Source organism: Pseudophaeobacter sp. C1-32P7, assembly GCF_041008775.1.
Classification (GTDB): domain Bacteria; phylum Pseudomonadota; class Alphaproteobacteria; order Rhodobacterales; family Rhodobacteraceae; genus Phycobacter; species Phycobacter gallaeciensis_A.
The window spans coordinates 54,934-110,828 of the sequence record NZ_JAXGFR010000013.1 but is presented as its reverse complement, the minus strand read 5'-3'; the positions used below and the strand labels follow the sequence as shown (position 1 = coordinate 110,828).

At 63.3% G+C, this 55,895-nt stretch carries 54 protein-coding genes (1 of these 54 running past the window's edge); 35 read left to right on the top strand and 19 right to left on the bottom strand.

The window, feature by feature from the left end:
* The 14 genes from SM763_RS17745 to cobA all read left to right on the top strand — a co-directional run.
* Window positions 1-1,426, top strand: partial view of an ABC transporter substrate-binding protein gene (locus tag SM763_RS17745; protein ID WP_368999342.1) — the 3' portion only. 149 nt of this gene lie to the left of the window's left edge; the window shows 1,426 of its 1,575 coding nt (coding positions 150-1,575); its start codon lies off the left edge, out of view; the stop codon is at window positions 1,424-1,426.
* Between the two features lie 57 nt (window positions 1,427-1,483).
* Window positions 1,484-2,431: an ABC transporter permease gene (locus tag SM763_RS17740; RefSeq protein ID WP_065272428.1), complete on the top strand. Its 948-nt coding sequence runs from the start codon at window positions 1,484-1,486 to the stop codon at window positions 2,429-2,431.
* A complete protein-coding gene (locus SM763_RS17735) occupies window positions 2,428-4,314 on the top strand; it encodes a dipeptide/oligopeptide/nickel ABC transporter permease/ATP-binding protein (RefSeq protein WP_368999341.1) in 1,887 nt (628 codons plus the stop codon). Before SM763_RS17740 ends, SM763_RS17735 begins: the two co-directional genes overlap by 4 nt.
* A complete protein-coding gene (locus tag SM763_RS17730) occupies window positions 4,311-5,276 on the top strand; it encodes an ABC transporter ATP-binding protein (protein WP_274831468.1) in 966 nt (321 codons plus the stop codon). Before SM763_RS17735 ends, SM763_RS17730 begins: the two co-directional genes overlap by 4 nt.
* Before the next feature lie 216 nt (window positions 5,277-5,492).
* Window positions 5,493-6,077, top strand: coding sequence for an ANTAR domain-containing response regulator (locus SM763_RS17725; RefSeq protein ID WP_065272431.1), 585 nt, complete (start codon window positions 5,493-5,495; stop codon window positions 6,075-6,077).
* On the top strand, window positions 6,074-7,249 hold the full coding sequence (locus SM763_RS17720) for a CmpA/NrtA family ABC transporter substrate-binding protein (protein ID WP_368999340.1): 1,176 nt from the start codon (window positions 6,074-6,076) through the stop codon (window positions 7,247-7,249). The genes SM763_RS17725 and SM763_RS17720 overlap by 4 nt, the downstream gene beginning before the upstream one ends.
* 273 nt (window positions 7,250-7,522) lie before the next feature.
* Window positions 7,523-8,890, top strand: a complete 1,368-nt coding sequence (locus tag SM763_RS17715; protein WP_368999339.1) for a CmpA/NrtA family ABC transporter substrate-binding protein — start codon at window positions 7,523-7,525, stop codon at window positions 8,888-8,890.
* 94 nt (window positions 8,891-8,984) lie between these two features.
* Window positions 8,985-10,067, top strand: a complete 1,083-nt coding sequence (locus tag SM763_RS17710; RefSeq protein WP_274834671.1) for an ABC transporter permease — start codon at window positions 8,985-8,987, stop codon at window positions 10,065-10,067.
* 5 nt (window positions 10,068-10,072) lie between these two features.
* Complete coding sequence (locus tag SM763_RS17705) at window positions 10,073-11,752, top strand: ABC transporter ATP-binding protein (protein ID WP_274834670.1); 1,680 nt, start codon at window positions 10,073-10,075, stop codon at window positions 11,750-11,752.
* Between the two features lie 5 nt (window positions 11,753-11,757).
* Window positions 11,758-14,202 carry a nitrite reductase large subunit NirB gene (nirB, locus tag SM763_RS17700; RefSeq protein ID WP_368999338.1) on the top strand — a complete coding sequence of 815 codons (2,445 nt, stop codon included), beginning with the start codon at window positions 11,758-11,760 and terminating at the stop codon, window positions 14,200-14,202.
* The gene (gene nirD, locus SM763_RS17695) at window positions 14,199-14,531 is read left to right on the top strand and encodes a nitrite reductase small subunit NirD (RefSeq protein WP_065272436.1); all 333 of its coding nucleotides are present in this window, start codon (window positions 14,199-14,201) and stop codon (window positions 14,529-14,531) included. Before nirB ends, nirD begins: the two co-directional genes overlap by 4 nt.
* A complete protein-coding gene (locus SM763_RS17690; protein ID WP_368999337.1) occupies window positions 14,528-17,152 on the top strand; it encodes a molybdopterin-dependent oxidoreductase in 2,625 nt (874 codons plus the stop codon). The genes nirD and SM763_RS17690 overlap by 4 nt, the downstream gene beginning before the upstream one ends.
* Entirely contained in the window at window positions 17,149-18,108 is a 960-nt protein-coding gene (locus SM763_RS17685; protein ID WP_368999336.1) for a glycosyl transferase family protein, read from the top strand. Before SM763_RS17690 ends, SM763_RS17685 begins: the two co-directional genes overlap by 4 nt.
* 11 nt (window positions 18,109-18,119) lie before the next feature.
* Window positions 18,120-19,064, top strand: coding sequence for a uroporphyrinogen-III C-methyltransferase (gene cobA / locus SM763_RS17680; RefSeq protein WP_368999335.1), 945 nt, complete (start codon window positions 18,120-18,122; stop codon window positions 19,062-19,064).
* A gap of 2 nt (window positions 19,065-19,066) precedes the next feature.
* Here cobA and SM763_RS17675 read toward each other — a convergent pair whose 3' ends face one another.
* Window positions 19,067-20,929, bottom strand: a complete 1,863-nt coding sequence (locus tag SM763_RS17675; RefSeq protein ID WP_368999334.1) for a sigma 54-interacting transcriptional regulator — start codon at window positions 20,927-20,929, stop codon at window positions 19,067-19,069.
* Between the two features lie 201 nt (window positions 20,930-21,130).
* On the opposite strand from SM763_RS17675, the gene SM763_RS17670 reads away from it, so the two are divergent.
* From SM763_RS17670 to cynS, 4 genes are read left to right on the top strand one after another with little or no spacing between them, the layout of a single operon-like run.
* Window positions 21,131-22,519, top strand: coding sequence for a CmpA/NrtA family ABC transporter substrate-binding protein (locus SM763_RS17670; RefSeq protein WP_274827547.1), 1,389 nt, complete (start codon window positions 21,131-21,133; stop codon window positions 22,517-22,519).
* A 3-nt stretch (window positions 22,520-22,522) separates the two neighbouring features.
* Complete coding sequence (ntrB, locus tag SM763_RS17665) at window positions 22,523-23,359, top strand: nitrate ABC transporter permease (RefSeq protein ID WP_274827548.1); 837 nt, start codon at window positions 22,523-22,525, stop codon at window positions 23,357-23,359.
* A gap of 10 nt (window positions 23,360-23,369) precedes the next feature.
* On the top strand, window positions 23,370-24,290 hold the full coding sequence (locus tag SM763_RS17660) for an ABC transporter ATP-binding protein (RefSeq protein WP_368999333.1): 921 nt from the start codon (window positions 23,370-23,372) through the stop codon (window positions 24,288-24,290).
* Between the two features lie 43 nt (window positions 24,291-24,333).
* The gene (cynS, locus tag SM763_RS17655) at window positions 24,334-24,804 is read left to right on the top strand and encodes a cyanase (RefSeq protein WP_237028372.1); all 471 of its coding nucleotides are present in this window, start codon (window positions 24,334-24,336) and stop codon (window positions 24,802-24,804) included.
* Window positions 24,805-24,913: 109 nt separating this feature from the next.
* On the opposite strand, the gene SM763_RS17650 is transcribed toward cynS, so the two are convergent.
* The 3 genes from SM763_RS17650 to ubiA all read right to left on the bottom strand — a co-directional run bounded on the left by SM763_RS17650 (window position 24,914) and on the right by ubiA (window position 28,270).
* Window positions 24,914-25,228, bottom strand: a complete 315-nt coding sequence (locus tag SM763_RS17650) for a hypothetical protein (protein ID WP_065272443.1) — start codon at window positions 25,226-25,228, stop codon at window positions 24,914-24,916.
* Window positions 25,225-27,246, bottom strand: a complete 2,022-nt coding sequence (locus SM763_RS17645) for an OmpA family protein (protein WP_368999332.1) — start codon at window positions 27,244-27,246, stop codon at window positions 25,225-25,227. Before SM763_RS17645 ends, SM763_RS17650 begins: the two co-directional genes overlap by 4 nt.
* 61 nt (window positions 27,247-27,307) lie before the next feature.
* Entirely contained in the window at window positions 27,308-28,270 is a 963-nt protein-coding gene (ubiA, locus tag SM763_RS17640; protein WP_274839396.1) for a 4-hydroxybenzoate octaprenyltransferase, read from the bottom strand.
* Between the two features lie 12 nt (window positions 28,271-28,282).
* On the opposite strand from ubiA, the gene SM763_RS17635 reads away from it, so the two are divergent.
* From SM763_RS17635 to SM763_RS17620, 4 genes are all read left to right on the top strand, one after another.
* On the top strand, window positions 28,283-29,065 hold the full coding sequence (locus SM763_RS17635) for a 16S rRNA (uracil(1498)-N(3))-methyltransferase (protein WP_274834660.1): 783 nt from the start codon (window positions 28,283-28,285) through the stop codon (window positions 29,063-29,065).
* Window position 29,066: 1 nt separating this feature from the next.
* The gene (locus SM763_RS17630; RefSeq protein WP_274834659.1) at window positions 29,067-29,900 is read left to right on the top strand and encodes a GNAT family N-acetyltransferase; all 834 of its coding nucleotides are present in this window, start codon (window positions 29,067-29,069) and stop codon (window positions 29,898-29,900) included.
* The gene (locus tag SM763_RS17625) at window positions 29,897-30,424 is read left to right on the top strand and encodes a hypothetical protein (RefSeq protein ID WP_065272447.1); all 528 of its coding nucleotides are present in this window, start codon (window positions 29,897-29,899) and stop codon (window positions 30,422-30,424) included. The genes SM763_RS17630 and SM763_RS17625 overlap by 4 nt, the downstream gene beginning before the upstream one ends.
* A gap of 67 nt (window positions 30,425-30,491) precedes the next feature.
* Window positions 30,492-31,862 carry a glutamate--cysteine ligase gene (locus tag SM763_RS17620; RefSeq protein ID WP_274827554.1) on the top strand — a complete coding sequence of 457 codons (1,371 nt, stop codon included), beginning with the start codon at window positions 30,492-30,494 and terminating at the stop codon, window positions 31,860-31,862.
* A 55-nt stretch (window positions 31,863-31,917) separates the two neighbouring features.
* On the opposite strand, the gene SM763_RS17615 is transcribed toward SM763_RS17620, so the two are convergent.
* The 4 genes from SM763_RS17615 to SM763_RS17600 form a co-directional block, all read right to left on the bottom strand.
* Window positions 31,918-32,286, bottom strand: coding sequence for a hypothetical protein (locus tag SM763_RS17615; RefSeq protein WP_065272448.1), 369 nt, complete (start codon window positions 32,284-32,286; stop codon window positions 31,918-31,920).
* Between the two features lie 17 nt (window positions 32,287-32,303).
* Window positions 32,304-32,738: a hypothetical protein gene (locus tag SM763_RS17610; RefSeq protein ID WP_065272449.1), complete on the bottom strand. Its 435-nt coding sequence runs from the start codon at window positions 32,736-32,738 to the stop codon at window positions 32,304-32,306.
* Between the two features lie 35 nt (window positions 32,739-32,773).
* Entirely contained in the window at window positions 32,774-33,307 is a 534-nt protein-coding gene (locus SM763_RS17605) for a GbsR/MarR family transcriptional regulator (protein WP_065272450.1), read from the bottom strand.
* A 138-nt stretch (window positions 33,308-33,445) separates the two neighbouring features.
* Window positions 33,446-33,922, bottom strand: coding sequence for a YHS domain-containing (seleno)protein (locus SM763_RS17600; protein ID WP_065272451.1), 477 nt, complete (start codon window positions 33,920-33,922; stop codon window positions 33,446-33,448).
* Between the two features lie 397 nt (window positions 33,923-34,319).
* On the opposite strand from SM763_RS17600, the gene SM763_RS17595 reads away from it, so the two are divergent.
* Window positions 34,320-35,036 (top strand): GGDEF domain-containing protein, encoded by a 717-nt coding sequence (locus tag SM763_RS17595; RefSeq protein WP_368999331.1) that lies wholly within the window; start codon window positions 34,320-34,322, stop codon window positions 35,034-35,036.
* Window positions 35,037-35,064: 28 nt separating this feature from the next.
* On the opposite strand, the gene plsY is transcribed toward SM763_RS17595, so the two are convergent.
* The 5 genes from plsY to SM763_RS17570 are packed head-to-tail and all read right to left on the bottom strand — an operon-like array spanning window position 35,065 to window position 38,893.
* On the bottom strand, window positions 35,065-35,670 hold the full coding sequence (plsY, locus tag SM763_RS17590) for a glycerol-3-phosphate 1-O-acyltransferase PlsY (RefSeq protein WP_368999330.1): 606 nt from the start codon (window positions 35,668-35,670) through the stop codon (window positions 35,065-35,067).
* Window positions 35,670-36,980: a dihydroorotase gene (gene pyrC, locus SM763_RS17585; RefSeq protein ID WP_368999329.1), complete on the bottom strand. Its 1,311-nt coding sequence runs from the start codon at window positions 36,978-36,980 to the stop codon at window positions 35,670-35,672. Before pyrC ends, plsY begins: the two co-directional genes overlap by 1 nt.
* On the bottom strand, window positions 36,977-37,372 hold the full coding sequence (locus tag SM763_RS17580) for a hypothetical protein (RefSeq protein WP_368999328.1): 396 nt from the start codon (window positions 37,370-37,372) through the stop codon (window positions 36,977-36,979). The genes pyrC and SM763_RS17580 overlap by 4 nt, the downstream gene beginning before the upstream one ends.
* A 1-nt stretch (window position 37,373) precedes the next feature.
* Window positions 37,374-37,907 carry a hypothetical protein gene (locus SM763_RS17575; RefSeq protein ID WP_274831447.1) on the bottom strand — a complete coding sequence of 178 codons (534 nt, stop codon included), beginning with the start codon at window positions 37,905-37,907 and terminating at the stop codon, window positions 37,374-37,376.
* A gap of 5 nt (window positions 37,908-37,912) precedes the next feature.
* On the bottom strand, window positions 37,913-38,893 hold the full coding sequence (locus SM763_RS17570; RefSeq protein WP_368999327.1) for an aspartate carbamoyltransferase catalytic subunit: 981 nt from the start codon (window positions 38,891-38,893) through the stop codon (window positions 37,913-37,915).
* A 164-nt stretch (window positions 38,894-39,057) separates the two neighbouring features.
* Here SM763_RS17570 and SM763_RS17565 point away from each other — a divergent pair, with 164 nt between their 5' ends.
* The 6 genes from SM763_RS17565 to SM763_RS17540 all read left to right on the top strand — a co-directional run bounded on the left by SM763_RS17565 (window position 39,058) and on the right by SM763_RS17540 (window position 46,663).
* On the top strand, window positions 39,058-39,834 hold the full coding sequence (locus tag SM763_RS17565; RefSeq protein ID WP_368999326.1) for a uracil-DNA glycosylase: 777 nt from the start codon (window positions 39,058-39,060) through the stop codon (window positions 39,832-39,834).
* Between the two features lie 13 nt (window positions 39,835-39,847).
* Window positions 39,848-40,450 (top strand): metallophosphoesterase family protein, encoded by a 603-nt coding sequence (locus SM763_RS17560; protein ID WP_368999325.1) that lies wholly within the window; start codon window positions 39,848-39,850, stop codon window positions 40,448-40,450.
* Complete coding sequence (locus SM763_RS17555; RefSeq protein ID WP_368999324.1) at window positions 40,443-41,063, top strand: LysE family translocator; 621 nt, start codon at window positions 40,443-40,445, stop codon at window positions 41,061-41,063. The genes SM763_RS17560 and SM763_RS17555 overlap by 8 nt, the downstream gene beginning before the upstream one ends.
* Before the next feature lie 13 nt (window positions 41,064-41,076).
* Window positions 41,077-41,619 carry a molybdenum cofactor biosynthesis protein B gene (moaB, locus tag SM763_RS17550; RefSeq protein WP_065272461.1) on the top strand — a complete coding sequence of 181 codons (543 nt, stop codon included), beginning with the start codon at window positions 41,077-41,079 and terminating at the stop codon, window positions 41,617-41,619.
* Window positions 41,620-41,743: 124 nt separating this feature from the next.
* Complete coding sequence (locus SM763_RS17545) at window positions 41,744-43,213, top strand: efflux RND transporter periplasmic adaptor subunit (protein WP_368999323.1); 1,470 nt, start codon at window positions 41,744-41,746, stop codon at window positions 43,211-43,213.
* Window positions 43,214-43,216: 3 nt separating this feature from the next.
* Complete coding sequence (locus SM763_RS17540; protein ID WP_368999322.1) at window positions 43,217-46,663, top strand: efflux RND transporter permease subunit; 3,447 nt, start codon at window positions 43,217-43,219, stop codon at window positions 46,661-46,663.
* Here the strand turns inward: SM763_RS17540 and SM763_RS17535 are convergent.
* Together SM763_RS17535 and SM763_RS17530 are read right to left on the bottom strand one after the other, a co-directional pair.
* Window positions 46,585-47,049, bottom strand: a complete 465-nt coding sequence (locus tag SM763_RS17535) for an NUDIX hydrolase (protein ID WP_368999321.1) — start codon at window positions 47,047-47,049, stop codon at window positions 46,585-46,587. The genes SM763_RS17540 and SM763_RS17535 overlap by 79 nt on opposite strands.
* Window positions 47,046-47,912, bottom strand: a complete 867-nt coding sequence (locus SM763_RS17530) for a protein-disulfide reductase DsbD domain-containing protein (RefSeq protein WP_490363292.1) — start codon at window positions 47,910-47,912, stop codon at window positions 47,046-47,048. Before SM763_RS17530 ends, SM763_RS17535 begins: the two co-directional genes overlap by 4 nt.
* Before the next feature lie 176 nt (window positions 47,913-48,088).
* Between SM763_RS17530 and SM763_RS17525 the strand changes: the two genes are divergently transcribed.
* Entirely contained in the window at window positions 48,089-48,643 is a 555-nt protein-coding gene (locus tag SM763_RS17525; RefSeq protein WP_368999320.1) for a YqgE/AlgH family protein, read from the top strand.
* Window positions 48,644-48,719: 76 nt separating this feature from the next.
* Here SM763_RS17525 and SM763_RS17520 read toward each other — a convergent pair whose 3' ends face one another.
* Together SM763_RS17520 and SM763_RS17515 are read right to left on the bottom strand one after the other, a co-directional pair.
* Entirely contained in the window at window positions 48,720-49,166 is a 447-nt protein-coding gene (locus SM763_RS17520) for a DsrE family protein (RefSeq protein ID WP_065272465.1), read from the bottom strand.
* A 118-nt stretch (window positions 49,167-49,284) separates the two neighbouring features.
* Window positions 49,285-50,250, bottom strand: coding sequence for an L-threonylcarbamoyladenylate synthase (locus SM763_RS17515; RefSeq protein ID WP_065272466.1), 966 nt, complete (start codon window positions 50,248-50,250; stop codon window positions 49,285-49,287).
* Between the two features lie 155 nt (window positions 50,251-50,405).
* On the opposite strand from SM763_RS17515, the gene SM763_RS17510 reads away from it, so the two are divergent.
* The 5 genes from SM763_RS17510 to SM763_RS17490 all read left to right on the top strand — a co-directional run bounded on the left by SM763_RS17510 (window position 50,406) and on the right by SM763_RS17490 (window position 54,716).
* Window positions 50,406-52,109, top strand: coding sequence for an acyl-CoA dehydrogenase family protein (locus SM763_RS17510; RefSeq protein ID WP_274827572.1), 1,704 nt, complete (start codon window positions 50,406-50,408; stop codon window positions 52,107-52,109).
* Window positions 52,109-53,155, top strand: a complete 1,047-nt coding sequence (locus tag SM763_RS17505; protein ID WP_368999319.1) for an MBL fold metallo-hydrolase — start codon at window positions 52,109-52,111, stop codon at window positions 53,153-53,155. Before SM763_RS17510 ends, SM763_RS17505 begins: the two co-directional genes overlap by 1 nt.
* A 42-nt stretch (window positions 53,156-53,197) precedes the next feature.
* Complete coding sequence (locus SM763_RS17500) at window positions 53,198-53,737, top strand: DUF6173 family protein (RefSeq protein WP_490363291.1); 540 nt, start codon at window positions 53,198-53,200, stop codon at window positions 53,735-53,737.
* 192 nt (window positions 53,738-53,929) lie between these two features.
* Window positions 53,930-54,064: an aa3-type cytochrome c oxidase subunit IV gene (locus SM763_RS17495; RefSeq protein WP_065272469.1), complete on the top strand. Its 135-nt coding sequence runs from the start codon at window positions 53,930-53,932 to the stop codon at window positions 54,062-54,064.
* 10 nt (window positions 54,065-54,074) lie between these two features.
* The gene (locus SM763_RS17490) at window positions 54,075-54,716 is read left to right on the top strand and encodes a hypothetical protein (RefSeq protein WP_237028373.1); all 642 of its coding nucleotides are present in this window, start codon (window positions 54,075-54,077) and stop codon (window positions 54,714-54,716) included.
* 58 nt (window positions 54,717-54,774) lie between these two features.
* Here SM763_RS17490 and SM763_RS17485 read toward each other — a convergent pair whose 3' ends face one another.
* On the bottom strand, window positions 54,775-55,122 hold the full coding sequence (locus tag SM763_RS17485) for an AzlD domain-containing protein (RefSeq protein ID WP_368999318.1): 348 nt from the start codon (window positions 55,120-55,122) through the stop codon (window positions 54,775-54,777).
* Entirely contained in the window at window positions 55,119-55,853 is a 735-nt protein-coding gene (locus SM763_RS17480) for an AzlC family ABC transporter permease (RefSeq protein WP_274827574.1), read from the bottom strand. The genes SM763_RS17485 and SM763_RS17480 overlap by 4 nt, the downstream gene beginning before the upstream one ends.
* Window positions 55,854-55,895: the final 42 nt, after the last annotated feature.

Below are 55,895 nucleotides of genomic sequence, written 5' to 3'. Positions count from 1 at the left end.
TGCGGTCACCGCCGTCAATGACTTCCGTATTCTGATGAATGTTTATGACGGTCTGGTGCGCTACAAGGATGGCTCGCTGGAAGTTGAACCGGCGCTGGCCACCGCCTGGGACATTAGCGAGGATGGCAAGACCTATACCTTCACCCTGCGCGAGGGCGTGACCTTCCACGATGGCAGCGTCTTTGATGCCGAGGCGGTCAAGTTCAACTTTGACCGGATGCTGGATGAAAACCACCCCTATCACAACACCGGTCCCTTCCCGCTGGCCTTCTTCTTTTCCGCCGTGGAAGAGGTCGAGGTTGTCGATCCGCTGACGGTGAAATTCACGCTCAACGCGCCTTATGCTCCGTTCCTGTCGAACCTGGCCTATCCGACCGGCCTGATCGTTTCGCCCGCTGCCGTGGCCGAACATGGCGCTGATTTCGGTCGCAACCCCTCCGGCACCGGCCCGTTCAAATTCGCCGAATGGCGCTCGAACGAGGCGGTGGTCATCGAGAAGAACGCCGATTACTGGGATGGCGCGGCCGAGCTGGACGCGGTTGTGTTCCGCCCGATCACCGATGCCAACACCCGCACTGCGGAAATGCTGGCGGGCGGGATCGACCTGATGGTCGAGGTGCCCCCGGTAGCATTGGGTGAATTCCAGAGTGACGCCTACACCGTGCACGAACAGGCGGGTCCGCACGTCTGGTTCCTGATCCTCAATGCCAAGGAAGGCCCCTTTGCCGACAAGCGCGTACGTCAGGCGGCGAACTATGCGATCAATAAATCCGCGATCGTGAATGACGTTCTGGAAGGCACCGCGGAAGTCGCCGCCGGTCCGACGCCTCCGGCTTTTGCCTGGGCCTATAACGAGGAACTGGAACCCTATCCCTATGATCCGGCCAGGGCCAAGGAACTGATCTCCGACGCGGGCGCCGAAGGGGCGGAACTGACCTTCTACGTCACCGAAGGTGGCTCGGGCATGCTGGATCCGCTGGCCATGGGCACCGCCATTCAGGCCGACCTCGAGGCTGTCGGCTTTGACGTGAAAATCGAAACCTACGAATGGAATACCTTCCTTGGCCAGGTGAACCCCGGTCTGGAAGGCAAGGCCGACATGGCCGAGATGGCCTGGATGACCAACGATCCGGACACCCTGCCGTTCCTGGCGCTGCGCACCAGCGCATGGCCCGAAGAAGGCGGCTTCAACTCCGGCTATTACTCCAACCCCAAGGTGGACGAGTTGCTGGAAGCCGCCCGCGCTGCCACCGATCAGGAGGAGCGCGCCAAGCTTTACCGCGAAATGCAGACCATCGTGCAGGAAGACGCCCCGTGGGTCTTTGTTGCGAACTGGAAGCAGAACGCGGTGACCTCTGACCGGGTCGAAGGCTTTGCCCTGCAGCCGTCGTTCTTCCTGTTGCTGGATGACGTGGCCAAGAAATAAGAAACAAGGCGTCGCCGCAGCTGATCCTGCGGCGGCGCCACTCAGGAGGGACGCGCCATGGCGGGCTATATTCTGAAACGGCTGATGTCGGCGATACCTGTGCTGTTTGGTATTTCCATCATCGTCTTCGTCATCATGGCGATGATCCCCGGTGATCCGGCCACGGCTATTCTGGGCTCCTATGCCACGCCGGAGAATGTTGAGAAACTGAACCGGGATCTGGGTCTCGATCAGCCGATGGTGCAGCGGTATTTCATCTGGCTTGGCAATATGCTGCAGGGTGATTTCGGCCGCAGCTTCTCTCTCAACCGTGCCGTGCTGGACGAGGTTCTGGACCGCTTTGGCGCCACTCTGGTTCTGGCTGGTACCTCCTTTGTGCTGTGTTCCATTCTTGGCATCGCTGCGGGCGTTGTTTCCGCGGCGCGCCAATACGGTCTGGCGGACAAGGCGATTACCTTTGCCGTGCTTCTGGGGATTTCCATCCCGTCGTTTTTCCTTGGCATGATGATGATCCTGATCTTTGCCGTGAAGCTGCGCTGGTTTCCCGTGTCGGGCATGTGGCCCATCTACGGCGCCCGCGATCTCTCTGCGCTGATCAGCCATCTGACCCTGCCCGCGCTGGCGCTGGCGGTGGTTGCGACCGGGGTGATTGCCCGGCTGTCGCGTTCGGCCATGCTGGAGGTGCTGCGGCAGGATTTCATCCGCACCGCGCGGGCCAAGGGCGTCCATGAACGCTCGGTGATCTGGCGCCACGCCCTGCGCGCGGCCATGGTCGGCATCATCCCGGTTCTGGGCGTGCAGGCCGGCTTCGTGCTGTCGGGCGCGGTCTATATCGAAATGGTGTTTCAGTGGCCGGGTGTCGGGCGGATGCTGGTCGATGCCATCCTGAAACGCGACATCCTGCTGGTGCAGGGCGGCGTGGTCTTTGTGGCAGCCTGTTACGTGCTGTTCAACATCGCGGTCGATGTCGCCCAAAGCATGCTGGATCCAAGGATCAAGACATGAAGAGCTTTCTTTCGCTTCTCGCCCGCAACCGGCTTGCCCTTGGCGGGCTGATCGTGATGGGCGTCGTCGTGCTGCTGGCGCTGGTGACACCGCTGTTGCCGCTGGCCGATCCGGATGTGACCAATACGGCAAACCGGTTCAAACTGCCGCTGTCCGAGGGCGGCTTGTTGGGCACCGATCATCTGGGCCGCGATCTTCTGAGCCGTCTGATGTGGGGCACCCGCCTGTCGCTGGCGGTCGGATTTGCCGCCGCGGTGATCGCCGCCACCCTTGGCGCTGCGATCGGGATCGTGGCAGGCTTCTACGGCGGGCGCACCGACAATATCATCATGCGCGGCGTCGATATGCTGATGGCCTTTCCCTATATCCTGCTGGCGCTGGCCATCGTTGCGGCGCTGGGGCCGGGGCTGATGAATGCGTTGATCGCCGTCGCCGCTGTCAATATCCCCTTTTTCGCGCGCAACATCCGCGGCATCACCGTGGGCATCGCGCATAAGGAATTCGTCGATGCGGCGCGCCTGTCCGGCATGACCGACTGGCGGATCATCCTGACCGAAGTGCTGCCCAACGTGATCCCGGTGATCGTGATCGCCATGTCCACCACGGTCGGCTGGATGATCCTTGAAACCGCCGGCCTCAGCTTCCTCGGCCTTGGCTCACAGCCGCCGCAGGCCGACCTCGGCTCGATGCTGGGCGAGGCGCGCGCGGCGCTGATCTCGAACCCGCATACCTCGATTGTACCGGGGGCGATGATCCTGGTGATTGTCATGGCGATCAACCTTTTGGGCGACGGGGTGCGCGATGCGCTGGATCCCCGGCTGAAGTCCGGGGCGCTGTCGCGGCCGATGCCCACCACCCGTGTCGATCGAAGTGGCCCGGTTCCGGTGGCATCTGACGATGCCCTGCTGGCGCTGCGCGGGCTCAAGACCGAATTTCAGGTCAAGGACCGCGTCTACAAGGCGGTGGGCGGCGTGGATCTGAAGGTTCAGCCCGGCGAATGTCTGGGCGTGATCGGCGAAAGCGGCTCGGGCAAATCCGTCACAGCACTCAGCGTGATGGGGCTGGTGGCCTCGCCCCCCGGCGTGATCACCGGCGGCGCCGTCCACTACAAGGGCAAGGATCTGATTGGTGCCCCCTATGAAACCCTGCGGAGCCTGCGCGGCAGCCGGATCGCCTATATCTTTCAGGATCCTTTGGCGACGCTGCACCCCCTTTACACCATCGGCGATCAACTGATCGAGGCGGTGCGCGCGCACCACCCAACGGACCGGGCCGCGGCGCGTGCCCATGCCATCGAGCTGCTGAAATCGGTGCGCATTCCCAATGCCGAGCAGCGGGTGGACAGCTACCCGCATGAGATGTCGGGCGGCATGCGGCAGCGTGTCGGCATCGCCATGGCGCTGGCCAACGATCCCGAGGTCATCATCGCGGATGAGCCGACCACCGCGCTGGATGTGACGGTGCAGGCGCAGATCCTGTCTCTGCTCGATGACCTGCGGCGCGAACGCGGGTTGGCGATCATCTTTATCACCCATGATTTCGGCGTTGTGGCGCAGATCTGCGACCGGGTCGCGGTGATGTACGCGGGGCGGATCGTGGAGGAAGGCCCCAGTGAGGCGATCCTCAACGCTCCGGCGCATCCCTATACCGCGCGGTTGATGGCCTGCGTGCCCGAATTGGGGCAGGGGCGGCGCGAGCTGGCCGCGATCCCGGGGCTGCCGCCTGCGGTTGATCGGCTGCCGCAGGGCTGCGCCTTCGCGGATCGATGCCACAAGGCACAAGAGGGCTGCCGCGCGGCAGATGTCCTGCTTTCCGATCATGGCGCCGACCACCGGGTGCGCTGCATCGCCCCCGAAGACACATTGCAGGAGGCACGCGCATGACGACGGCTCTGAAACTGACCGACCTCAGCAAGACCTTTCCGGTGGGCAAGCGTCTGTTCGGCCCGGCCAAGGGGCTGGTGCGTGCGGTGCAGCCCCTGTCGCTCTCCGTCGAAGAAGGCGAGACACTCGGGATCGTCGGGGAGTCCGGCTGCGGGAAATCCACCCTGGCGCGGATGCTGGTGGGGTTGCTGCCGCCCTCCACCGGCACGATCGAAATCAACGGTGCGCCCTTGGACGCCGCCGATCCGGCGGTGTTTGGCCGCAAGATCCAGTATGTGTTTCAGGACCCAATCAGCAGTCTGAACCCGCGCAAGACGATCCGGCAAATCATGGAAGCGCCGCTGAAGCACCTGCACGGCATGTCTGCGGCGGAACGTGATGCGCGGATCCGGGAGATCTTTGCGGCGGTGAACCTGCGGGAGGAATTCCTTGACCGCTACCCGCATGAATTCTCTGGCGGGCAGGCGCAGCGGATCGGTATCGCGCGCGCACTGGCGGCGGATGCGCGGATCCTGATCCTGGATGAGCCGGTCTCGGCGCTGGATGTTTCGGTGCAGGCGCAGGTCTTGAACCTGCTGGCTGATCTGAAGCAAAAGTTCGGGCTGACCTATCTGTTCATCAGTCACGATCTGGCTGTGGTCGAGGCAGTTAGCGACCGCGTTGCCGTGCTCTATTTCGGCGCGGTGGTCGAGGTCGGCCCGGCGGAGCAGATCTTTGCCCAGCCGAAACACCCCTATACCAAGCTCTTGGCGGATAGCGCCCCGGTTGTCGGGCGTGCGCTGGTGGCGCCGGAGGGACGCGAGACCGAACTGCCCGATCCGCTGAACCCGCCGCCGGGCTGCGCCTTCAGCGCCCGTTGTCCTTACGCCAGCGCTGAATGCAGGCAGGCGCCGCCGCCGCTTGAGCAGCAATCGGACGGGGTCTGGGCTGCCTGCTATCATCCGCTGTCTGAAACGGCCTGAAACCCTGGCGCGCGGCGCATGGGAGTAGGTCCCTGATAGGGCTGGATAGCCGGGGGTAATATGCACCCCGCACAGGTTTGTCGTCTGCTGAATTTTTGACGCTAACGCCGATAAAATGAGCACTCACCCGTGGCCAACGTCCGGCTGCGGCTCTGACGCTGGCCTGCGGCGCTGCGGCTGCTTGCGGAGCCAGCAGGGTTAGCCCTAGCGGGAATAATGAGTGCCAGATTGACAGTTGTTGTTGTCGAGGAAGATCGTGATCGTGCAATTGCCGTTGTCGATGCGATCAAGGATACCGCCGAGTGCGATGTCTACGTGATCGGCAATTCCAGTGCCCTGGCGCGCAAGATTGCGGCCCATGATCCCGACATTGTTCTGATCGACATCGACAACCCGACCCGTGACATGCTGGAGGAACTGACGCTGGCCTCCGGGCCTCTGGAGCGGCCGGTGGCCATGTTCGTGTCCGGCCCCGCCGGCGGGTTGGCGCAGACCGCGATCGAGGCGGGCGTATCGGCCTATGTGGTGGACGGTCTGGCGCCGGACCGGATCAAACCCGTTATGGACACCGCCATTGCTCGCTTTCGCATGGTGCGCCAGATCCGCAACGAACTGGCCGAAACCCGGCGGGCATTGGAAGAGCGCAAGGTCATTGACCGGGCCAAGGGGCTGCTCATGAAGGCAAAGGGCATTGATGAAGACGCCGCCTATGCGCTGCTGCGCAAGACGGCGATGGATCAGGGACGACGGGTGCCGGATGTGGCAGAGGCGCTGGTCACGGCTTCGGGGCTTCTGGGATGAAGCGAAGCCACCTGCCTGTCGCCTATATGCCCCTAGTCGATGCTGCGCCGCTGATCATCGCGCAGGAGATGGGATTTGCCGAGTCCGAAGGGATTGCGCTTGATCTGATCGCCGCGCCCTCGTGGTCGTCTGTACGGGATATGCTGGCCTTTGGCCGGGTCGAGGCCGCTCATATGCTGTCACCGGTCCCGGTGGCGATGGCCATGGGGCTTGGCGGTGTGAAAACGGACCTTTCGGCGGTGTCGGTCCTGTCGGTCAATGGAAACGTCATCGGTGTTGGCCGTGCGCTGGAAGAGCGGTTGCGTGACATTGGCTATGGTTTTGATTTCGCCGATCCGATGAAGGCCGCCGCAGCGCTGGCCGAGGTGCGCTCCGGCCCGGTTGTTTTTGGCGTGCCGTTTCCATTCTCGATGCATGTGGAATTGCTGCGCTACTGGTGTGAAGGCACTGCCCTTGGGGCTGGGGGGATTGAAATCCGTACGGTGCCGCCGCCGCTGATGGCGACTGCGCTGGCCAATGGCGATGTGGATGCCTTCTGTGTCGGTGAACCCTGGGGATCGGTCGCGGTGGATCAGGGCTCAGGGGCGCTGCTGCTGCCCGGCAAGGCGATCTGGGGCTTTGCGCCGGAAAAGGTGCTCGCCGTCAAAACCGAATGGGCCGAGAGCGAACCGGCTCTGCTGGGGCGGATGATGCGGGCGTTGTGGCAGGCTGGGCGCTGGCTGGCCAAACCCGAAAGTCGCAGCACCGCCGGAGAGATCCTGTCGCGCAAGAACTATCTTGATGTGTCGCCGGAACTGATTGACCGAGCCCTATCGGGGCAGTTCACCGTTTCGGATCGGGGCGAGCAGCGCCGGGTCGACAGTTTTGTCGAATTCCACCACGGCGCGGCCACCTTTCCGTGGCGAAGTCAGGCGAAATGGATCGCCCATCGTCTGCAACAATCCCATGAGGCCGCAGCCTTGCCCTCCCTTGATGAGGTCGCCCGGGTTTTCCGCGCGGATCTGCACCGCAGCCTACTGAGCGAAGCCGGAGTGGATATGCCGGGGGCCTCCGAAAAACTGGAAGGTGCGATTCGACACAAAACGGCGGTGGCCTCGACGCGGGGCGAATTGTGCCTGATGCCAGATGCGTTCTTTGATGGTCGGATTTTTGACCCAGAGGCCCTGGATTGATCACTAATTGGGCAGAAATCCCGCCCAGGCCGTCCTGGTTGGGAAAATCCCGATCAGATTTTCGTTTTTTCTTCGCGATCATGCTGCGCTGCCGCAAGATGAGGACATCGGTTCACAACGGGGTGGACCGATCCGAAATTCTCCCAATGACAGGGATATTCTGAGCAAGGCCGCTCTCGCACCGCCGAAACCATCGGCGCGTAGCGTAGCGGCCTGTTTTGCGTTTGCCCGGTTCCATCCTCCTCCGACCGGGCCTTACCGAAAGGGAAGAAGATGAGAAAACTGATGCTTGGCCTCGTGGCCTCCACCGCTCTGACCAGCCCGGCCTTTGCCGAAGCACTGGAACTTGAAGAAGACGAGTTGACCTTCGGCTTTATCAAGCTGACCGACATGGCGCCCCTCGCCGTGGCCTATGAACAGGGTTATTTCCTCGACGAGGGCCTGTTCGTCACACTGGAAGCACAGGCCAACTGGAAGGTGCTTCTGGACGGGGTGATCGGCGGCCAACTGGATGGCGCGCATATGCTGGCAGGGCAACCGCTGGCCGCGACCATCGGCTTTGGCACCGAGGCACATATCATCACGCCCTTCTCGATGGATCTGAACGGCAACGGCATCACCGTCTCCAACGAAGTCTGGGACATGATGAAGCCGAATATCCCCACTATGGATGACGGTCGCCCGCAGCATCCCATTTCTGCCGAGGCGCTGGCGCCGGTGGTCGAACAGTATAAATCCGAAGGCAAGCCCTTCAACATGGGCATGGTCTTCCCGGTTTCCACGCACAACTACGAACTGCGCTACTGGCTGGCCGCTGGCGGTCTGCATCCCGGCTATTACAGCCCGGAAAATGTGACCGGTCAGATCGGCGCCGATGTCTTCCTGTCCGTGACCCCGCCGCCGCAGATGCCCGCCACGCTGGAAGCGGGTACCATCAACGGCTACTGCGTGGGCGAGCCGTGGAACCAGCAGGCGGTGTTCAAGGGCATCGGCGTTCCCGTGGTCACCGATTACGAGCTGTGGAAGAACAACCCGGAAAAGGTCTTTGGCATCACCGCCGAGTTTGCCGAAGAATACCCCAACACCACCCGCGCCGTGACCAAGGCCCTGATCCGCGCCGCCATCTGGCTGGATGAGAACGACAACGCCAACCGCCCAGAAGCGGTCGAGATCCTGAGCCGCCCGGAATATGTCGGCGCCGATTATGACGTCATCGCCAACTCGATGACCGGCACCTTTGAATATGAAAAGGGTGACAAGCGCGAAGTGCCCGATTTCAACGTCTTCTTCCGCTACAACGCCACTTACCCGTTCTATTCGGATGCCGTCTGGTATCTCACGCAGATGCGCCGCTGGGGCCAGATCGCCGATGCCAAGCCCGACAGCTGGTATGACGAGGTCGCCAAATCGGTCTACCGCCCGGACATCTACCTTGAGGCGGCCAAGATGCTGGTCGACGAAGGCCTTGCCGACAGCGCCGACTTCCCCTGGGACAGCGACGGTTACAAGGCCCCGACCCCGGCCGAGGACATTATCGACGGCATCGCCTTTGATGGCCGCACCCCCAACGCCTACCTCGAAAGCCTGCCAATCGGCCTGAAGGGCGAACAGGTTGTCGTGGGCGCCGGTGTCGAAGGCTGACCTATCCTGATCCGGAGCGCGCCGAGACCGGCGCGCTCCACCTCTCTCCCCCTCAACCTCTCCGTATTCTTTCCGGTTTCGAAAGGCTCCCCCGATGACCACGACCGATCCCGATTTCGCTGCCGCCGAGGAGCGCGAAGCCCGGCGCGCCCGGCTGTTCACCCAGATCAACACCGCCGACAAATGGTTCCAGGTTCTGGGCCTTGCCTGGATGACACCGATCCTGAAAGCCGTTGCAGGCGACAATCCGCAAGCGCAGGTCAAGGAAATCTGGCGCCTTCTTGCGGTGCCGCTGATCGCCATCCTCGCATTCCTGCTGCTTTGGGGCACATTAGCGCCGAAGGTGCAGACCTCGCTTGGCGCGGTGCCCGGCCCCGCACAGGTCTGGGCCGAGGTGGTGAACCTGCATGAAGATGCAGAGGCCAAGGCGGCCAAGCGCGAAAAATTCGAGGCCATGCTGGCCAAGCGCAACGAGAAACTGATCGCCGCGGGCCGCGCCGATGAAGTGAAGACCGTCGCCTATACCGGCGCGCCGAGCTATTACCAGCAGATCTGGACCTCGATCCGCACTGTGTTCTTTGGCTTCCTGATCGCCACCGCCGTTGCCGTACCGCTGGGCATCGCGGCAGGTCTGTCGCCCACGGCGAATGCCGCCATCAACCCGCTGGTGCAGATCTTCAAACCGGTTTCGCCGCTGGCCTGGCTGCCGATCGTCACCATGATCGTCTCCGCCGTTTATGCGACCAATGACGGGCTGTTCTCCAAGAGCTTCCTGATCTCGGCCATCACCGTGACGCTGTGTTCGCTCTGGCCGACGCTGATCAACACCGCGCTGGGTGTCGCCTCGATCGACAAGGATCTGGTGAATGTCTCCAAGGTTCTCAAGATGAACACATGGACCAAGATCACGCGACTGGTTCTGCCCTCGGCGCTGCCGCTGATCTTTACCGGGCTGCGTTTGAGCCTCGGCGTGGGCTGGATGGTGCTGATCGCCGCCGAAATGCTGGCGCAGAACCCCGGTCTTGGCAAATTCGTCTGGGATGAATTCCAGAACGGCTCTTCCAGCTCACTCGCGAAGATCATGGTTGCCGTCTTCACTATCGGCATCATCGGCTTCCTTCTGGACCGGGTGATGTTTGCGCTGCAGTCCCTGTTCACCTTCACGAACAACCGGTGATCGCCATGGCTATTCTGACATTCGACAACGTCTCAAAAAGCTTTGGCACCGGCACCAGCGAAACTCATGTGCTGAAGAACATCAACCTTGAGGTCGAAGAGGGCGAATTCCTCGTGCTCCTCGGCTTTTCCGGCACCGGCAAGACCACCCTGATCAACCTGATGGCGGGGCTCGACAGCCCGACCAAAGGCACCGTCAGTTTTCGCGGCCAGAAGATCGAAGGCCCCGGCCCCGAGCGCGGCGTGATCTTTCAAAGCTATTCGCTGATGCCCTGGCTAACCGTGGCGGGCAATGTGCGCCTTGCCGTCGATACGGTCTATCCAAAGATGCCCAAGGCGGAAAAGGACGCCAAGGTCGCGCACTACATCCAGATGGTTGGCCTGTCCCATGCCGCCAGCCGCCGCCCGGCGGAACTGTCCGGCGGGATGCGTCAGCGGGTCAATGTGGCGCGTGCGCTGGCGATGTCACCCGAGGTGTTGCTTCTGGATGAGCCGCTTTCGGCGCTCGATGCGCTGACCCGCGCCAACCTCGCCGATGAGATCGAGGCGATCTGGGAGGCGGACAAGAAGACTTGTGTCCTGATCACCAATGACGTGGACGAGGCAATCCTTCTGGCCGACCGCATCATTGCGCTCAATCCCGATGGCACCCTTGGCGAGGAATTCCGCGTCACCATCCCCCGCCCGCGCGACCGGGTCGAGATGAACCACCACGAAGGGTTCAAGACCCTGCGCAGCCAGGTCACCTCCTACCTGATGGAGGTTGGGATCGAATCCAAGGTCGAAGGCACCCGCCTGTTGCCCGACGTGACCCCGATCCATGGCCTGCCGTCTGCGGTGGCCAAGGCGCAGGAAAGCGCGACCGAGGAACGCTTCCTCGACTTCTCGCAACTGCACAAGATCTACCCCACGCCAAAGGGGCCGCTCACCGTGGTCGAGGATTTCAACCTCAAGATCAACAAGGGCGAGTTCATCTCGCTGATCGGCCACTCGGGCTGCGGCAAATCCACTGTCCTGACCATGGCGGCGGGTCTGAACCCGATCTCCAAGGGCGCGATCAAGCTGGATCGCCGCCACGTAGAGGGCGCCGATCCCGAACGCGCCGTGGTGTTCCAGTCGCCGAACCTGTTTCCCTGGCTGACCGCACGGGAAAACTGCGCCATCGGGGTCGACAAGGTCTACCCCAAAGCCAGCCGTGCCGAACGCCAGGACGTGGTGGAATACTATCTGGAGCGTGTCGGCCTGGCCGATGCGATGGACCGCCCGGCCAGCGACATGTCCAACGGCATGCAGCAACGGGTGGGCATCGCCCGCGCCTTTGCCCTGTCGCCCAAATTGCTGCTGCTGGATGAACCCTTCGGGATGCTCGACAGCCTGACCCGCTGGGAACTGCAAGAGGTGCTGATGGAGGTCTGGTCCCGCACCAAGGTCACTGCCATCTGCGTCACCCACGATGTGGACGAGGCGATCCTTCTGGCTGACCGCGTGGTGATGATGACCAACGGCCCGCAGGCCACCATCGGCAAGATCACCGAGGTCGATCTGCCGCGCCCACGCACCCGCAAGGCGCTGCTCGAACACCCGGATTACTACACCTACCGGCAAGAGGTGCTCGATTTCCTTGAGGAATACGAGCATGGCGCGAAACCGAAAAAACCGGCGCTGAGCGCCGTCGCTGCGGAGTGAGGACCATGAAGCAGAATCTTGTTGTTATCGGGGCAGGCATGGCCTCGGGACGGATGCTGGAGCATCTTCTGAACGCGGACCCAGAGGCCTATGACATCACCCTCTTCAACGCCGAACCGCGAGGCAACTACAACCGGCTAATGCTGTCGCCGGTGCTGTCCGGCGAAAAGACCTACGCCGAGATCGTCACCCATGACGAAGACTGGTACGCCGAGAATGGCATCACCTGCCGGTTTGGTGAAAAGGTCCTCGCCATCGATCCTGCGCAGAAAGTCGTGCGTGGTGAAAAGGGCGATGTCGCTTACGACAAGCTGGTCATCGCCACCGGGTCCAACCCCTTCATGATCCCCCTGCCCGGCCATGATCTGACGGGCGTGATCCCCTACCGCGATCTGGAAGACACCGAGGCGATGATGGCCCTTGGCGATAGGCCCGGCACAAAGGCGGTCGTGATCGGTGGCGGCCTGTTGGGGCTGGAGGCGGCAGCAGGCATGGCCGCGCGCGGCGTCGATGTCACCGTCGTCCATATCATGGGTCACCTGATGGAGCGCCAGCTGGATGAGGCGGCCGGATATCTCTTGCGGAAATCGCTGGTTGAAAAGGGGATCAAGGTCCTTTGTCAGGCGAACTCCAAGGAGATCATTGATGACGGCACCGGCCATGTGAAGGCGCTGCGGCTGGAGGATGGCACCGAACTGCCCTGCGATCTGTTGGTGATGGCCGTGGGCATTCGCCCCAATATGGCTTTGGCAGAGGCAACGGGCCTTTCCTGCAACCGGGGCGTCGTGGTGGACGACCACATGGTGACCTCGGATCCCGACATCCTTGCCCTTGGTGAATGCGTTGAACACGATGGTGCTCTCTTTGGTCTTGTGGCGCCGCTATACGATCAGGCCAAGGTGCTGGCGCAGACCCTTCTGGGGCAAGACGCGCGGTTCGTGAACAAGGAGGTCTCGACCAAGCTGAAGGTTACGGGCTGCGATCTGTTTAGCGCCGGAGATTTCGCGACAGGCGAAGGGCGCGAGGATATCGTTTTCCGCGATCCCGCGCGCGGCGTCTACAAGCGGCTGGTGCTGGAAGGTGACCGCCTGATCGGCGCTGTGATGTACGGCGATACCGCCGATGGCGCCTGGTTCTACAGTCAGATCAAGGATGGCAGCGATATCGCCGAGATGCGCGATACGCTGATCTTTGGCCCGGCCTATCAGGGGGGCGCCTCCGCGGACCCTTTGTCAGCCGTTGCAGCCTTGCCGGATGATGCGGAAATCTGCGGCTGCAACGGCGTATGCAAGGGCGATATCGTCTCGGCGATCCACGATGGGGCCACGGATCTGGGCGCGTTGCGGGCCTGCACCAAGGCGTCTGCCTCCTGCGGGACCTGCACGGGACTGGTGGAACAGGTGCTGGCCGTCACCCTTGGGGACGACTACGCCGCCCCCACGGCGCAGCCGATCTGCGGCTGTTGTGACCTGACGCATGAGGACGTGCGCCGCCTGATCAAATCACAAGAGCTGAAATCACAGGCCGCCGTTTGGCAGGAACTGGGCTGGAAAACCCCCAACGGCTGCCATGTCTGCCGCCCCGCGGTGAACTTCTACCTGCTCGCCGACTGGCCGGTGGAATATCAGGACGATCCGCAAAGCCGTTTCGTCAACGAACGCAAGCACGCCAACATCCAGAAGGACGGCACTTTTTCCGTAGTGCCGCGCATGTGGGGGGGGATGACTACCCCGGACGAGCTGCGCGCCATCGCCGATGCCGCCGAAAAATACAACGTACCCACCGTGCATGTGACCGGCGGCCAGCGGATCGACCTCCTTGGCGTCAAGGGCGAGGATCTGCCGCATATCTGGGCCGATCTCAACAAGGCGGGCATGGTCTCGGGCCATGCCTATGCCAAGGGGCTGCGCACGGTGAAAACCTGCGTCGGCAAGGAACATTGCCGCTTCGGCACGCAGGACAGCACCGGCCTTGGCATCAAGCTGGAAAAACGCCTGTGGGGCTCATGGTCTCCGCATAAGGTGAAGTTGGCCGTCTCGGGCTGTCCGCGCAACTGCGCCGAGGCCACCTGCAAGGACATTGGCGTTGTCTGCGTCGACAGCGGTTTCCAGATCGGCGTCGCAGGCGCGGCGGGCATGGATGTGAAGGAAACCGAACGGCTGGCCGATGTGGCAACCGAGGAAGAGGCGCTCGACCTCGCCACCGCCTTCATGCAGCTTTACCGCGAGAACGCCAAATACCTCGACCGGCCCTACAAATGGGTCGCCAAGGTCGGCCTTGATTGGGTGAAGGCCCGCGTCGTGGACGATCTGGAAGAACGCCAGCGCCTGATCGACGCGTTTGAATTGTCACAAACCATCTACCGCAAGGACCCTTGGGCCAAGGAAGTGGAGGAGAAATCCGCCTCTTATGCCCCCCTTGCCGATCTCACCCTGGAGGCCGCGGAATGAGCTGGATCGATATCGGACATATTGACGAGGTGCCCCTGCGCGGGGCGCGGCTATTGAAAACCCCGATGGGCTGTATCGCGGTTTTTCGCACCGCCGAGGCAGAGGTCTTTGCCGCCTCCAACAGCTGCCCGCACAAGGGCGGCCCGCTGTCCGAAGGCATCGTGCACGGGCAATCGGTGACCTGCCCGCTGCACAACTGGGTCTTTGATCTCAATACCGGAGAGGCGCAGGGCGCAGATGACGGGCGGATCGAGACCTACCCCTTGCGTCTTGAGGGGGCGCGCATTCTGATCGATGCCAGTGCCCTTGCCCGGCGGAGCGCCGCATGAGCGCGCCCGGCGGGATCCGCTCCACCTGTCCCTATTGCGGGGTGGGCTGCGGGGTTCTGTTGTCTGAGGACAAGAACGGCGGGCTTTCCGTACGCGGCGATCCCGACCACCCGGCCAACTTCGGGCGGCTCTGTTCAAAAGGTTCGGCCCTGGGAGAAACTCTGGGGCTGGAGCATCGTTTGCTTGCTCCAAAGATAGACGGGCAGAATAGCGATTGGGACACGGCGCTCGATCTGGTTGCGGATCGGTTTTCCCAGTCGATCCGCGATCATGGGCCGGACAGCGTCGCCTTCTATGTTTCGGGCCAGCTGCTGACCGAAGACTACTACGTCGCCAACAAGCTGATGAAAGGCTTCATCGGCTCGGCCAATATCGACACCAATTCGCGGCTCTGCATGGCCTCCAGCGTGGCGGGGCACAAACGTGCCTTTGGCAGTGATACCGTGCCCGGCACCTACGAGGATCTGGACGAGGCCGATCTGGTGGTGCTGGTGGGGTCAAACCTCGCCTGGTGCCATCCGGTGCTCTACCAGCGCCTTCTTGCGGCCCGCAAATCACGCGGCACCAGGATCGTTGTCATCGACCCGCGCCGTACCGCCAGCTGCGACGGCGCCGATCTGCATCTGGCCTTGCAGCCGGGGGCGGACGTGGCCCTGTTCAACCACCTTCTGAGGGAGATCGACGCGCGCGGCGCGGTGGATCCCGATTTCCTGCAACACACCAATGGGTTCGAAGCTGCGCTCGAAGCAGCCCAGCTTGAGACCCTGTCCCCGACTGGGCTGACAGAGGACGAGGTCCGCGCCTTCTGCGACATGTGGATCGGCACAGAAAAGACCGTCACCATCTACAGCCAGGGCGTCAACCAATCGACCAGCGGAAGCGACAAGGTCAACGCGATCCTGAACTGCCATCTGGCCACCGGGCGCATCGGCAGGCCCGGCATGGGGCCCTTGTCGGTGACCGGCCAGCCCAATGCCATGGGCGGGCGCGAGGTCGGCGGGCTGGCGAATATGCTGGCCTGTCATCTAGATCTGGAAAACCCCGATCACCGTCAGGCGGTGCGCGATTTCTGGCAGGCCCCGCAGATGCCCGAGGCGCCGGGCCTGAAGGCGGTGGACATGTTCCGTGCCGTGGCCAACGGGCGGATCAAGGCGCTGTGGGTCATTCACACCAACCCCGCCGTGTCGATGCCCGACTCCGCCGCCGTGCGCGCGGCGATCAAGGCCTGCCCTTTCACAGTGGTCAGTGACATCACCGAACACAGTGACACCGCGCGTCTGGCACGGGTGCTGCTGCCCGCCAGCGCCTGGGGGGAGAAGGACGGCACCGTCACCAATTCAGACCGCACCATCAGCCGCCAGCGCGCGGCCCTGCCCGCACCCGGTGCGGCCCGCCCCGATTGGCAGATCCTCTGCGAGGTGGGCAAACGCATGGGCTGGCACGCGGCCTTTGACTATGAAACCCCGGTCGAGATTTTCCGCGAATATGCTGCCCTCTCCGGGATCGCTGGTCAGTTCGGGCGTGATTTCGACATCTCCGGCCTCGCTGGACTGGATGCGGCGGCCTACGACACCCTTGCCCCCACCCGCTGGCCCGTCATCGCAGATCGCAGCGGTGGCCGGTTCTTTGCCGATGGCAATTTCTACCATGGCGACAAAAAGGCCCGGCTTCTGCCGCTGCGCCATCGCCCGCCCGCAGCACGGACGGGACCGAAGTATCCGTTCCGGCTGAACACCGGGCGGTTGCGCGACCAGTGGCACACGATGACGCGCACAGGGCTTTCGCCGCGCCTTGGCGCCCATATGCCCGAACCCCTCCTTGAGTTGCACCCGGAAGACGCCGCCACCATGGGTATCGTTCCTGCGGATCTTGTGGAGGTGCGCAGCCCCAATGGAAGCGCCATCCTGCGCGCCCGGATCGGCGATGCGGTGCAGTCCGGGCAGGTCTTTGCGCCGATCCACTGGACCGGGGAAACCGCGCCCTCTGGCAGGATCGACGATCTGGTCGCTGCCGAGACGGACCCGGTGTCGGGCCAGCCCGAAAGCAAGGCCAGCGTCGTTGCCGTCCAGAAGATGGAGGCTGCCTGGTATGGTTTCGCGGTCTCGATCCGGCCCATGGCGCCAAACGCCGACTATTGGGCGCTGGCCCCCACTCGTGGCGGCTATCGCGCCGAGATGGCCGGATACGCGCCTGCGTCCGATTGGGAAGAGGAAGCCCGCCGCCTGTTCGATCTGCCCGGCGCCGAAGCCGCCACCATTCTGGACCCCGCACGGGGAACGGCCCGGATCGCCCTGTTCGACAAGGGGCGCCTGCTTGCGGCCCTGTTTGTGGACCGGGAACCAGTGGCGGTGGTGCGGGACTATCTTGCCACGCTCCCGGATGCGGCAGGCACAGAGGTTCTGACCGGTCGCCCCCCGGCGGATGTGCCTGACCCCGGTCCGGTGATCTGCTCCTGCTTCGGGATTGGGATCAACACCATCATCAGTGCCATCGAAACCCAGCACCTGATGACAGTGGAAGCGATCGGTGTCGCACTGGAGGCGGGGACCAACTGCGGCTCCTGCCGCCCGGAACTGGCCGCCATTCTGGCCAGCACCCATCAACGGGAGGCTGCGGAATGAGCCTGGCCGGTCATGTCGCCACCCTGGGCCGTGGCCCTGGACGCTCCCGCTCCTTGAGCCAAGACGAGGCGCGGGATGCCATGACCCTGATGCTGGGCAAGAACGCCGCGCCCGAGGCCATTGGCGCGCTGATGATGCTCTTGCGCATGAAGGGCGAAACGGCGGAAGAGATCGCCGGTTTCGCGGCTGCCGCACAAGAACAGGCCCCGGCGCTGCCGCAGGTGGACCTCGACTGGCCGTCCTATGCGGCAGGGCGCACGCGTGGGCTGCCCTGGTTCCTTGTCTCGGCGCTGATGGTGGCACAAAGCGGCAAGCGGGTGATGCTGCATGGCTGGAACGGATCCGATCCCACCGTGCGAAACGGTCTTGAAACCCTTGGCATCCCAATTGCCCATACCCCCTCCGAGGCTGAAGCCGCGTTGAACGCAGGGAATATCGTTTATATGCCGCTGGAAAATCTTTGCCCGCCCCTGATGCACCTCTTGTCCCTGCGTGCCGTGCTTGGTCTGCGTTCTTGCGTCAACACGGTGTGCCGGATGCTGAACCCCGCTGGCGCGGCTGCCAGTGTTCAGGGCGTCTTTCACCCCTCCTATCGATTGTTGCAGGCCGATGCCGCCCAGCGACTTGGCTGGCGATCCCTGACGGTGATCAAGGGGGGCGGCGGCGAATTCGAACGCCACCCGGCAAAGGCCATCGAGGCCTTCGGTTTGCGGGACGGTGCCCCCTGGCAGGAAACCGAGGCGGCCCGACTGGAAGACACCCGGCGGCTGGCGGACAGCGCAGGCCATATCAATTCGCTGAAGGTCGCAGTCAGCCCCGCCGCCCTGCCGCGATTTGAGAGTGAAGTCATCCTTGGCACCGCGCGGCTGGCGATGGACACGATGGGCTGTGCGGAGAGCCCTTTGCATTTTCCCGACGGCAGCCCTGTGCCGACGGCCCTTCCCCTGACAGCCTGAAAGGACATCCCATGACATTGCTGCAAAGGCTGTTTCACATCCCCCTGTTTGGCCCGGCGCAAACACTTGCTCTCGCTTCAGAGCCTGCCTCCCTCATCCTGGCGCGGGTGGGCCGCACGCTGGACCGGATGACACCCCAGCTTAGCGCCCCTTCCACGCCGAAGGAGCGGCAGGCAAAAGGTCATATCGCCTTGGTCGGGGCAGGGCCGGGGGCGGCGGACCTTTTGACCCTGCGCGCCGTCAAACGCCTGCAGCAGGCCGACGTGATTTTCTACGACCGGCTGGTCGATCCCGAAGTGCTGGAGCTTGCCCGGCCCGGTACTGAAATGGTTTTTGTCGGAAAACATGTCGGGGCGCACAGCTGGCCGCAGGAGAAGATCAACCGCGTGATCGTAACCGAAGCTCTGAAAGGACGCCGCGTTGTGCGGCTGAAATCCGGCGATCCCGGCATCTTTGGCCGCGCCAGCGAAGAGATGGAGGCGGCGGATGAGGCGGGCATCCCGGTTGAGCTGGTGCCTGGCATCACTGCAGCCTCAGCCGCTGGGGCGGCGCTGGGGCGCAGCCTGACCAGTCGCGGTGTTGCCAATGCGCTGGTGCTGACTACGGGCACCGGCTGTGCCAGCGATCCTTTTCCCGATTGCACCCGCCTGTCGGGACCGGGCACGACGACGGCCTTTTACATGTCGGTGCGTCAGGCGCGGCGGCTCGCGGATCAGTTGATGCAGAAAGGCCTGCCTGCGGACAGCCCCGTTGATATCGCGGTGGAGGTCTCCAAACCCGGGGAGCGGCATTTTGCTGCCACTGTCGGCTCTTTGGCGGATGTCATCGCGGCCTGCCACATCACCGGCTGCGCGATCCTGCTGGTCACCTGGCCAGAGGGCGGGGTGCCCACAGTGCAATCGCAAACGGCGGCGGGCCAGACCGCCGAGGGTCCAAAGGCCGTGACTGCTGTCTGACTTCAGCCCCAGTCCAGCGGCGTGATGTCAAAGGACTTGATCCGCGAATAGAGCGTCGTCGGTTTAATCTGCAATAGGGCGGCGGCGCCGGTCGGGCCGGAGACGCGCCCACCCGCTTCGCGCAGGGCGGCGATGATATTGTCCCGGACCATCTCCTGCATTCTGGCCTCGGTATGGAACCTGGTGCCGGGTGCCGGGGCGTCTTGGGTCGTGCCGGAGAGTTCGATGACCAGCTTGCGATCCTGCGAGACGATGGCGGCGCGCTCCATCGCATTGTGCAATTCGCGTACGTTGCCGGGCCAGTCATAGGCCTGCATCTGCTGCATCACCCGTTCGGTGATCACCGGCACCGGCCGGTTCAGCCTGCGGCAGGCGATCTTCAGCAGGTGTGCGGCCAGCAGCGGAATGTCTTCGCGGCGGTCGCGCAGTGGCAGGCAGTTGATGGGAAAGACGTTGAGGAACAGAAACAGATCCTCGCGGATGCGCCCGGTGCGGCGCACGGTCTCCTCAGCCAGCGAGGTCGCCGCGATCACCCGGATATCGAGCGGCTTTTCCCGGGTATCGCCCAGCCGGGTGACGGATCCGCTTTGCAGGGCGTGCAGCAGCTTGCCCTGAATTTCGACCGGCAGTTCCCCGACATCGTCGATGAACAGGGTGCCGCCGTGGGCCAGTTCCAGCTTGCCGGGCTTGTCGCGCATGGCGCCGTTCGGGGCGCCGCGCATCTGGCCGAACAATTCAGCCTCGACCTCCTCGGGGGCGACGGAGCTGCATTTGAAATGGATCAGCGGCCGCCGGGCGCGAGGGCTGGTCTTGTGGATCTCGGTGGCGACCAGCGATTTCCCGGTGCCGGTTTCGCCGCTGATAAGGACAGTCGCCGTCGTCTTGGCCACCAGATCGATGCGGGCCACGATCTGCCGGATGGCGGGCGAGGATCCGATGATGTCGTGATGGGCGCGCTCTGATGTGATCGCCTCCTGCAGATAGGCGTTTTCCTGCTCCAGCCGGTCACGTAGGGCCGCGACCTCCTCCATCGCCTCGCGCAGCTTGCGTTCGCTTTCCTTGCGTTCGGTGATGTCGCGGAAGATCACCACCGCCCCAACCAGCACCTTCTGATCGTAGATCGGGGTCGAAACATATTCGACCCGGATCGGCTTGCCATCCTTGCGCCAGAATACCTCGTCCTCGATCCGGTGGACCTGTTCGAAGCGGAAGGAGCGGTAGATCGGGCATTGCTGCGACGGGTAGTGTTCGCCGTTGAGGTGATGATGGTGGATCATCGAGTGGATGTCCTTGCCCAGCAGATCTTCGGAGGTCCAGCCCAGCATTTCGCGCGCCGCGCGGTTGACGAATGTGGTCTTGCCCTCGGCGTTGACACCGTAGATGCCTTCGCCTGCAGCGTTGAGGATCAGCTGGTTCTGGCGTTCCAGCTCGGCAAAGAAACCTTCGGTGCGTTTCCAGTTCACAAGGCCGGCACGAAAGGTTTCCGCCAGCGCAGCAGTTTCGGCGCGCTGATCAAGAGCGCGCAGATCGGTCAGCGCCAGGATGATCCAGCCGTCCTGTCCCGGCACCGGCTGCGCCCGGAGTTCGCAGTTCAGCGCGCTGCCGTCCCCGGCCCGCAGAGTAACGTCGCGGGTCCAGCTTGCGCCGCGATGGTCCACCTCCTCGAGGAACACCACAAACCGGGGCATGTCCTTACCCAGATAGTGTGAGAAGGGCAGGGGTGCGCTGCCGTCGTGCCCGTTTCCGAGGAGCCGGGCAGCGGATTGGTTCCAGTCAACCACCCGGTCTTCCGTGGTGTCGAGGACAAGCATGGCCTCGGGAATCGACTGCAAAAGGGAATCGGCGTTGAGAAGATCGAGTGACATGGGAAAAGGTTAAACCTCGTCCTCGTCAGGTTTAAACGAAATTTCGTAATTTACGATATATCGTAAATACGGGTGTCCGAAAATTAGCATAATACACTGAAATAATGTGTTTTTGTTTGCTGCACAAATGTTGGGCGGCTGCTTTTTTTGTCCCGTGGCGACTGTCAGAGTTTACGAAACATTGACTGAAAGGGGACACCCATGACGACAAAGAGCCTTGGAAATCCGTTCTCGGATAAGACCGATCTGCGACACGGCGCCGATTGCGGTTGCGATGGATGCCTGTCCGGACACGGCCATGACAAGGGCCACACCGAGCCGCAGCATATGTCCTCTGACGACATGATGGAGCGCGCCGTCGAAAGCGCCATCGTGCGCTCGGTCTTTGGGCACAATGACATCGGTCGTCGCTCTTTCATGGGCATGCTGGGCGGCAGCACGGTGGCTGCGGCGCTGGCTTCGGTGTTTCCGATGGAGCAGGCCAAGGCTGCGATCCTCGACGAGCTGGGTCCGCCGGAAAAATCCGATCTCAACATCGGCTTTGTGCCGATCACCTGCGCCACCCCGATCATCATGGCGCAGCCGATGGGGTTCTACGAACGTTATGGTCTCAACGCGCAGGTCATCAAGACGGCTGGCTGGGCCGTGGCCCGCGACAAGTCGCTGTCGGGGGAGTATGATGCCAGCCACATGCTGACGCCGATGCCGCTGGCAATGACGCTGGGCGCCGGATCCATCGCTGAACCCTACATCATGCCCGCGGTCGAGAACATCAACGGCCAGGCTATCGTGCTGTCGAACGAACATCTGGACAAGCGCGACCCGAAACAATGGAAAGGCTTCACCTTCGGCGTGCCGTTTGAATATTCGATGCACAACTTTCTGCTGCGGTATTACGTGGCCGAGCACGGGCTGGACCCGGATGTGGATATCCAGATCCGCGTGGTGCCGCCGCCTGAGATGGTCGCCAACCTGCGCGCTGGCAACCTTGATGGTTACCTGTCGCCCGACCCGTTCAACCAACGCGCCGTCTGGGAAGGCATCGGCTATATCCACATGCTGACCAAGGACATCTGGGAAGGTCACCCCTGCTGCGCCTTTGCCGCGCCGTTGTCCTTTGCGACCGAATTGCCGAACACCTATGGCGCCCTGCTGAAATCGATCATCGACGCCACGCAATACGCGTCAAACCCGGAAAACCGCAAGGAAATCTCCGAAGCAATCGCACCGACCAACTACCTGAACCAGCCGGTTCCGGTGATCGAACAGGTGCTGACCGGCACCTATGCCGATGGTCTGGGCGAGGTGAAGAAAGTGCCCGACCGGATCGATTTCGACCCCTTCCCCTGGCATTCCATGGGGGTCTGGATCCTGACCCAGATGAAACGCTGGGGCTATATCGAAGGCGACGTCGATTACAAAACGGTGGCCGAGCAGGTCTATCTGGCCGCCGACGCCAAGAAGGTGATGAACGATCTCGGCTACGAGGCGCCCGATGTTACCTACAAATCGCACACCATCATGGGCAAGACCTTCGATCCGGCCAAGCCCGAAGAATACGTGTCCAGCTTTGCGATCGGAAAGGGGTAATCCATGCTGGATAACCTTTCAGTCAATCAGCGCGCGGTGATCCTCTCCGTGGTGATGCTGGTGGTGGGCCTCCTGATCTGGGAGGCCGCCATTCCCGCCCAGAAGGCCGCGTCCGAGCTGACGGAATACGAGCGCCTGACCGGCGGCGGTGCCCCCAAGGCGGGCGTGCCCCCGCCAAGCCAGGTGATCGCCAAGGCCTGGGAGCAGCTATCGAACCCGTTCTATGATGCAGGCCCCAACGACAAGGGCATCGGCATCCAGATCGGCTATTCCATCTACCGGGTGCTGACCGGCTATCTGATGGCGGCGCTGATCGCGATCCCGCTGGGTTTCCTCATCGGGATGAGCCAGGTCGCCTATAAGGCCTTCAACCCCTTCATTCAGGTGCTGCGCCCGATTTCGCCGCTGGCCTGGATGCCGCTTGCGCTCTTCATCATTCAGGACAGCGAGGCCTCGGCGATCTTCGTGATCTTCATCTGTTCGATCTGGCCGATGCTGCTCAACACCGCCTTTGGCGTTGCCGGGGTGCGCGAGGACTGGGTCAATGTGGCCCGCACCCACGAACTGGGCGCTTTGCGCACCGCCTTTACGGTGATCCTGCCTGCGGCGGCGCCGACCATCATCACCGGTATGCGGATCTCCATCGGCATCGCCTGGCTGGTGATCGTTGCGGCAGAGATGCTCGTGGGGGGGACCGGCATTGGCTACTACGTCTGGAACGAGTGGAACAACCTCGACCTGACCTCCGTCATCTTCTCGATCCTCATGATTGGCGTTGTTGGCATGATGCTAGATGCCGCCTTTGGTGTCCTGCAGCGCGCCGTCGCCTACGCCGAATAGGAGCATTCCAATGCCTAAACCCTTTCTCAGTATCGAGCGTCTGACGCAGAAATTCCCCGACGGTCAGGGGGGCACCCTGACCGTTTTCGAAAACGCCACCTTTGGCATCGAAAAGGGAGAGTTCGTCTGCATCCTTGGCCACTCTGGCTGCGGCAAGTCGACGATCATGAACATCCTTGCCGGGTTGGCTGAGCCGACTTCGGGCGTGGTCAAGATGGATGGCACCGAGGTCTCCGGCCCGTCGCTGGACCGCGGGGTGGTGTTCCAGAACTATTCGCTGCTGCCCTGGCTTTCGACCCTGAAGAACGTCACCTTTGGTGTGAAGGCGCGCTATCCCGACTGGTCCAAGGCCAAGGTCGAAGAACACGCCCGGGAATATCTGGCCATGGTCGGGCTTGAAGGCGATGTGGTTCAGCGCAAGCCGAGCCAGCTGTCGGGCGGCATGCGTCAGCGGGTCTCCATCGCGCGGGCCTTTGCCAACCATCCCAAGCTGTTGCTGCTGGATGAACCCTTTGGCGCGTTGGATGCGCTGACCCGGGGCACCATTCAGGACGAACTCCTGAAGATCTGGGGCGGGACCGAGCAGACGGTATTCATGATCACCCATGACATCGACGAGGCGATCTTGCTGGCTGACCGCATCCTGCTCATGACCAACGGTCCTTTTGCCCGCGTGGCGGAGTCGGTGGAGATCACCATCCCGCGTCCGCGCAGCCGTACCGAGATCGTCGAACATCCCAACTACTACGCCATCCGCAACCACCTGGTGCAGTTTCTTGGCCAGAGGTCGAAAGAACTGGCCGGACAGAAAAGCGACGATCCCGATCAGCGGCCTGAAACCGTGCGGATCGACAAAACTGCGGCAGAACCCACCACCGAAGCCGCACCAGAACCGGAACCGGCCCGCCATCTGCAGGCGGTCAACGACTGACAGGTCGGCGCGGTCGGCTGAAGACAAATCAGGAGGACAACAGATGAAAGATACTTTTGAGGTGCCCACGATGATGAGCAAAGAAGACGTGACCATGATGATCCTCTCGGCCAAGAAACAGGCCGGGATGACCTGGGAAGGCATCGCCGAAAAGATCGGCATGTCGCCGGTCTGGACCCATTCGGCCTGCATGGGCATGAATGGCTTTCCCAAGGACAAGGCCGAAGCGCTGGTGACGGCCCTTGCCCTGCCGCAAGAGGCGGTCTCGGTTCTGGAAGAGCCGCCGACCAAGGTCTGGGAACAAGCCATCCCCACCGATCCCTGCATCTATCGATTGTACGAAATCGTCGGCGTCTACGGCCCGACCATCAAGGCGCTGATCGAAGAGAAATTCGGCACCGGCATCATGTCGGCCATCGATTTCGACATGCAGGTGATCCGCGTGCCCCATGAAAAGGGCGACCGGGTCAAGATCGAGATGTCCGGCAAATACCTCGGCTATAATTCCTGGTAAGCCATCAAGCGGCCCATGTGCATTGGAACATGGGCCGCAGAACCCGTCGCCCCGGCCGTTCCGCCCGATCCTCTTCCTGGGCAGGATGGCCGGGGTGGTCTATTTTAGATCAGTGGTTCAGCTGCGCGCGCAGCTCTTCGGCCTCGCGGCGGGCATCGCGCAGACCTTCCATGGCCGCGCTCAGCTCGGCTTCGGTCTGGGTCAGCTGGTTGGTCAGTTCCGCTTCGCGCTGTTGCAGGTAGGTGATCGCCTGATCGCGTGTCTCTTCAGCCTCGTGCAATTCCTGGCTCATCCGGTCCAGATCGGCGACGTCGCTTTGCCGGACGCGGGTGAAACGGTGCACCAGCCAATTGGCAAACCAGCCCATCGCGAAGGCGGCAAACAGGATGATTGCGGTGGTGAGGATGAACTCTGTCCTGTTCATTGGCCCGATGTCTCCTGTTCTGTGTCGCCGGTCTCGGTGTCAGCCGCCTGCGCGTCGTCACCTTGCGTATCGTCAGCCTGGGTTTCGGTTTGCGTGTCGGCTTCGGTTTCGCCTTCGGCCGCAGGGTTTTCGGCCTCTGCTGCCGTCTCCTCCACGGGCGCTGCGGCGCTGTCGAGGGTGCTTTCCTCGCTCTCGCCGGTTGTCGGCAGCAGCAGGCGGAAATCGATGCGGCGGTTGGCTTCGCGGCCTTCCTCGGTGTCATTCGAGGCGATCGGGCTGCTTTCGCCAAATCCGCGCGCGATATAGGTCGAGGTCAGGATCCGCCGCGCCCGCAATTCGTTGAGCACCGATTGCGCCCGCGCCTGGCTGAGGTTCTGGTTCATCTCCTCGCGGCCCTGGCTGTCGGTGTGGCCTTGGATTTCCAGCCGTATCGGGCCGCATTTCTCAAGGATCGCGGCGATCTTGTCGATGATCACGTTGCTGCCGGCCTCCACCGTGGCCGAGCCGGGTTCAAAGGTGATCTTGCCGTTCTCCAGCTGCACGCTGGTCAGCGCCGCCTGACACAGCTCCGGCGCCATCGGCTGATCCTTGGGCGCGGGCGGCTCTTCATAGGAGATGTCGAGCTCATAGTCTTCGGCCTCGCCCAGTTTGGCGGACAGGAACTTGGCAATCTCGGAGGAGGCATCCTTGCGGTAGCTCATGCCGCGCAGGGTCAGGTCCTCCGGCGTGACGCTGACTGCACCGCGTTCCAGATAGGAAAGCGCCTCAAGCCCGGCCAGCACCCGCACCGGCCAATCGGCAGGCAGGCCTTCGGCCACCCGCGCCGCGGTATAGACGCTGTCGGAGCCAAACCGCGCCTTGGCATAGCTGTCGGCGATGGTGCGGGTGGCGGCATCGGTGATGCGCCCGCGCAGCTGCACCTGCCCTTCGGGGCTGAGCGTGGCGGTGAATTCGGGCGGTCCGGCAGCGGCATCGGTTTCCGGCATGGGCAGCACCGCGTGCAGGGCAAAAACCTGCGGCAGCGCGGTTTCCAGCTCTCCCACCACTGTGTCGAACTGGGCCTCCGGCGTGCCTTCGGCTGCGACAAGGGTGATATCGGCGTTGGCGATGGTGACCGATCCCTGACCCAGTTCCGCAAGGCTCTGAATGCTGAGTTCGGCGGCATCGGCCCATGTGGGGGAGGGAACCCCCATGCCAATCACGCAGTCGGCCTCTCCCTCCAGCCCGGCAGCGCGGGCGGCGGACAGGATGCGGGCGCGGCTTTCCTCGTCCTCGGCAGAGCAGGCATCGAACCGGGCACCGGTTTCGGAAATCAGGAACCGCAGGGTAAAGGGCGTGATCACCGGGCGCGGTGCCGCAATATCAAGGCTGAGACGGATCTGCGGCGGTGCCATCCTGCTCAGCTGGCGTTCAAAACTGTCGCGTTCTTCGGCGCTGTCGGCGATTGCGGTTACCGAAACCGCGCCTGCCTCGACCGAGATCTTGGAGCGCGGCAGCAGCTCCAGCGCCGCGACGGCAAATTTCAACGCCGGGTCCCAGCCATCGGGGGTCGGGTAATCGGCGGTTTCCAGAAGGTCGGCGACCTTCTTGTTGTTGTCTTCGGCGATCCGGTCCAGCTGACCGACCAGCGTCTCGCGCGAGGCGGACAGCGGGATCAGCCCGCTGATTGAAATCCCCCGATCATTGCGCAGGATTTCCGCCGAAAACCGCGGCGGCGCCAATCCGTCCGAGGGCGGCACCGTGATATCGTCGATCACCCGCGCCGCATCGACAATGCTGCCTGCCAGAGAAATCGCTGCAAATCGGGTGGCCTCATCCGGGGCGGTGCCCTGCAGGGTCACCCGCAGCCCGTCGGCGGTGACCTCGGCCCAGTGCAGGCCCGCAACATCCAGAGACCGGCGCACTTCGCGCTCGCTGCCACGCTCGACGGCTGTGACGGCAAACCCCGCTGCGATCAGGCTCAGCCCTGCCGCCGCGGCGAAGGACAAAGTCGGGATCAGAAACGAAGACAGGCGCATTGCAACAGCATTCCCAGATACGGTTGTGCTCTGTCATACAGGCCAGCGGCGGCCTGTTCAATCACACGAAAGTGGCCACGGCAAAGAAGATCAGCGGAATCAAGCCGGTATCGCGGTTGAGCCGGAACAGCTTCAACAGGCGGGGGTTGTTTTCGGGATCAAATACGCGCAATTGCCATGTCATGTGCCAGCCCATGGCCCAGGGACCGGCAAGCGCAATCAGCAGGGTCAGCAGGTTGGCATCGACATGTGCGGCCAGCACCACGGCAAGTGCCATGAGGCCCACGGTTGCCACGATGAAGCGGCGTAGCCAGCTGGGGCTGTTGTCGCCAAACAGGCGGGCGGTGGATTTGACGCCGATCAGCGCGTCGTCCTCGGTGTCCTGATGCGCATAGATGGTGTCATAAAACAGCGTCCAGGCAATCCCCGCCAGATAGAGGATGACCGGCGGCCAGGCCAGCGATCCGGTATGCGCCACCCAGGCCAGCATGGCGCCCCAGTTGAAGGCCAGCCCAAGGAAAATCTGCGGCCACCAGGTGAAGCGTTTGGCAAAGGGGTAGACGGCAACCGGCAGCAGCGCCAGCACGCCCATGCCGATGGCAGCCCAGTTGAAGGTCATCAGGATGCCAAAGGCCACAAGCGCCTGCGCGCACATCCAAGTCACCGCGCCCCGCACCGAGACTTGACCCGAGGGGATCGGGCGCGACCGGGTGCGCTCGACCGCGCCGTCAAAGTTGCGGTCGGTGATGTCGTTCCAGGTGCAGCCCGCGCCGCGCATCAGCCAGGCCCCAAGCCCACAGGCGACAAAGATCCAGGCGTCCTGCCAGACCGGGGTGTCATCCCAGAGGATGGCCAGCGCCAGACCCCACCAGCAGGGGATCAGCAACAGCCATGTGCCGATCGGGCGGTCTGCGCGGCTCAGCCGCAGATAGGGGCGCGACCAGGCGGGCGCGTGGGTGTCCACCCAATTCCCCTTGACCGCATCTGCGACCTGACCATCTGGTGTTGGCGATTGCCCTTGCATATGTAGGACCTCATGAGTGCGAAGATCAGACTGTATGTAGAGCACCCCTTGGGGGCAGGGCAAACCATTCCTTTGGACCGGGATCAGGCGCATTACCTCTTTGGGGTGATGCGGCAGGCTGTCGGCGCCAAGGTGGCCCTGTTCAACGGGCGCGATGGAGAATGGCTGGCCGAGGTGGCCGAAGCGGGCAAACGCGGCGGGGTTTTGAGCTGTCTTGAGCAGACGCGCCCCTTGCAGATGCCGCCAGACCTGTGGCTGATTTTTGCCCCGATCAAAAAGGCGCGCACCGATTTTATCGTCGAAAAAGCCGCCGAGATGGGCGCGGCGCGGATCATGCCGGTGCAGACCGAATTCACCAATTCTGAGCGCATCCGTCAGGACCGGCTGCAGGCCCACGCGGTGGAGGCTGCCGAGCAATGCGGTGGTACCTTCGTTCCCGAGGTGACGGATCTGCAGAAACTCTCGCGCCTGCTGGATCACTGGCCGCAGGAGCGTCAGTTGATGTTCTGCGACGAGGCCGAGGTGGGGCAGAGGCTGTTTCTGGATCGCGTCGAGGGTGGCGGCCGTCCGGGGGCGGGCGGACGCTGCCCGGCCTATCGTCCGGGCGAAGTCTCTCAGCCAGGGTCTTGGGCCATCCTCATCGGTCCCGAAGGCGGTTTCTCTGAGGCTGAGCGTAAGCGTCTGCACGGGATGCAGCAGGCCCATGTGGTCAGTCTTGGCCCGCGGATCCTGCGCGCCGACACCGCAGCGGTGGCGGCAATGACCCTGTGGCAGCAAAGTCTCGGGGATTGGTAACATGGTCTGGCGCGCCGCCCGCGCGGCTGACATTCCGCCGGTAGAGCGCCTGCTGCGCCAGCATCTGCAAAGCTCGATGTTCCTTCTGGGCAACCTGCAGGATCCCGGCAATGGACAGGCGACGGATCTTTGGGTGCAGGATGACCACTCGGGCGTCTTTGGTCTGACAGAGGCGGGTATGGTGCTGATGCAGGCGCCCCACGCGCGCGCCGAAGACTGGCAGGCTGCATCGGTGCTGTTGGCGGGACGCAGCATCGTGGGCTGCGCCGGAAACACCGCACAGCTGCGCGCCTTTCTCGCCGCCAGCGATCTTGTCTCCCGCCCGACCCGGCTGGATGAAGACGAGTCGGGGTTCTCCCTTGACCTTGACCAGCTGGAAATACCGAAGGCCGAACAGGCGGCGCTGATTCCGCTGGCCGCGGCGCCGCGCGATCTGGTGCTGGACTGGCGGGCGGCCTATCATCGCGAAGTCTTGGCAACTGGGGCGGATGTCAGTGAAGAACAGGCGGCGCAGGATATCGCCGGTTACCTCGATCATGACAGTCACCGGGTTCTTGTTATTGCAGGCCAGCCGGTTGCCATGACAGGGTTCAATGCCCAGATACCGGAGGTGGTGCAGATCGGTGGCGTCTATACGCCGCCGGGTTTGCGGGGCAGGGGGTTGGCCCGCCTTGCCGTCGCCCTGCATCTGGACGAGGCCCGCAAGGCCGGGGCGCAGCGGGCCGTGTTGTTCGCCGCCAGCCCGGCAGCAGAGCGCGCCTATGAGGCAATCGGGTTCCGGCCCGCTGGATCATTTTCTCTGGTGCTTTTTGCCCCGGAACAGGAGGTGCCATGAGTTTCATCCGACCCGAAGCACAGGCCAGCCTGTGGCGCTGGCGCGAGCTGATCGTCGCGGCGCTGATGCTGCTGGTGGGGCTGAAATGGGCTTTCACCTCCTATGGATTTACCGCCATGACCGGCTGGGCGCTGATCGCGGTCGGGCTGGTTCTGGCCGTGGTAGGCGCGCAGCGGTTGCGCTTCCGGCTGGGCGCAGGCGGGCCGGGTGTGGTCCAGGTGGACGAAGGGCAGATCGCCTATTTCGGCCCTCTCACAGGTGGCGCCGTTGCGGCCTCTGAAATCGAACGGCTGCGGCTGGATCATACAGCGAAACCGCCCCATTGGGTGCTGGAGCAGCCGGGGCAGCCGCCGCTGGCGATCCCGGTCAACGCCGAAGGTCACGAGGCACTGTTTGACGTCTTTGCCAGCCTTCCGGGGCTGCGCACGGAAAGGATGCTGGCCGAGCTGCGCAAGGCCGGTGCTCACCAGGTCGTGATCTGGGAGCGCATCCCAAGCCGACCCACCCACCAAAGGCTGCATTGACACCGGCGTCGTTTGGCCCCACTTCTGACCGCCGAAAACAGCGAAACAACAGGACGGAGTGCCCGGCATGTCCATTCCCCAGTCCGGCGGCGGACCGATCGAACGCCACGAACAGATGGCCGAATACCTGGCCTCCGGCTGTAAACCGAGCGCCGATTGGCGCATCGGCACCGAGCACGAGAAGTTCGGCTATTGCAAGGATACGCTGAAACCGCTGCCTTATGCTGGTCAACGCTCGATCCAGGCGGTGCTGGAAGGGCTGCGCGACCGCTATGGCTGGTCGCCCGTCACCGAAGGCGGCAACCTCATTGGCCTGACCAAGGATGGCGCCAACGTCAGCCTTGAACCCGGCGGGGCGCTGGAGCTTTCGGGCGCGCCTCTGGAAACCATTCACGAGACCTGCGACGAGGTAAACGTCCACCTGCGCGAGGTGAAGGAAATCGCCGACAAGATTGGCGTCGGTTTCATCGGCCTTGGCGCTGCTCCGATCTGGACCCATGACGAGATGCCGCTGATGCCCAAGGGGCGCTACCGGCTGATGAACGATTACATGGCCAAGGTTGGCACCATGGGCCGGGACATGATGCGCCGCACCACCACGGTGCAGGTGAACCTTGATTTCGCCTCCGAGGCCGACATGGTGCAGAAACTGCGCGTCGCCCTGGCGTTGCAGCCGGTGGCCACTGCGCTGTTTGCCAATTCGCCATTCTTCGAAGGTAAACCCAACGGCCACAAGTCCTGGCGCAGCAAGATCTGGCGCCATCTCGATGATGCCCGCACCGGCATGCTGCCCTTCGTCTTTGAAGAGGGCATGGGATTTGAACGCTACGTGGAGTACGCGCTCGATGTGCCGATGTATTTCGTCTACCGCGATGGTGAATATATCAACGCGCTGGGCCAGTCCTTCCGCGACTTCCTCAATGGCAAACTGCCCGCGTTGCCCGGTGAAACCCCGACGCTCAGCGATTGGGCCGACCACCTGACCACCGCCTTTCCCGAGGCGCGGATCAAGAAATACATGGAGATGCGCGGCGCCGATGGCGGCCCCTGGCGCAGGCTCTGTGCGCTGCCGGCCTTCTGGGTGGGGCTGATGTACGACCAAAACAGCCTCGATGCGGCCTGGGATCTGGTCAAGGGCTGGGATGCGGAAACCCGCGAGGCCCTGCGCGTGGGCGCGGCGGAACAGGCGCTGCAGGCCGAGGTCGGAGACATCAAGATGCACGATCTGGCGCGTCAGGTGCTGGAGATTTCCGAGGCAGGCCTCAAGGCGCGCGCCCGTCCCGGCGCTGGTGGCATGGTCCCTGACGAGACGCATTTCCTGAATGCACTGAAGGAAAGCATCGACAGCGGCAAGGTCCCGGCAGACGAACTGCTGGAGCATTATCACGGCGACTGGAACGGCGATCTGACCCGGATCTACGCCGAATACAGCTACTGATCCAAAACGTAAAACGGGGCGCCGCTGAGGCGCCCCGCTTTCTGGGGGCCTGGGCTCAAGCGGCGCTTGCGGCCGGTTTGCCTGTGGCAACTGTGGCAGGTGGGTTCACCGCCTCGCGGACCACGGCGCGCAGGGTGGCGACGGCGTGGGCGAAGCCGAGACCGAGGCAGATCGCAGCAAAGCCGAGCGCGGGCAACAGGCCCCAGACACCTAGGTCAAGCACCGGCATCGCGGCGCCGATCAGCCCGATGCCCCCGAGGGCGATCATGGCATAGCCGGTTGCGATGGTGACGCCTGCCGCCTGCGCGGCACTGCCCGATTGCGGGCAGTCGCCTAAGATGCTGGAAATTTTGAGGATCATCAGGGTCATCGCGGTGACCATGAGAAGGGCGAGGGCGAGGTAGGTTGCGATTTGAAACAGCATGGTGGTGTCCTTTCGATTCAGAGGGGTTGTTTGTAAAAATCACGTTTGAGAGAGGCGTAAATGCAGCCGCTAATCCAGCCCCAGATAGGGGCAAAGAGACTTCCCCAAACCAAGCGCATGCCATCCCAGCTTTGTGTGGAACGGGACATGTCAGGCAGTTGTAGAATGATCCCAAACAGAATGAGGTTGGTAAGAAATGCCAGCCCTGCCCATGCTTCCGGAGTGGAGTCGCGCATGGCCAGGTAGGCCAGCATTATTGGTGTTCCGGCCAGAACATAAACTGGTCCGCCGATAAGGGTGGCGAAGGGGCTGATCAGAGTCGGTGCTCCTATCAATCCAGCCAGCAGCGGCCCGCCGACAACGGCGAGGGCGAAGGCAACGGGGTCCACCAGGTGGCGCTTTGCCACGACTTCGGGCTCAGTATTTTTTAGCCTATCAGTTATTTCTGTCATTTGTGAAATCTCCAGGTAAAATTTTTTGGGCAGGTCTAGTCGGATTTACCGCCGGGCAGGAAGCGCACCAGTTTCGATCCCATCTTCAGCACCGCCAGATGCACCGCGCGGGGCAGGCGGGAAAAGTCCATGTACCAGTCATCAAACATCTGCATCACGCGCAGGGTCTCGCCCATGCGCGCCTTGATGACCTTGGGGGTGTTGTCCTCTTCGGCCTCGGCCATGACCTCTTCAAGGGCGCGTAAGGTAGGGGCGAACTCGCGTTCACGGCGGGCGGCGATCACGGCATCCACCAGATCGAACATGTCGCGGATCGAGGTGAAATGATCGCGTCGGTCGCCCAGCTGGCGGGAGGATTTGACCAGCCCTTGTGACTGTAGTTCCTTTAGCCCGTTGGACACGTTGGAACGGGCAAGGTTCAGCGTGTCGCAAATTTCCTCGGCGGTCAGCGCATCGGGCGAGATATGCAAGAGCGCGTGGATCTGCGCAACAGACCGGTTCACGCCCCATTTGGAGCCCATTTCCCCCCAGTGGAGGATGAAATTCTGCATGGCCGGGGTGAGGTTCATTCGAGCGATCCTGAAATTTCTGTAATTGCAGAAATAACTGGATTGCGAGTCGAGTCAAGAAAAAACCGACGGCAGGGGAATCCTGCCGCCGGGTAAAGCGTCCGTGAGTGAGGTCGCTTTTGCTAAGGCGTGGGAACCTTACTGGTTCTGCAGCTCAACCGGATCTTTGTGTTCGATGTCGCCCCAATTTGCGTCGGCTTTTTCGATGAAGCCTGCGACGTCACCTTCCCAGCGCTCCTGGATGTCGGTTGCCAGGTTCAGGTACAGTTTGTCGTCAACGATTTTCCACAGGGTCGGGTCGCCGTCGAATTTGAAGCCCATGGCCGCGCCGAATGCGCAGTATCCGCCGTACTCGGGCAGGTAGGCTTCGGGGTTCTTTTCAAATGCAACTTTGTTTTCTTCGGAAGCAAAGCGATACAGAGCGTCGTTGTGCAGCGCGGTGATTTTCCAGTTGCCGGGGGTCGGCTCACCAACGGTGAAATATGCAACCGGGTCGTAGCCTTGCAGGGCCAGGCCGGTCGAGGACGCGTTCAGTTCCACGCCTGCTGCCATCGCCGAAGTCGCCAGTGCAACGGACAGCGCGACACCGCTCACAATAGTCTTGAATTTGTTCATGGTTCCATCCTTTGGAATGCGGGCCGATGGCGAAATGCGCCACGTGTCGGCCCTTGGGTCGATAGTCTGCGTGCAACCCTTTGCGGCTGTCACAGCACCCATGTGGAGGCAGAGGCGCTCACGTTCAAAACAACTCATAGTGACTGCGCTTGGTGGCACTTTTGGGTGTTCAGAACTGCACATCACAAGGCTGCGTGTTTTTTGTGATGGGGGTACGGCGCCTGCGGTCGCAGTGTCGAATGTTGCGCCGCACCAGCGCATTGCGAACAAAGGACAGGGAGCCTGACCGGATGAACAGGGCCTGACGCAAAAGAATGGTTAAAACTGCTTTTGCGCGGCAGGGAGCTTTAACCATTGCATGCTAGGAACCGGACCGCACATCCGATCAAGAGTCATCATGTTTAAAATTCGCTCCGAGGCCGACAAGTGGAAATATGTCGTGGGCATTACCGGCATGGCCGTTTGCCTTTCGGTTCTGCTGACATGGCTGTTGCTGGGGGATGGGCTGTCGACCGATATGCTTCGGGCTTCGATTCTGGGGCCACTGCTGATCGCGCCGCCTGCCTGCCTGATGTCGGCCAACCGCTCGCTTGAAATCCACCAGCTTAACAAACAGCTGGAGCATCTTTTGGCCCATGACCAGATGACCAACCTGCTCAGCCGCAGTCATTTCATGCGGCAGATGCATGAGATGCAGGGGGATTTTCGCGGCAGTTTCCTGATGCTGGATATCGACCTGTTCAAGCAGGTGAACGATACCTATGGCCACCTGGTGGGGGACGAGGTGATCCGCCGCGTCGCTGGGGTGATCGAAGAACACGTGAAGCAGGACGGGCTGGCGGCGCGTTATGGTGGCGAGGAATTCGTGGTCTGCCTGCCGCAAAAGGATCTTGATGATGCCATGCGGCGCGCCGAGGAGATCCGCCAGGCGGTGGAACGGCAGACGGTCAAGGTTCTGGACAAGGAGCTGAACTGCACGATTTCCATCGGGCTTGGCTATGCCGATGGCCGTAACCCGCTGGAGGACGTGTTGCGGCGCGCGGATGAGGCGCTTTATCTGGCCAAACGTCAGGGGCGCAACCGCGTCGGTGCGCCGGTGTCGATGGCCTCCTAGGCCGGTCTTGCCGGGGAAGCCGCTGGGGTTATTTCTGGCCGATTTTCGGTTCGGTTCCGGCGCGCAGGCGGGCGATGTTTTCCGAATGGCGCCAGAAAACGATCACGGTCAGGGCAATGGTCAGCGTCACGATCTGCGGCACACCCAGCAGCAGCGCCCAAACCGGGGCAGCCAGCGCCGACAATAGCGCCGAGGCTGAGGACATGCGGGTGATCGCAGCGCCTGCCAGCCAGGTCAGGCAGGCAGCAACGCCCACCGGCCAGGCCAGGGCCAGCATCAGGCCCAGGAAAGTCGCAACGCCCTTGCCACCCTTGAAGCCGAGCCAGACCGGGAAACAATGGCCGAGAAAAGCCGCAAGCCCCGCCAGCTGCGCCGCGTCCTCTCCGGCCAGCGTCCGCGCCAGAATGACTGCGACCGCGCCCTTGCCGCCATCCAGGAGCAGCGTCAGCAAGGCCGCCAGTTTCGATCCGGTGCGCAGCACATTGGTGGTGCCGATATTGCCCGATCCGATGTCCCGCAGGTTGCCAAGGCCCATCAGCCGCGTCAGCACCAGACCAAAGGGAATTGACCCCAGCCCGTAACCCACAAGGGCCCAGAGCAGCATCATCAGGAACGGGGTGTCGAATGCAGGCATCAGTCTCTCCGGAAAACGGGCGCGCCGGCCACATAGGTTGCCAGCACTCTGCCCTGCATCCGCTGGCCGTCAAAGGGGGTATTCTGCGATTTCGATTTCAGCGTAAAGCGGTCCAGCACAAAAGGCACATCCGCATCGAACAGGATCAAGTCCGCAGGTGCCCCGGCAGACATACGCCCGCAAGCCAGACCCAGCCGTTTTGCGGGGTTCAGGGACATCGCCCGGAACAGGGTCGGCAGATCCAGTTGCTCGGCATGATACAGGCGCAGGGCCGCAGGCAGCAGGGTTTCCAGTGCGACGGCGCCGGCAGCGGCTTCTTCAAACGGCAGGCGTTTGCTTTCCTCATCCTGCGGCGTGTGCATCGAGGAAATCGTGTCGATCAGCCCGCTGCGCACCGCTTCGATCACCGCCAGCCGGTCTTCTTCCGCGCGCAGCGGCGGTTTCACCTTGAAGAAGGTGCGGTAGTCGGCCACGTCGAGCTCATTCAGGGTCAGGTGGTGGATCGAGGTGCCAGCCGTGATGTCCAGCCCATTGGCCTTGGCTCGCTCCAATGCGGGCAGGGCGCGGGCGGTGGTGATCTGGTCGGCGTGATAGCGCGCGCCTGTCATCTCCAAGAGTGCGATATCCCGGTCCAGCCCCATGCGCTCCGCCATGGGAGAGACCGCAGGCAGGCCGCGTAGGGTGGCGAATTTGCTGCTGCTGGCGGCGGCGCCCGAGCTCAACACCGGTTCCTGCGGGTGGGCAATGACCAGTGCGCCGCAGCTTTTGGCATAGGCCAGCGCGCGGGAAAACACCTTGGTATTGGCGACCACGTGATCGCAGTCGGAAAAGGCCACGGCGCCCGCATCCAGCAGAAAACCGATCTCGGTCATCTCGCGCCCTTCGCGCCCCTTGGTGAGGGCGGCCATGGGCAGCACGTTGACCGGCGTGTCGGCTTGGGCGCGGCGGGTGACGAACTCCAGCGTTTCGGGACTGTCGATTGCGGGATTGGTGTCCGGGCGGGTGATCATGGTGGTGACACCGCCCGTCGCGGCTGCAAGGCCGGCGGTCTTGTAGCTTTCCTTGTGCCGCTCACCCGGCTCGCACACCTTCACGCCAATATCGACGATACCGGGGGCGAGGCATTTACCACCGCAATCGACCACTTCGGCCTCTGCCGGGTCAATGTTTCGCGCGCGAAACAGGTGCTCGACTTGCGTACCCTCGGGCAGGATTTCGGTAATCTGACCGTCCGCGACAAGCACAGCCCCCGGCGCATCCGTTCCGGCCTCGGGGTCGATCAGTCGGGCATTGATGAACAGAGTGGTCATGCGCGGGCTCTTTCGATGGCTGAGAGGGTGACGGCCGGATCGGCCTGATACTTGATAAGGTGCTTGTCACCGCCCCGGGTGATGATCTGGACATAGCTGCCCATCGACCGGGCGGTCTCGATCTCACCCAGCGGCACCCGGCGCTCGGCGGGGCCGGTCAGCACACCATCTGCGATGCGCCAGACGACGGCCATTTCCTCGCTCGCCAGGTACCAGCCGCGCAGGGCGATGGCAGCAAGCCCGCCGATGGCGCCGGTCCAGATATGCGGATTGCCCGCCGCCCAGAGGATCCCCATGCCCGCCGCCATGGCAAAGGCCGCCATCCAGGCGTGGGCGCGGATATAGGCGCTGCGGTCGGGGGTGAAGGTGATCTCGTCGGTACCCTGCTGCATGTCAGCGCACCAGCAGATAGAGCACGAGCCCGACCAGCCCCATCACCACCGCAAAAAGCGTGGCGCCAATGCGGCGGGCCTCGGCGCGGGCCTTGCGTGGGGCCAGCTTCGGTGCGGAATAGGGTTTGGCGCTTTCGGTCTCAATCGGGGCGCCACTCCAGCTGGTGCCGGGCGTGCCGTAGGTGGCGACGGGCTGGATCTGCTCGGCGGGCGTCAGGCGCATCTCGCGTCCGCCAAAGGCGCGCGAGCGGATCACCATGACATGTCCTTCGAGCGCGGCAAGGCGCTCCCGGTCCGGGGCGATCTGCTCTTCCGGAACGCCCATGCCTTCGGTCAGGTAGCCTGCCAGACCAAGCTCTTCGAGGTCGCTGACCGGGAAGATTTCGACCTGTTCCATATCCAGCGCATCAATCCCCAGTACCTGCGCCAGCGCGCCGGGTTCGCGCAGAAAGACGGCCTGTTCGGGGCGCATGTCGAGCTGGAACAGGCGGATCACGCCGTGTTCGCCCGCAGGGATATGAATGACACCCTCCACCGGGATCAGCCCGCCTCGGCCAGGCGGTCGGCGCGCAGGTTGCGGGCCAGAAGATCCATTGCGGCCATGCGCACGGCGACGCCCATTTCCACCTGCTCCTGAATGACCGAGCGGTTGATGTCATCGGCGATGGTACCGTCGATTTCGACACCGCGGTTCATCGGGCCGGGATGCATGACGATGGCGTCGGGTTTGGCCAGTGCCAGCTTTTCGGCATCGAGCCCGTAGCGGTGGTAGTATTCGCGCTCGGAGGGGATGAAACCGCCGTCCATGCGTTCCTTTTGAAGGCGCAGCATCATGACGACATCAACACCCTCAAGCCCCTCGCGCATGTCATCATAGATCTCGGCGCCGAATTCGGCGAAATGGCCGGGCACCAGCGTTGGCGGCCCGATCAGGCGGATGCGGTTTTCCATCTTGCCCAGAAGGATCAGGTTTGAACGCGCCACGCGGCTGTGTGCGATGTCGCCGCAGATCGCGATGTTGAGGCGATGCAGCCGTCCCTTGGCGCGGCGGATGGTCAGCGCATCCAGCAGCGCCTGTGTCGGGTGTTCATGCCGCCCGTCGCCCGCGTTCAGCACCGCGCAGTTTACCTTTTGCGCCAAAAGGTCCACGGCGCCCGAATGGGGATGGCGCACCACCAACAGATCGGGATGCATCGCATTCAGCGTCATCGCGGTGTCTATCAGCGTCTCACCCTTTTTGATGCTGGACGCCTGCATCGCCATGTTCATCACATCCGCGCCCAGCCTTTTACCGGCCAGTTCGAAGCTGGCCTGCGTGCGGGTGGAGTTTTCAAAGAACATGTTGATCTGCGTCAGCCCCGCCAGCACGTCGGAATGTTTTTCCGGGCGGCGGTTCAGATCCACGTAGGTATCGGCCAGATCTAGGATCTCGGTGATCTCATGGGGCTTCAGATGCTCGATCCCCAACAGATGACGGGCTGCAAAACCGGGGCCGGTGGGGGGTGGGGAAACATGAGACATGAGGCAGGCTCCGCGCTGTTTGCGCGCCCTTATAGGCGCGGCGTCGCTGCCGGGCAAGGCACCGTGCTGCCGCTGCGGGGTGGTTTGGCTCAAAGGTGTTACCTCTTGTCCCGATGCGCAAGTCTCTGGTTCCGCTTGGCGCTGAGGCAGAGTAGCTTTGCGCCATGGAATCGGCATTGGATTATCACAGCGCCCGCGCCTTGCTCGCGTGGCAGATCGAACTGGGCGCAACCGAAGCCCTGTGCGAAACGCCCGTGAACCGCTACGAGCTGGAGCAGCAGGTGCCCAAACCCGCGCGCGGCGCGCAGCCTGATGCACCGCAGCCCGGACAGATCCAGCGACTCCCCGAGGTGGACCCGGTCGAAGTCGCGCAAAAGGCCGCCGCAGCTGCGACCTCCCTGCCTGCACTTCGCGAGGCGATGGCCGCCTTCGATCACTGCGAGCTGAAGCGCGGCGCCCGCAATCTGGTGTTCTGCGACGGTCAGGCCGGTTCCCGCGTGATGATCATCGGAGAGGCCCCGGGTCGCGACGAGGACCGCGAGGGGCGGCCTTTCGTTGGCCGTGCCGGGCAATTGCTGGACAAGATGCTGGGCGCCATCGATCTGGACCGCGACAAGAACGTCTATATCACCAACGTGCTGCCCTGGCGCCCGCCACAGAACCGCGATCCGCTGCCTGCGGAAATGGCGATGATGGTGCCTTTTCTGAAACGCCACGTGGAGCTGGCCGAGCCGGAGGTGCTGGTGCTGATGGGCAATATCAGCTGTCAGGCGGTCCTGGGCAAACGTGGCATCACCCGGCTGCGCGGTGAGTGGGATCAGGTCTGGGGCAAGCCGGTGATCCCGATGTTCCACCCGGCCTACCTCTTGCGCCAACCTGCGCAGAAACGCGCCGCCTGGGCCGACCTTCTGGAGCTGAAGGCGCGGCTCACCGCCCTTTGACGAGGCTTTACACATGAATATTCTTGCCTTTTCCGACCTGCATTTGGCCCGCGCCCGCGCCGCCGATCTGGTTGCGGCCAGCATTGACGCGGATCTGGTGGTGGGTGCTGGTGATTTCTGCAACGGGCGACAGGGGCTGGATCAGGCGATGGAGCTGCTGTCGGGGATCACCGCGCCGATGGTCATGGTCGCCGGCAATGCCGAAAGTGCCGAAGAGCTGCGCGCTGCTGCGCCCGGGCATGCCCATGTGCTCCATGGAAATAGCGTCACAATCGATGGCCTTACTTTCTGGGGGCTGGGCGGCGGCGTGCCGGAAACGCCTTTTGGCGCCTGGTCGTGGGATCTGTCCGAAGACGCGGCCGAGGACCTGCTCGCACCCTGCACGCAGGCAGACGTGCTGGTGACCCATTCGCCGCCCAAGGGGCTGGGCGATCTCACCTCCACCGGCCTGTCGGTCGGCTCCACTGCCATCCGCGCCGCGATTGAGCGCCTGCAGCCGCAGCTGGCCCTGTTCGGCCACGTGCACGAGGCCTGGGGCACGCGCGGGAAGATCGGGCAGACGGCCTGCGCCAACCTTGGCCCGACGGCGAGTTTTTTCGAGGTGAACAATGATTGATCCGCTGACGCTTCTTGCCTTTGTGCCCGCGGCGCTGGCGCTGAACCTGACGCCGGGGGCGGATATGATGTTCTGCCTTGGTCAGGGGCTGCGTTCGGGGCGGCGCGCGGCGGTCGCGGCCAGCGCCGGGATCACGGCGGGGTGTTTCGTGCATGTGATCCTGGCTGGCCTCGGCCTTGGTGCGGCGGTGGCTGCGGTTCCGGGACTTTTCGATGTAATCCGTTGGGTCGGCGTGGCCTATCTTCTCTATCTCGCTTGGACCACCTTCCGCAGCGGCCCGGCCTCCGGCGATGCGCCTGCGGTGCCTGCGGCGCGGGCCTTTCGTTCCGGATTTCTGGTGAATCTCACCAATCCCAAGGTGATCCTTTTCGTCCTCGCCTTTATCCCGCAATTCGTGGTCCCCGAGGCAGGCCCGGTGCTGCTGCAGTTCCTGATCTTTGGCGCGGTCCTGTCGCTGGGCGGTTTCATGATCAACGGGTTGGTCGGGATCTTTGCGGGGCAGGCCGGGCGGCGGCTGATCACCAATCCGGTGGCGGGGCGCTGGCTGGGGCGGATCTCTGGCGGTATTTTTGCCGGTCTCGCGCTGAGGCTGGCCATTCTGGAAAAAGCATAAGGCGTAGCAGACCATGTCGCGTATCGATGAGAGCAAAGACTTCATTCCCGTCCGCATTGCCATCCTGACCGTCTCGGACAGTCGCTCTCTGGAGGAGGACCGCTCCGGGCAGGTCCTGGTGGACCGGCTGACCGAGGCAGGGCATGTGCTGGCCGACAGGAAGATCCTGCCGGATGAGCGCAGCGAGATCGCCGATCAATTGCGCGCCTGGGTGGCGAACCCGGAGGTGGACGTCGTGATTTCCACCGGCGGCACCGGCCTTACGGGCCGCGATGTCACGGTCGAGGCGCACCGCGATGTCTATGAAAAGGAAATCGACGCCTTCGGTACCGTCTTCACCATCGTGTCGATGCAGAAGATCGGCACCTCGGCGGTGCAGTCACGGGCCACGGGCGGTGTTGCCGGGGGCACGTATCTGTTCGCGCTGCCGGGCAGCCCGGGCGCCTGCAAGGACGGCTGGGACGAAATCCTGGGCAGACAGCTCGATTTCCGCCACCGCCCCTGCAATTTCGTCGAGATAATGCCCCGTTTGGACGAACATCTGCGACGGAAGTGATCCGCGGCCGCGTGTAACCTCGTAACGGGTATGTTCAGTTGCTATCTTTTCAGGTGGGCGATTGCGCCTGCCCGGGTGTTTTGCGGGATCGAAGCGGCAACATCTGCCACCGGAAGGAATATGAATGCGGTTTTTGCGGCATAGTTTGACGGGTCTGTTTCTGACGGCGGCGATGCTGGGTCTGCTGCTCTACGCGGGCTGGCTGGTGATGGGCGCGGTGCAGGCGCGGCTCAATGCCGAACCGCGCACGCCGCCTGCGCGCGAGCGCGTTTTTGCGGTGCGGGTAGTCTCGGCCGATGTACAGACCATCGCGCCAGAGCTGATCGCCTTTGGCCGCATCGACAGCCGCCGGACGCTGGAGTTGCGCACCGCGTTGGCCGGTCGGGTCATTCACCTGTCCGAGAATTTCGAAGAGGGGGGCCGCGTCGAGGAAGGCGCGCTGCTGGTGCAGATCGATCCTGCCGATGCGCAGGCGGCACTGGACCGGGCCGAGGCCGACATGATGGATGCCCGCGCCGAAGAGCGTGATGCGGGACGGGCCCTGATCCTGGCCAATGATGAGCTCGAAGCCGCGCAGGATCAGGCGGAATTACGCGGCAAGGCCTATCAGCGGCAGCTGGATCTTGAGGAACGAGGTGTCGGTACCACGGCAACGGTGGAAACCGCAGCGCTGGCGGCAGCGCAGGCGCGGCAGGCGGTGATTTCCCGCAGGCAGGCGATTTCGCAGGCCGAGGCCCGGGTGGATCAGGCCAAGACGCGGGTGGCCCGCGCCGAGATTGCGCTGGAAACCGCACAGCGCGATCTGGCGGATACCACGATTTCGGCCGCCTTCAGCGGTACCTTGCAGGCGGTCAGCCTGGTCGAAGGGCGCCTCGTCTCGGCCAATGAAAAACTCGCCGAACTGGTGGACGCGGACCGGCTGGAGGTCGCTTTCCGGGTTTCGACCCTGCAATACGCCCGCCTGCTGGATGATGCCGGGCACCTGATCGAGGCCCCTGTGCGGGTGATGCTGGATGCTGCCGGGGCCGCGCTGTCGGCCACCGGGCAGCTGTCGCGTGTCAGTGGCGCCGCCGGGGACGGGCAGACCGGTCGTCTGGTCTATGCGCGCCTTGATGCGGCGCCAGGGTTCAAACCGGGGGATTTCGTGACCGTTTCGGTGACCGAACCGCCGGTGGAGAATGTCGTGCGGGTGCCTGCCTCGGCGCTGGGCAGCGACGGTGCGGTGCTGGTGCTGGGCGCCGAAGACCGGCTGGAGGCGCTGCCTGTGGAACTGGTGCGCAGACAGGGCGATGCGGTTCTGATCCGGGGCGAAGGCCTGGCCGGGCGCGAGATCGTCACTGGGCGCACGCCCCTCCTGGGCGCGGGTATCCGGGTGCGACCCCTGCGGATCGACGCCAAGGCTGAGATTGCCCCCGAAGCCGCAGGGCCCGAGCTGATAGAGCTGACCGAGGATCGCCGCGCCCGTCTTGTCGCTCTTGTCGAAGGCAACGCGCGGATGCCGGAAGAGGCTCGCAAACGGGTGCTGGCGCAGCTCTCGGAAACGGCGGTGCCTGCGCAACTGGTCAACCGTATCGAAGCCCGCAAGGGAGGCTGATCCATGCGCGATCTGTCCCGGCCCGCTGGCGGCCTGCTAAGCTACTTCACCCGTCACCGGACGGCGGCCAACCTTCTGTTGGTGATCCTGCTGGTGCTGGGCGCGGCGGCGATCCCCAACATGCGGGCGCAGTTCTTTCCCGATGTGATCGTGGAAAACGTCACCGTTCGGGTGCAATGGGATGGTGCCGGCCCCGAGGACGTGGACAGCGCCATCGTGCAGGCGCTGGAACCGGCCTTGCTGGCGGTGGACGGGGTCGAGGAAACCAGCGCCATCTCCCGCGAGGGTCTGGGCACCATCACGCTGGAGTTCGAACCGGGCTGGGATATGTCACGCGCCTCGGACGATGTGCAGACAGCGGTCAGCCTGGTCACCACCCTGCCGGAAGAGGCGGAAGAGCCCACCGTCAAACGCGGTGCCTGGCGCGATCGGGTGACCGACGTGGTGATCACCGGCGATATCGGCTCCGAGCAATTGGGGCTCTTTGCGGATGAGCTGGTCGTGCGCCTGTTCGAGGTCGGGGTCACCCGCACCACTATCCGCGGTGTTGCTGCGCCGGAAACCATCGTTGAAGTGCCCTCGTCTGCGCTGATCACTTATGATGTCAGCATGGCGGAAATCGCTGCCGCCATCGCCGCCGAGGTCGATGCCGATCCGGCGGGCGATGTCACCGGCGCCAATACCCGCGTGCGCACCGGCAGCGAGAAACGCACGCCGGACGAGCTGGCCGGAATTGTCCTGCGCACCAATGCGGACGGATCGGCGCTGACCATTGGTGATGTGGCAACGATCCGGGTCGAAGGCGTCGACCGCAGCCGCTCCTATTTCGTGGGGGAGCATCCGGCGATGTCGGTGCGGGTCGACCGCTCGGATCAGGGCGATGCCATCGGCATCCAGCACAAGGTTGAAAAGGTCGTCGACGAATTGCAGCTGAGCCTGCCGCAGGGCGTCACCGCGGGGTTGATCCGCACTCGGGCCGAGGCGATCTCGGACCGGCTCAACATCCTTGTGGACAACGGGCTGATGGGGCTTGGGCTGGTGTTGATCCTGCTGTTCCTGTTCCTCAATGTGCGCATCGCCTTCTGGGTCGCGGCAGGCATTCCGGCGGCGATGTTTGCGGCCGTGGCGCTGATGTACGCGGCGGGGCTGACCATCAACATGGTCTCACTTTTTGGTCTGATCATCACCCTGGGGATCGTGGTCGATGATGCCATCGTGGTGGGCGAACATGCCGATTTCCGGGTTCGGCGGCTGGGCGAGACGCCGATGCAGGCGGCCGAGAACGCGGCCCGGCGTATGGCTCTGCCGGTGTTTGCTGCAACCCTGACTACGATCATCGCCTTTTTCGGTCTGGTCATCATCGGCGGGCGCTTTGGCGATCTGATCCGGGATATTCCCTTTACGGTGATCATGGTGCTGGCGGCCTCATTGGCGGAATGCTTCCTGATCCTGCCGAACCACATGGCCCATGCCCTGACCCACGCGCAGCAGCGGCACTGGTACGACTGGCCCAACCGGGCGGTGAACCGGGGCTTTCGCTGGGTCCGGGACGTCCTGTTCCGCCCGTTGATGGCGCTGGTGGTGCGCGCGCGTTACGTGGTGCTGGCAGGCGCGGCGGTCATTCTGGCCAGCCAGCTGGCGCTGTTCATTGGCGGCGATGTCAAATGGCGGTTCTTCAACGCGCCGGAGCGCGGTTCGATCACCGGCAATTTCGCCATGGCCGAGGGGGCGGCCCGCGAAGACACGCTGGAGATGATGCGCGAGATGCAGCGCGCGACCGAGGCGCTGGGCGCGGAATACGCTGAACGCTATGGCGAAAACCCGCTGGATTTCGTCATGGCCGAGATTGGCGGCAATGCCGGGCGCGGTCTGTCAGGTGTCGAGGCCAAGGACGCTGACCTGCTGGGCGGCATCTCGATCGAGCTGATCGACGCGGATAAACGCGATTATTCCAGTTTTGCCTTTGTCGCGGAGCTGCAGCAACAGGTGGTGCGCCATCCGCTGGCAGAGACCGTTTCCTTCCGCAGCTGGCGCTCGGGGCCGGGCGGCGATGCGATGGACGTGCAGTTCTACGGCGCCGACGTGCAGACGCTGAAGGCGGCGTCGGAAGATCTGAAAACCGCCGTCCTGCGCTATCCTGAGGTTTCGGCGGTGGAGGACAACCTCGCCTATGACAAGGAAGAGGTCATTCTGGATCTGACTCCGCAGGGGCAGGCGCTGAACTTTACCATCGACAGTCTGGGCCGGGCGCTGCGGGCGCGGCTCAACGGGATCGAGGCAGCGACCTATCCGGACGGACCGCGCAGCGCCACCATCCGGGTCGAACTGCCCGAGGGAGAGCTGACGGCGGACTTCCTGGAGCGTACCCTGATGCGGGCGCCGGGCGGCAGCTATGTGCCGCTGGCCGATATCGTTTCGGTCAGCCAACGCAGCGGGTTTTCCACCGTGCGGCGCGAAAACGGCATCCGGGTGATCAGCGTTACCGGCGATATCTCCGAGGACGATCCCGCCCGCGCCGAGGCGGTGATCACCGCGCTGCAGGAGGAGATCCTGCCGACAATCGCCAGCGAGCGTCAGGTGGAATGGCGTCTTGCGGGCCTCAGCGAGCAGGAAGACACTTTCCTGTCCGAGGCGGGCACCGGTCTGATCCTGTGCCTGACCGGCATCTACCTGGTGCTGGCCTGGATCTTTGCCAGTTGGACGCGGCCCATCGTGGTGATGGCGATCATTCCCTTCGGCCTCGTCGGGACGATCTGGGGGCATTACATCTGGGAGGTGCCTCTCAGCATGTTCACGGTGGTGGGGCTTCTGGGCATGACCGGGATCATCATCAACGATTCCATCGTGCTGGTCACAACCATCGACGAATACGCGGCTGAGCGCGGCTTGGTGCCCTCGATCATCGACGGGGCCGCGGACCGTTTGCGACCGGTGATGCTGACGACGCTGACCACCGTGCTGGGGCTGGCGCCCTTGATGTACGAAAGCTCGCAGCAGGCGCAGTTCCTGAAACCGACGGTGATCACGCTGGTCTACGGATTGGGTTTTGGCATGTTCCTGGTGCTTCTGGTGGTTCCCGCACTGGTCGCGGTGCAGCGGGACGCGGCGCGGCCCATCACATCGCTGCGCCGGGCGCTGCGGTCCGGTCAGCGCGCCCATACCCGGGTTCTGCGCTGGCTGATCGCCGGATCGGCTTTGGTACAGCTCGGCTGGCTGGTGCTGACGCTGGGCTGGGCCATGGCCACCGGCGCGTTGCATCCGGCCTTGCGTGGGGGGCTCATGGCCTCGGATACCGGGCTGGCCACGATGGAGCCGGTGCGGGCGGGGCTCATCCTGTTCCTGCTGGGGGCCGTGGTGTTCGGGCTGCTGACCTATGTGATCGGGGCGCTGTCCCACGGGCTGCGGTCGCGCCAGCGCGACCGGGCCAAGAGCGCGACCTCGGCCACCTGATCGATCAGCTCCAGCCCGCTGCGGGGCAGATCGTCCACCGCCACCCATTTGGCCTGCAGCGCATCATCATCCGGGGTCGGGGCGCCGCTGACATAATCGCAGAGCACGGCGGTCAGCAGGTAGTGGTGCGAAACCGCCTCGTCCGGGCCGGGCAGGATCACGTCGACATTGGTCAGATAGCCCCGCGGACAGGCAAGGACGCCGGTTTCCTCGTGCAATTCACGCGCGGCGGCCTCCAGCGCGGTTTCGCCCCATTCCACATGACCGCCGGGAAAGCCCCACCAGCCTGCGTTGGGCGGATTGCGGCGTTGGATCAGGATCACGCTGTCCTGTCCGGCCACGGTCTGGCAGACCACCGCCAGCGCGCCCAGAACCGGGCGGCTCATCCGGCGTCGCAGCCTTTGATATCCACCGAATGGCTGCGCCCCAGCACGGTAATGCGCAGTTTCGACCGGTCAATGGAGGTCGGGCTGTTGGTGGTTGCGGGCATGAACTCGGTCCGTGCCAGCAGAATACCGCCGCGCCGTTCGGTGCTGGTTTCCCCGGCCATCAGATGCGGTGTGCCCGGTTCGATCACCGCGACTTCCTCGCCGCCGGCGCTGGGCATGGTGATCTGCGCTTCGACGCGCATGCCGTAATTGCCGGGCGACAGGCTGCAGATCGCCGAGGAGACGCCTGCCTCCTGCGCCGAATAGGGGCGCGAGGCCAGCGCCGCGATGATCGCCGGGTTGCGGCCTGCCTCGGGGTCTGGCCGGTGATCAAAGGACAGCTCGGATGGCACGCAGACGTCCTTGCAGACGCCCAGTTCCATGCGTCCCTTGATGCGGACGGGTTTGGCAGGATTCGCGGGGGTGATCTCGATCGGCAGCACCAACTGATCGTGATAGCCGATGGTGCGGTAGCCGGAGGTCATGAAGACTTCGGGGGCGGGCCATGTCATCGACACGTCGCCAATGTTGCGCGATCCACGCCAGGAAAATCTGGGCGGAATGCCGGCATCCCCGGGCGCCCGCCAGTAGGTTTTCCAGCCGCTGTCGAGCGTCAGCCGCAGCGCGCCCATATAGGTGCCCCGTTTCGTCATCCCGCCATCGAGGATCTCGATCTGCACCGGATCGGGCGATGCGCCCGCCTGCACAGTCGCAACCGGCATCAGCGCAAGAACGGCGCAGGCCGCCACGGCGGATTTCAGACGGGCCAGCCCGAACACAGATCGGGACACAGGGCGAGAGGAGGGGCGTTCATGTCTCATACACCAATAAATGCGCATTCCGTCTGCAAATGCCAAGTCACGTTCCGGTCAGACTTCGTCAGATCTGGCTGCTTCAGTGTCGCAGGGGACCAGCCCTTGCACCTCTGGGCGTGGGGCTGCATGCTGGTCGCATGCGGTCTGGTCCGATGGACCAAGCAGACAGAAAGACAGGCGATATGGATCTGACAGGTAAACTCTTGATTGCCATGCCGGGAATCGGCGATCCGCGGTTCGAACATGCGGTGGTGTTCCTGTGCTCTCACAGTGATGAGGGGGCGATGGGGCTGATCGTGAACAAGACGGCGCCGGGCGTGCAGCTGGGCAGTCTGCTGGAACAGCTGGAGATCGAGGCAAACACCGATGTTGCATCTCTGCCTGTCCGTTTCGGTGGTCCGGTCGAGACCCAGCGCGGCTTCGTTTTGCATTCGGACGAATATCATTCGCGGGTCAATTCTCTGGATGTTCCGGGCGGTTTTGCAATGACCGCGACGTTGGACATTCTGGAAGACATTGCCGAAGGCAGCGGGCCAGAGAAGATGGTCGTGATGCTGGGCTATGCTGGTTGGGGACCGGGGCAGCTGGAAAGCGAAATCGTCGCCAATGGCTGGCTGACGGCCGAGGCCAGCGCCGAGCTGTTGTTCGAGATGGACGATCTGGAAAAATGGGGCGCGGCGTTGAAAACGCTGGGCGTGGACCCGGTGTCGCTGTCCTCAAGCGCCGGAACCGCCTGACCCCACACGGCCAGTGCTGCGAGATACGCAGGGACGGGTCGCCCCTGCATGTTATTGTCTGTCAGGTCTGCGCCAATTATGGACGGACGTAAGAGAACCCTTGTTCCTGCAGTTCCACCAGCCGGACCACACCGGAAGGCACGATCGAGGCTTCCTCGAGCAGCGCAACTTCCTTGCCTGCCTTCTCGCTCATCTTGCGGTGGGTGTTGCCGCAGGCGGAAAAGGACAGTTTGTCGTTCTCAAGGCTCATGGTTGCAATGCGGTCCGCGACCGGGCTTTTCCCCGGAATCAGCATGTGCAGGCCGGGGCCGTAGGCGACAACTTCCACAACCGCCGTGTCCCCTTGCGCCTCGTAATAGCGGGTCAGGTTCTGCACGTTGTTGAGCGCCATGTTCATGACCTTGGGGTCATTCTGATTGACGTGAACGGCGATGTGATGCGTGGCACCTTCGGCAAGGGCTGCGGTGGTCCAGCCTGCGCACAGGCTTGTGGCTACAGCGGCCGCTGTCAGTAAATGTTTCATGATGTTCCTCCCTAGTAGGAGGTCAGGATAGCCGGGTATCCTGTTTATGCATAGAGACTAGCGAATATATGAATGATTGATGGGGTTTTGGCGGATCTGGCTGGCCGTTCGGGCCGGGTCAGTGCGCGGAACTGTCGTCCCGGGGCGCGGCGGCCCGGCGCAAACGGTCGTTGATCGCGCTGCCAAGGCCATGTTCGGGGATGGGCGCGACAGCAATCGGCTGACCGATTGCATCAAGCCGGTGCAGGTGTTCGAACAGATTGGCGGCGGCTTCGGCCAGATCGCCGACCGCTGACAGGTTCAGATCACAGTCCATGGAGCCAAAGCCGAGCAGCAGCTCGCCCTCACCGGCCTCTGTTGCGTTTAGGCGGACGCGGGCATTGGGCGCGTAGTGGGACAGCAACTGCCCCGGCGCCGACAGGGGATCGGCTGCGTCGCGGTCGGTCAGCGACGTACCGAGGGTTGCCTCAATATCCTCGGCTGCCAGTCCGCCGGGGCGCAGCAACATGGGGTCTGGTCCGCTGAGGCCAACGATGGTGGATTCCACTCCTACGCCGCAGGGACCATCGTCCACGACGGCAGCGATCCTGCCGTTCAACCCGGCCAGTACATGCGCGGCCGTAGTGGGGCTGATCCGTCCCGACGGGTTGGCCGAGGGCGCTGCCACTGGTCCGTCCACGAGGCGTAGTAGCCGCAGGGCGGTGGGATGGGCCGGAACCCGAACTGCCAGTGTCTGAAGTCCCGCGGTCACCAGTCCGGAAACGCCGTGGTCCTCGCGCAGTGGCAAGACCAGGGTCAGCGGCCCGGGCCAGAAGGCCGCTGCCAGCCGTTCGGCCAAATCGTTCCACTGCACCAGCTGCTGCGCCGCCGCGACGGAATGTACATGGGCAATCAGGGGGTTAAAGCTGGGCCGCCCCTTGGCTGCATAGACCGAAGCCACCGCCGTGCCGTTGCGGGCGTCGGCGCCCAGGCCGTAGACCGTCTCGGTCGGAAAGGACACCAACTGCCCCGCCTTCAGAAGATCGGCGGCGCGGCTCAGATCAGCATCTGAGGTCCCCAGAATTTCGGTGGTCAGGCTGGACATGGCGGGTGACGCGGCGTTTTGGTTGATTGAAAAGGTCGAGAGGATAGGTAATCGGACAGGCCGCGAGATATAAAGGGCCTCGTAAGCAATGCCAAGACTGGGTAAAAGACTAGCCCAGACACGAGAGAGCCCCACAGGACGCCAAGAGGACGCCAATGACCTTCCGTTCCCCCGTTTCCGAGTATGAGTTCATGCTCAAGCACATCGTTGGTTTTGAGGATGTGTCCGCAACCGACCTGTTTGCCGAGGCTTCGGACGACATGGTGACGGCGATTCTGACCGAAGCGGGCAAGATGTGCGACGAGGTGATGGCACCGCTGGAGCGTCCGGGAGATCTGAACCCGGCCTATCTGGAAAACGGCGTTGTGCGTACTTCGCCCGGCTTTGCCGATGGCTGGCGTGCCATCGCCGAGGGCGGCTGGCTCGGGATGAGCGCACCGCAGGAGCACGGTGGCATGGGGCTGCCGATGACGATCACCTCGGCGGTCAATGAAATGATGTCCGGCGCCTGCCTGTCGTTGCAGCTGGCCCCGTTGATGAGCCAGGGACAGATCGAGGCGCTGGATCACCACGCCAGCGACGCGCTGAAAGAGCTGTACCTGCCGAAGCTGATTTCGGGCGAATGGACCGGCACCATGAACCTGACCGAGCCGCAGGCCGGATCGGACGTGGGCGCGCTCAGTTCCAAGGCCGTGCCGAATGGCGATGGCACCTATTCCGTCACCGGGCAGAAGATCTATATCACTTGGGGCGACAACGATTTCGCAGGCAACGTCTGCCATCTGGTGCTGGCGCGGCTGCCTGACGGTGTGCCGGGCACCAAGGGGATCTCGCTGTTCCTGGTCCCCAAGTTCCTGCCGGATGACAATGGCAACCCCGGCAAGGCCAACAGCCTCAAGGTGGTGAGTCTCGAACACAAGCTGGGCTTGCACGGCAGCCCGACCTGCGTGATGCAATATGATGGCGCCACCGGCTGGCTGGTGGGCGCCGAACATGGCGGTATGGCGGCCATGTTCACCATGATGAACAACGCCCGTCTGGGTGTCGGCGGTCAGGGTGTCGGCATTGCCGAAGCCGCCTATCAGAAGGCGCTGGCCTATGCGCTGGAGCGCAAGCAGGGCAAGACGCCGTCGGGCGGCATCGTCGACCACGCGGATGTGCGCCGGATGCTGATGGAGATGAAGGCGGATCTGTTTGCCTCCCGTGCGATCCTGCTGGCCTGCGCGCAGGCCATCGACATGTCCACCGCCACCGGAGAGGCGGATTGCAAGACCCGCGCCGCCTTCCTGACCCCGATTGCCAAGGCATTTGGCACCGACACCGGCATTCGCGTCGCAGATATCGGCCTGCAGGTGCATGGTGGCATGGGCTTCATCGAGGAAACCGGCGCCGCGCAATTCTGCCGCGATGTGCGCGTGACCTCGATCTACGAAGGCACTAACGGCATTCAGGCGATGGATCTTGTTGCCCGCAAGATGATGGATGGCGGCGAGATGGCCAACCGTCTGATGGATGAGATCGAAGAGCTGGCCGAACGCGCCCGTCCGACCCACCCCAATATGGCCGAAGCCGTCTGGCAGGCCTGCGAAAGCCTGCGCGAAGCGACCGACTGGCTGGTGGGGCAGGGTGATCTGCAGAACCGCTTTGCCGGGGCGGTGCCCTATCTGCGGGCCTTTGCCCGTGTTCTGGGAGGGCATTACCACCTGATGGCGGCCTTGGCTGACAAGGGCGGCCCGCGCGAAAAACTGGCGCGGTTCTACATCAAGCGGATGCTGCCCGAGCACGTTGGCCTGCTGCAGCACGCGCAGGAAGGTATCGAGGGTGCCATGGCGCTGACACTGGACGAGCTGGCCAGCTGATGGCCTCCGTTCCCGAAGTCGGCCCGCGTACCCCCTGGGAAGAACCGCCCGCGCTGGGCGAGGTGATCGAGGTCGCCGAAGGCGTCCTGTGGATGCGCCAGCCGCTGCCGATGAAGCTGGACCACGTCAACGTCTACGCGCTTGACGAGGGCGATAGCTGGACGGTGATCGACACCGGGTTCAACACCCGCAAGAGCCGCGAACTGTGGCAAAGCCTGATGGCAGGCCCGCTGAAGGGCAAACCCATCAGCCGTGTCGTCGCCACCCACCATCACCCGGATCACATCGGTCTGGCGGGCTGGTTCCAGTCCGAATACGGCGCCGAGCTGGTCACCACCCGTACTGCCTGGCTGTTCGCCCGCATGCTGACGCTGGATGTGCAGGAAACCTGGCCCGAGGAAACGCTGGCCTATTACCGCAGCGCGGGCATGGACAAGGAAATCTATGACCAGCGGGTTGCGGACCGGCCGTTCAATTTTGCCGATACCGTCTATCCGATGCCGCTGGGCTTTACCCGGGTGCAGCAGGGCGATGTGTTCCGCATGGGCGGGCGCGACTGGGATGTGCACCTGGGCAACGGCCACGCGCCGGAACATGCCACCTTCTGGAGTCGTGACGACAATCTGGTGATCACCGGGGATCAGATCCTCTCTTCGATCAGCCCCAATATCGGCGTCTATGCCACCGAACCGATGGCGGACCCCTTGGGCGAATGGCTGGAGGCCTGCGAACGTCTGGCGCCGCTGGCACGGCATGATCATCTGGCCCTTGGTGGTCACAAGCTGCCGTTCTCGCGTCTGCCGCTGCGGATGCGGCAGCTGATCGACAACCATCACGGCGCGCTGGACCGGCTGATGGACCATCTCGACAGCCCGCGCACCGCGGCTGAGTGTTTTTCGCCGCTGTTCAAACGTGCCATCGGGCCGGGTGAATACGGGCTGGCGCTGGTCGAGGCGGTGGCCCATGTCAATCACCTCTTCCATCTGGGGCGGGTCACACGCGAACAGCGCCAAGACGGCGCCTGGCTGTATCAACGCAAAGACTGACGGGGTGGCGCGAGGGCGCCGCGCCGGGAAAGGCGGGCACAGATGAGTGACAAGAAACGCAAACCGGGCGCTTCGGCCATTCACGACAGTATCGACACCAGCGCCGAGGCCGCCGAGGCGGCGATCCTGCCGCAGGTGCACGAGGTGCATTGTGACCCCAAACCCGGCCAGAGCAGCCCGACCCTGCCCAAGGCGATGCAGAAACCGGCCGAAGAGAAAAGCCCGGCCCGCTGGGCCTATGAGCGGATGATTCTCTATATCAAGAACTTCGAGGAGCAGCTGGACAGCGCTCATGAGGTCGCGATGGGGTTTGCCGGTGGCGACGCCGGTGTCATGCGGATCGAGGGTATGGGCTATTTCGACCCTGACATCGTGACCTTTTACGGGTCGGATAACTCCGGTGCCCGCACGCAGCTGGTCCAGCATGTTACGCAGCTCAACGTGATGCTGCGGGCCCTGCCCAAGGCGCAGCCGGAAACCCCGGCCATGCGGATCGGATTTCGCCTGGCGAAGGATCTGGAGCCCGATCCGGCCCCGGATGCGGATCCCGATATCGTGGCAGAGGCAGAGCCGGATACCTGAGAGACCCGATGCAGGGTCAACCGCGCGATTCGGCGATGTGATGCGTGACGACCCGCAAGTCGGGGCGAGACGGCTGTGCAAACAGGCCGCAGGCCTCGGGATTTTCGCCCTGCTGCGCTGCATTGACGTCGTGACAGGGCGCGGGAAATCCAGTAATCAGCAGGAAATCGAACGCGAATAGGACATTTAGACATGGCTGAGCATAAACACGGAACCATGGACATCTCGGTTCAGGAAAAAACCTTTGCGGGTTTTGTGACCTTCACGGTGCGCTTCTGCATCGCTCTGGCGCTCTTCGCGGTCTTCCTGGCCGTCTTCGCGACCTGATCTTCGGGCCATGTCCGTGGGCCGTTTGCTGCTGCGCCTGACGCTTTGTGCGTCGGTTGCAGGGGGAGCCTTTGCGCTGTCGGGCTGCGCGTCGCAGCCGCAGCCCAATGCCGATGATGCAACGCTAGAACGTGTCGCGTATCGCGCCGAGGGCGCCCCATCCCTGACCCTTTATACGATGGTCAACAACCGGACTGGACAGGGCGGGCATACCTCGCTGATGGTCAATGCCTCGGAGCGGGTCATCTTTGATCCCGCCGGGTCGTTTTATGCAGACCGCGTACCCGAACGGGATGACGTGCTTTACGGGATCACGCCTGCCGTGGAAAAGGCCTATCGCGGATCGCACGCCCGCAGCACCCATCATGTGATGGTGCAGGAAGTTGCAGTGACGCCGGAACAGGCGCAACGCGCCTATGAACTGGTTGTCAGCAATGGCCGCGTGCCCGGCGCCTATTGCGCCAATGCCACCGCTTCGGTGTTGAAACAGGTTCCCGGTTTCGAGGATATCAAGGTTACCTTTTATCCGGTAAAACTCGCCGACCAGTTTGAACAGCGGCCCGGCGTGAAAACCACCCGTTATTACGAGAACGACAGCGCCGACCTTCAGGAAGGACTCGCGCGCAACAATGCGATCCTAAACGGAGAGTAGCGCGGCGCATCCTCAGAACGTGCGCCGCAGCGGTGGATCCGTGGCCGACGCTTGCGTTTTAGCCCGATACGTAGAGCAGCAGCACGAAGGACCCTGCGCCAGTTCCCATGGCCAAGAGTACATTCTTGGTCAGATAGCCGACTGCCAGCGTCAGCGCCGCCACAGCGACATGCGGCAGGCTTGGGGTGCCGCCGGTCGGAGCGGGCCAGGCCACCAGCGGCGCCACCAGCGCCGGAATGATGGCAACAGCGGTATAGCGCAGGTGGCGCATCAGCCAGCCCGGCATGGCGCGCCCTCCGACAATCCCGATAAAGGCAAAACGCAGGGCAAAACTGCCAACAGCCAGTCCGATGATGGCCGTCCACAGGATTACGGGATCAATCAGGGCAGAGGCAGTGCTGGTCATTGCGCGGTCTCCTCTTGGCTGCGGCGCAGCCGGTTTTCCAGCCAGACCTCTGTCTGGGCGCCGGCCATCATCCCGGCCAGCCCGGCCACGATCAGACCCAGGTTATAGGGCAGCGCCGCCGCGGGCAGGGCGGTCGCGACGGCGACGAAACAGGCCACCAGATGCGCCGGGGTGCGCAGCATCGGTCCGATCATCGCCAAAAAGGCCAGCGGCAGCACAAAATCGAGCCCCCAGCTGTCCGGGACCTGCGCGCCGATCATGGCGCCGGTAAAGGTCGCGATCATCCATCCCGGTGCCACCAACCCGTTGGTGCCAAAGAAATACGCCATGCGTTCCGGCACGGTCATCTCCGGCTCGGTTTCGAATTGCACGATCGACAGGGCATAGGATTGGTCGACGGTGAAATAGGCGGCAATCGCCCGCTGCCACAGCGGCGCCGACCCCAGATAGGGCGTCAGCGAGGCCGAATACATCGCCACCCGCAGGTTCACCGCAAGCGCCGAAATCAGCACGATGAGAATCGGCGCGTTCTCCTGCATCAGTTGCAGAGCGGTGAATTGCGCCGATCCGGCAAACACGGCGAGCGAGAAGGTTAGTGCCTCGGGGACAATAAGTCCCGCCTCGGCGGCCAGAACACCAAACAACAGGCCAAAAGGTCCCGACACCAGAAGAAATGGCGCGCCATCGCGGACGCCCTTCCAAAAGGCCGATTTGGGTGTGGTGATCGCCATTTGCACGTCCTAAATTGAGACGCAGCACGGGGCTGCTGTCAT

Bases quoted from the DNA above. Each gene is read 5' to 3' on its own strand.
- cynS (WP_237028372.1), top strand. From the start codon at position 24,334: ATGAAAGATACTTTTGAGGTGCCCACGATGATGAGCAAAGAAGACGTG.
- SM763_RS17610 (WP_065272449.1), bottom strand. From the start codon at position 32,738: ATGACAGAAATAACTGATAGGCTAAAAAATACTGAGCCCGAAGTCGTG.
- moaB (WP_065272461.1), top strand. From the start codon at position 41,077: ATGTCGCGTATCGATGAGAGCAAAGACTTCATTCCCGTCCGCATTGCC.
- SM763_RS17580 (WP_368999328.1), bottom strand. From the start codon at position 37,372: ATGCAGCAGGGTACCGACGAGATCACCTTCACCCCCGACCGCAGCGCC.
- SM763_RS17740 (WP_065272428.1), top strand. From the start codon at position 1,484: ATGGCGGGCTATATTCTGAAACGGCTGATGTCGGCGATACCTGTGCTG.
- SM763_RS17545 (WP_368999323.1), top strand. From the start codon at position 41,744: ATGCGGTTTTTGCGGCATAGTTTGACGGGTCTGTTTCTGACGGCGGCG.
- SM763_RS17705 (WP_274834670.1), top strand. From the start codon at position 10,073: ATGGCTATTCTGACATTCGACAACGTCTCAAAAAGCTTTGGCACCGGC.
- SM763_RS17645 (WP_368999332.1), bottom strand. From the start codon at position 27,246: ATGCGCCTGTCTTCGTTTCTGATCCCGACTTTGTCCTTCGCCGCGGCG.
- SM763_RS17735 (WP_368999341.1), top strand. From the start codon at position 2,428: ATGAAGAGCTTTCTTTCGCTTCTCGCCCGCAACCGGCTTGCCCTTGGC.
- SM763_RS17720 (WP_368999340.1), top strand. From the start codon at position 6,074: ATGAAGCGAAGCCACCTGCCTGTCGCCTATATGCCCCTAGTCGATGCT.
- SM763_RS17605 (WP_065272450.1), bottom strand. From the start codon at position 33,307: ATGAACCTCACCCCGGCCATGCAGAATTTCATCCTCCACTGGGGGGAA.
- SM763_RS17595 (WP_368999331.1), top strand. From the start codon at position 34,320: ATGTTTAAAATTCGCTCCGAGGCCGACAAGTGGAAATATGTCGTGGGC.
- SM763_RS17670 (WP_274827547.1), top strand. From the start codon at position 21,131: ATGACGACAAAGAGCCTTGGAAATCCGTTCTCGGATAAGACCGATCTG.
- SM763_RS17625 (WP_065272447.1), top strand. From the start codon at position 29,897: ATGAGTTTCATCCGACCCGAAGCACAGGCCAGCCTGTGGCGCTGGCGC.
- SM763_RS17525 (WP_368999320.1), top strand. From the start codon at position 48,089: ATGGATCTGACAGGTAAACTCTTGATTGCCATGCCGGGAATCGGCGAT.
- SM763_RS17540 (WP_368999322.1), top strand. From the start codon at position 43,217: ATGCGCGATCTGTCCCGGCCCGCTGGCGGCCTGCTAAGCTACTTCACC.
- SM763_RS17555 (WP_368999324.1), top strand. From the start codon at position 40,443: ATGATTGATCCGCTGACGCTTCTTGCCTTTGTGCCCGCGGCGCTGGCG.
- nirD (WP_065272436.1), top strand. From the start codon at position 14,199: ATGAGCTGGATCGATATCGGACATATTGACGAGGTGCCCCTGCGCGGG.
- SM763_RS17510 (WP_274827572.1), top strand. From the start codon at position 50,406: ATGACCTTCCGTTCCCCCGTTTCCGAGTATGAGTTCATGCTCAAGCAC.
- pyrC (WP_368999329.1), bottom strand. From the start codon at position 36,980: ATGACCACTCTGTTCATCAATGCCCGACTGATCGACCCCGAGGCCGGA.
- SM763_RS17495 (WP_065272469.1), top strand. From the start codon at position 53,930: ATGGCTGAGCATAAACACGGAACCATGGACATCTCGGTTCAGGAAAAA.
- SM763_RS17485 (WP_368999318.1), bottom strand. From the start codon at position 55,122: ATGACCAGCACTGCCTCTGCCCTGATTGATCCCGTAATCCTGTGGACG.
- SM763_RS17675 (WP_368999334.1), bottom strand. From the start codon at position 20,929: ATGTCACTCGATCTTCTCAACGCCGATTCCCTTTTGCAGTCGATTCCC.
- SM763_RS17480 (WP_274827574.1), bottom strand. From the start codon at position 55,853: ATGGCGATCACCACACCCAAATCGGCCTTTTGGAAGGGCGTCCGCGAT.
- SM763_RS17600 (WP_065272451.1), bottom strand. From the start codon at position 33,922: ATGAACAAATTCAAGACTATTGTGAGCGGTGTCGCGCTGTCCGTTGCA.
- SM763_RS17615 (WP_065272448.1), bottom strand. From the start codon at position 32,286: ATGCTGTTTCAAATCGCAACCTACCTCGCCCTCGCCCTTCTCATGGTC.
- SM763_RS17505 (WP_368999319.1), top strand. From the start codon at position 52,109: ATGGCCTCCGTTCCCGAAGTCGGCCCGCGTACCCCCTGGGAAGAACCG.
- SM763_RS17570 (WP_368999327.1), bottom strand. From the start codon at position 38,893: ATGTCTCATGTTTCCCCACCCCCCACCGGCCCCGGTTTTGCAGCCCGT.
- SM763_RS17565 (WP_368999326.1), top strand. From the start codon at position 39,058: ATGGAATCGGCATTGGATTATCACAGCGCCCGCGCCTTGCTCGCGTGG.
- SM763_RS17530 (WP_490363292.1), bottom strand. From the start codon at position 47,912: ATGAGACATGAACGCCCCTCCTCTCGCCCTGTGTCCCGATCTGTGTTC.
- SM763_RS17560 (WP_368999325.1), top strand. From the start codon at position 39,848: ATGAATATTCTTGCCTTTTCCGACCTGCATTTGGCCCGCGCCCGCGCC.
- SM763_RS17620 (WP_274827554.1), top strand. From the start codon at position 30,492: ATGTCCATTCCCCAGTCCGGCGGCGGACCGATCGAACGCCACGAACAG.
- ubiA (WP_274839396.1), bottom strand. From the start codon at position 28,270: ATGCAAGGGCAATCGCCAACACCAGATGGTCAGGTCGCAGATGCGGTC.
- SM763_RS17500 (WP_490363291.1), top strand. From the start codon at position 53,198: ATGAGTGACAAGAAACGCAAACCGGGCGCTTCGGCCATTCACGACAGT.
- cobA (WP_368999335.1), top strand. From the start codon at position 18,120: ATGACATTGCTGCAAAGGCTGTTTCACATCCCCCTGTTTGGCCCGGCG.
- ntrB (WP_274827548.1), top strand. From the start codon at position 22,523: ATGCTGGATAACCTTTCAGTCAATCAGCGCGCGGTGATCCTCTCCGTG.
- SM763_RS17630 (WP_274834659.1), top strand. From the start codon at position 29,067: ATGGTCTGGCGCGCCGCCCGCGCGGCTGACATTCCGCCGGTAGAGCGC.
- SM763_RS17520 (WP_065272465.1), bottom strand. From the start codon at position 49,166: ATGAAACATTTACTGACAGCGGCCGCTGTAGCCACAAGCCTGTGCGCA.
- SM763_RS17660 (WP_368999333.1), top strand. From the start codon at position 23,370: ATGCCTAAACCCTTTCTCAGTATCGAGCGTCTGACGCAGAAATTCCCC.
- SM763_RS17710 (WP_274834671.1), top strand. From the start codon at position 8,985: ATGACCACGACCGATCCCGATTTCGCTGCCGCCGAGGAGCGCGAAGCC.
- SM763_RS17635 (WP_274834660.1), top strand. From the start codon at position 28,283: ATGAGTGCGAAGATCAGACTGTATGTAGAGCACCCCTTGGGGGCAGGG.
- SM763_RS17690 (WP_368999337.1), top strand. From the start codon at position 14,528: ATGAGCGCGCCCGGCGGGATCCGCTCCACCTGTCCCTATTGCGGGGTG.
- nirB (WP_368999338.1), top strand. From the start codon at position 11,758: ATGAAGCAGAATCTTGTTGTTATCGGGGCAGGCATGGCCTCGGGACGG.
- SM763_RS17715 (WP_368999339.1), top strand. From the start codon at position 7,523: ATGAGAAAACTGATGCTTGGCCTCGTGGCCTCCACCGCTCTGACCAGC.
- plsY (WP_368999330.1), bottom strand. From the start codon at position 35,670: ATGCCTGCATTCGACACCCCGTTCCTGATGATGCTGCTCTGGGCCCTT.
- SM763_RS17730 (WP_274831468.1), top strand. From the start codon at position 4,311: ATGACGACGGCTCTGAAACTGACCGACCTCAGCAAGACCTTTCCGGTG.
- SM763_RS17650 (WP_065272443.1), bottom strand. From the start codon at position 25,228: ATGAACAGGACAGAGTTCATCCTCACCACCGCAATCATCCTGTTTGCC.
- SM763_RS17515 (WP_065272466.1), bottom strand. From the start codon at position 50,250: ATGTCCAGCCTGACCACCGAAATTCTGGGGACCTCAGATGCTGATCTG.
- SM763_RS17535 (WP_368999321.1), bottom strand. From the start codon at position 47,049: ATGAGCCGCCCGGTTCTGGGCGCGCTGGCGGTGGTCTGCCAGACCGTG.
- SM763_RS17685 (WP_368999336.1), top strand. From the start codon at position 17,149: ATGAGCCTGGCCGGTCATGTCGCCACCCTGGGCCGTGGCCCTGGACGC.
- SM763_RS17490 (WP_237028373.1), top strand. From the start codon at position 54,075: ATGTCCGTGGGCCGTTTGCTGCTGCGCCTGACGCTTTGTGCGTCGGTT.
- SM763_RS17725 (WP_065272431.1), top strand. From the start codon at position 5,493: ATGAGTGCCAGATTGACAGTTGTTGTTGTCGAGGAAGATCGTGATCGT.